This window comes from Sabulicella flocculans (genome assembly GCF_045449635.1).
GTDB lineage: Bacteria > Pseudomonadota > Alphaproteobacteria > Acetobacterales > Acetobacteraceae > Roseococcus.
In genome coordinates this window covers 106,130-161,603 of sequence record NZ_JBJJBR010000001.1, presented here as the reverse complement: position 1 = coordinate 161,603, position 55,474 = coordinate 106,130, and the positions used below count along the sequence as shown (strand labels likewise).

Annotated in this window: 50 protein-coding genes and 3 tRNA genes (2 of these 53 cut by a window edge); 17 read left to right on the top strand and 36 right to left on the bottom strand. The window is 72.0% G+C overall.

Going from position 1 to position 55,474, the window contains the following annotated elements; translation table 11 throughout:
• The 21 genes from ACI6QG_RS00860 to ACI6QG_RS00760 form a co-directional block, all read right to left on the bottom strand.
• Positions 1 to 982: the 5' portion of an NADH-quinone oxidoreductase subunit M gene (locus tag ACI6QG_RS00860; protein ID WP_407022664.1), read on the bottom strand. 533 nt of this gene lie to the left of the window's left edge; 982 of the gene's 1,515 nt are visible here — the first part of the coding sequence; its start codon is at positions 980 to 982; the stop codon falls past the left edge of the window.
• 2 nt (positions 983 to 984) lie between these two features.
• Complete coding sequence (gene nuoL, locus ACI6QG_RS00855) at positions 985 to 2,895, bottom strand: NADH-quinone oxidoreductase subunit L (protein WP_407022663.1); 1,911 nt, start codon at positions 2,893 to 2,895, stop codon at positions 985 to 987.
• A gap of 4 nt (positions 2,896 to 2,899) precedes the next feature.
• Complete coding sequence (nuoK, locus tag ACI6QG_RS00850; protein WP_407022662.1) at positions 2,900 to 3,211, bottom strand: NADH-quinone oxidoreductase subunit NuoK; 312 nt, start codon at positions 3,209 to 3,211, stop codon at positions 2,900 to 2,902.
• The gene (locus ACI6QG_RS00845; RefSeq protein WP_407022661.1) at positions 3,211 to 3,888 is read right to left on the bottom strand and encodes an NADH-quinone oxidoreductase subunit J; all 678 of its coding nucleotides are present in this window, start codon (positions 3,886 to 3,888) and stop codon (positions 3,211 to 3,213) included. The genes nuoK and ACI6QG_RS00845 overlap by 1 nt, the downstream gene beginning before the upstream one ends.
• A complete protein-coding gene (nuoI, locus tag ACI6QG_RS00840; RefSeq protein WP_407022660.1) occupies positions 3,885 to 4,373 on the bottom strand; it encodes an NADH-quinone oxidoreductase subunit NuoI in 489 nt (162 codons plus the stop codon). The genes ACI6QG_RS00845 and nuoI overlap by 4 nt, the downstream gene beginning before the upstream one ends.
• Positions 4,370 to 5,380, bottom strand: coding sequence for an NADH-quinone oxidoreductase subunit NuoH (nuoH, locus tag ACI6QG_RS00835; RefSeq protein ID WP_407022659.1), 1,011 nt, complete (start codon positions 5,378 to 5,380; stop codon positions 4,370 to 4,372). The genes nuoI and nuoH overlap by 4 nt, the downstream gene beginning before the upstream one ends.
• A gap of 4 nt (positions 5,381 to 5,384) precedes the next feature.
• Positions 5,385 to 7,391, bottom strand: a complete 2,007-nt coding sequence (gene nuoG, locus ACI6QG_RS00830) for an NADH-quinone oxidoreductase subunit NuoG (RefSeq protein ID WP_407022658.1) — start codon at positions 7,389 to 7,391, stop codon at positions 5,385 to 5,387.
• Positions 7,392 to 7,397: 6 nt separating this feature from the next.
• Positions 7,398 to 8,687: an NADH-quinone oxidoreductase subunit NuoF gene (gene nuoF / locus ACI6QG_RS00825; protein ID WP_407022657.1), complete on the bottom strand. Its 1,290-nt coding sequence runs from the start codon at positions 8,685 to 8,687 to the stop codon at positions 7,398 to 7,400.
• Between the two features lie 3 nt (positions 8,688 to 8,690).
• Positions 8,691 to 9,248, bottom strand: coding sequence for a complex I 24 kDa subunit family protein (locus ACI6QG_RS00820; protein WP_407023038.1), 558 nt, complete (start codon positions 9,246 to 9,248; stop codon positions 8,691 to 8,693).
• Positions 9,249 to 9,394: 146 nt separating this feature from the next.
• Positions 9,395 to 10,636, bottom strand: coding sequence for an NADH-quinone oxidoreductase subunit D (locus tag ACI6QG_RS00815; RefSeq protein ID WP_407022656.1), 1,242 nt, complete (start codon positions 10,634 to 10,636; stop codon positions 9,395 to 9,397).
• Positions 10,633 to 11,256, bottom strand: coding sequence for an NADH-quinone oxidoreductase subunit C (locus ACI6QG_RS00810; protein ID WP_407022655.1), 624 nt, complete (start codon positions 11,254 to 11,256; stop codon positions 10,633 to 10,635). The genes ACI6QG_RS00815 and ACI6QG_RS00810 overlap by 4 nt, the downstream gene beginning before the upstream one ends.
• Entirely contained in the window at positions 11,249 to 11,830 is a 582-nt protein-coding gene (locus tag ACI6QG_RS00805) for a NuoB/complex I 20 kDa subunit family protein (RefSeq protein WP_407022654.1), read from the bottom strand. Before ACI6QG_RS00805 ends, ACI6QG_RS00810 begins: the two co-directional genes overlap by 8 nt.
• Positions 11,800 to 12,168, bottom strand: a complete 369-nt coding sequence (locus ACI6QG_RS00800) for an NADH-quinone oxidoreductase subunit A (RefSeq protein WP_407022653.1) — start codon at positions 12,166 to 12,168, stop codon at positions 11,800 to 11,802. The genes ACI6QG_RS00805 and ACI6QG_RS00800 overlap by 31 nt, the downstream gene beginning before the upstream one ends.
• Positions 12,169 to 12,339: 171 nt before the next feature.
• Positions 12,340 to 12,416: transfer RNA gene (locus ACI6QG_RS00795), tRNA-Asp, on the bottom strand.
• A 62-nt stretch (positions 12,417 to 12,478) separates the two neighbouring features.
• A tRNA-Val gene (locus ACI6QG_RS00790) sits at positions 12,479 to 12,554 on the bottom strand.
• A gap of 151 nt (positions 12,555 to 12,705) precedes the next feature.
• The gene (locus tag ACI6QG_RS00785) at positions 12,706 to 12,981 is read right to left on the bottom strand and encodes an HU family DNA-binding protein (protein ID WP_407022652.1); all 276 of its coding nucleotides are present in this window, start codon (positions 12,979 to 12,981) and stop codon (positions 12,706 to 12,708) included.
• A 195-nt stretch (positions 12,982 to 13,176) separates the two neighbouring features.
• Positions 13,177 to 15,573, bottom strand: coding sequence for an endopeptidase La (gene lon, locus ACI6QG_RS00780; RefSeq protein ID WP_407022651.1), 2,397 nt, complete (start codon positions 15,571 to 15,573; stop codon positions 13,177 to 13,179).
• Between the two features lie 118 nt (positions 15,574 to 15,691).
• The gene (gene clpX, locus ACI6QG_RS00775) at positions 15,692 to 16,948 is read right to left on the bottom strand and encodes an ATP-dependent Clp protease ATP-binding subunit ClpX (protein WP_407022650.1); all 1,257 of its coding nucleotides are present in this window, start codon (positions 16,946 to 16,948) and stop codon (positions 15,692 to 15,694) included.
• A gap of 121 nt (positions 16,949 to 17,069) precedes the next feature.
• On the bottom strand, positions 17,070 to 17,717 hold the full coding sequence (gene clpP / locus ACI6QG_RS00770) for an ATP-dependent Clp endopeptidase proteolytic subunit ClpP (protein ID WP_407022649.1): 648 nt from the start codon (positions 17,715 to 17,717) through the stop codon (positions 17,070 to 17,072).
• Positions 17,718 to 17,895: 178 nt separating this feature from the next.
• The gene (tig, locus tag ACI6QG_RS00765; RefSeq protein WP_407022648.1) at positions 17,896 to 19,218 is read right to left on the bottom strand and encodes a trigger factor; all 1,323 of its coding nucleotides are present in this window, start codon (positions 19,216 to 19,218) and stop codon (positions 17,896 to 17,898) included.
• Positions 19,219 to 19,264: 46 nt separating this feature from the next.
• A tRNA-Leu gene (locus ACI6QG_RS00760) sits at positions 19,265 to 19,349 on the bottom strand.
• A gap of 71 nt (positions 19,350 to 19,420) precedes the next feature.
• Between ACI6QG_RS00760 and ACI6QG_RS00755 the strand changes: the two genes are divergently transcribed.
• A complete protein-coding gene (locus tag ACI6QG_RS00755) occupies positions 19,421 to 19,966 on the top strand; it encodes a DUF1643 domain-containing protein (protein ID WP_407022647.1) in 546 nt (181 codons plus the stop codon).
• A 49-nt stretch (positions 19,967 to 20,015) separates the two neighbouring features.
• Here the strand turns inward: ACI6QG_RS00755 and ACI6QG_RS00750 are convergent, their stop codons facing one another.
• On the bottom strand, positions 20,016 to 20,288 hold the full coding sequence (locus tag ACI6QG_RS00750) for a YMGG-like glycine zipper-containing protein (protein WP_407022646.1): 273 nt from the start codon (positions 20,286 to 20,288) through the stop codon (positions 20,016 to 20,018).
• A gap of 17 nt (positions 20,289 to 20,305) precedes the next feature.
• Positions 20,306 to 20,710, bottom strand: coding sequence for a Rap1a/Tai family immunity protein (locus ACI6QG_RS00745; protein WP_407022645.1), 405 nt, complete (start codon positions 20,708 to 20,710; stop codon positions 20,306 to 20,308).
• A gap of 198 nt (positions 20,711 to 20,908) precedes the next feature.
• Between ACI6QG_RS00745 and ACI6QG_RS00740 the strand changes: the two genes are divergently transcribed.
• The gene (locus ACI6QG_RS00740) at positions 20,909 to 21,733 is read left to right on the top strand and encodes a hypothetical protein (protein WP_407022644.1); all 825 of its coding nucleotides are present in this window, start codon (positions 20,909 to 20,911) and stop codon (positions 21,731 to 21,733) included.
• Between the two features lie 106 nt (positions 21,734 to 21,839).
• Here the strand turns inward: ACI6QG_RS00740 and ACI6QG_RS00735 are convergent, their stop codons facing one another.
• Entirely contained in the window at positions 21,840 to 24,242 is a 2,403-nt protein-coding gene (locus tag ACI6QG_RS00735) for a 1-deoxy-D-xylulose-5-phosphate synthase N-terminal domain-containing protein (RefSeq protein ID WP_491630710.1), read from the bottom strand.
• A gap of 76 nt (positions 24,243 to 24,318) precedes the next feature.
• On the opposite strand from ACI6QG_RS00735, the gene ACI6QG_RS00730 reads away from it, so the two are divergent.
• Positions 24,319 to 24,690 (top strand): hypothetical protein, encoded by a 372-nt coding sequence (locus tag ACI6QG_RS00730; RefSeq protein ID WP_407022643.1) that lies wholly within the window; start codon positions 24,319 to 24,321, stop codon positions 24,688 to 24,690.
• An 81-nt stretch (positions 24,691 to 24,771) separates the two neighbouring features.
• Positions 24,772 to 25,677, top strand: a complete 906-nt coding sequence (locus ACI6QG_RS00725) for a DUF305 domain-containing protein (protein WP_407022642.1) — start codon at positions 24,772 to 24,774, stop codon at positions 25,675 to 25,677.
• A 263-nt stretch (positions 25,678 to 25,940) separates the two neighbouring features.
• On the opposite strand, the gene ACI6QG_RS00720 is transcribed toward ACI6QG_RS00725, so the two are convergent.
• Both ACI6QG_RS00720 and ACI6QG_RS00715 read right to left on the bottom strand, forming a co-directional pair.
• The gene (locus ACI6QG_RS00720) at positions 25,941 to 27,329 is read right to left on the bottom strand and encodes a malonyl-CoA decarboxylase (RefSeq protein ID WP_407022641.1); all 1,389 of its coding nucleotides are present in this window, start codon (positions 27,327 to 27,329) and stop codon (positions 25,941 to 25,943) included.
• A 23-nt stretch (positions 27,330 to 27,352) separates the two neighbouring features.
• Positions 27,353 to 28,747, bottom strand: a complete 1,395-nt coding sequence (locus ACI6QG_RS00715) for an NAD(P)H-hydrate dehydratase (protein WP_407022640.1) — start codon at positions 28,745 to 28,747, stop codon at positions 27,353 to 27,355.
• Positions 28,748 to 28,783: 36 nt separating this feature from the next.
• Between ACI6QG_RS00715 and ACI6QG_RS00710 the strand changes: the two genes are divergently transcribed.
• Both ACI6QG_RS00710 and ACI6QG_RS00705 read left to right on the top strand, forming a co-directional pair.
• Positions 28,784 to 30,094 (top strand): sulfite oxidase, encoded by a 1,311-nt coding sequence (locus ACI6QG_RS00710; RefSeq protein ID WP_407022639.1) that lies wholly within the window; start codon positions 28,784 to 28,786, stop codon positions 30,092 to 30,094.
• Positions 30,094 to 30,408, top strand: a complete 315-nt coding sequence (locus tag ACI6QG_RS00705) for a hypothetical protein (protein ID WP_407022638.1) — start codon at positions 30,094 to 30,096, stop codon at positions 30,406 to 30,408. Before ACI6QG_RS00710 ends, ACI6QG_RS00705 begins: the two co-directional genes overlap by 1 nt.
• Here the strand turns inward: ACI6QG_RS00705 and ACI6QG_RS00700 are convergent.
• From ACI6QG_RS00700 to ACI6QG_RS00685, 4 genes are all read right to left on the bottom strand, one after another.
• A complete protein-coding gene (locus tag ACI6QG_RS00700; RefSeq protein WP_407022637.1) occupies positions 30,405 to 32,714 on the bottom strand; it encodes a xanthine dehydrogenase family protein molybdopterin-binding subunit in 2,310 nt (769 codons plus the stop codon). The two genes, ACI6QG_RS00705 and ACI6QG_RS00700, sit on opposite strands and share 4 nt — an antisense overlap.
• 62 nt (positions 32,715 to 32,776) lie before the next feature.
• On the bottom strand, positions 32,777 to 35,914 hold the full coding sequence (locus ACI6QG_RS00695) for an efflux RND transporter permease subunit (protein WP_407022636.1): 3,138 nt from the start codon (positions 35,912 to 35,914) through the stop codon (positions 32,777 to 32,779).
• Positions 35,914 to 37,086, bottom strand: coding sequence for an efflux RND transporter periplasmic adaptor subunit (locus ACI6QG_RS00690; RefSeq protein ID WP_407022635.1), 1,173 nt, complete (start codon positions 37,084 to 37,086; stop codon positions 35,914 to 35,916). Before ACI6QG_RS00690 ends, ACI6QG_RS00695 begins: the two co-directional genes overlap by 1 nt.
• A gap of 85 nt (positions 37,087 to 37,171) precedes the next feature.
• Positions 37,172 to 37,981, bottom strand: a complete 810-nt coding sequence (locus ACI6QG_RS00685) for a universal stress protein (RefSeq protein ID WP_407022634.1) — start codon at positions 37,979 to 37,981, stop codon at positions 37,172 to 37,174.
• Positions 37,982 to 38,186: 205 nt separating this feature from the next.
• Here ACI6QG_RS00685 and ACI6QG_RS00680 point away from each other — a divergent pair, with 205 nt between their 5' ends.
• Positions 38,187 to 39,356 (top strand): MFS transporter, encoded by a 1,170-nt coding sequence (locus ACI6QG_RS00680; RefSeq protein WP_407022633.1) that lies wholly within the window; start codon positions 38,187 to 38,189, stop codon positions 39,354 to 39,356.
• On the opposite strand, the gene ACI6QG_RS00675 is transcribed toward ACI6QG_RS00680, so the two are convergent.
• From ACI6QG_RS00675 to phaR, 3 genes are read right to left on the bottom strand one after another with little or no spacing between them, the layout of a single operon-like run.
• Positions 39,334 to 40,239 (bottom strand): alpha/beta fold hydrolase, encoded by a 906-nt coding sequence (locus ACI6QG_RS00675; protein WP_407022632.1) that lies wholly within the window; start codon positions 40,237 to 40,239, stop codon positions 39,334 to 39,336. The genes ACI6QG_RS00680 and ACI6QG_RS00675 overlap by 23 nt on opposite strands.
• 23 nt (positions 40,240 to 40,262) lie before the next feature.
• The gene (locus ACI6QG_RS00670) at positions 40,263 to 40,979 is read right to left on the bottom strand and encodes a DUF3140 domain-containing protein (protein ID WP_407022631.1); all 717 of its coding nucleotides are present in this window, start codon (positions 40,977 to 40,979) and stop codon (positions 40,263 to 40,265) included.
• Between the two features lie 31 nt (positions 40,980 to 41,010).
• The gene (gene phaR, locus ACI6QG_RS00665; protein ID WP_407022630.1) at positions 41,011 to 41,574 is read right to left on the bottom strand and encodes a polyhydroxyalkanoate synthesis repressor PhaR; all 564 of its coding nucleotides are present in this window, start codon (positions 41,572 to 41,574) and stop codon (positions 41,011 to 41,013) included.
• 254 nt (positions 41,575 to 41,828) lie between these two features.
• On the opposite strand from phaR, the gene ACI6QG_RS00660 reads away from it, so the two are divergent.
• Complete coding sequence (locus tag ACI6QG_RS00660; RefSeq protein WP_407022629.1) at positions 41,829 to 43,043, top strand: alpha/beta fold hydrolase; 1,215 nt, start codon at positions 41,829 to 41,831, stop codon at positions 43,041 to 43,043.
• On the opposite strand, the gene ACI6QG_RS00655 is transcribed toward ACI6QG_RS00660, so the two are convergent.
• From ACI6QG_RS00655 to ACI6QG_RS00645, 3 genes are all read right to left on the bottom strand, one after another.
• On the bottom strand, positions 43,019 to 43,729 hold the full coding sequence (locus ACI6QG_RS00655; protein WP_407022628.1) for an enoyl-CoA hydratase/isomerase family protein: 711 nt from the start codon (positions 43,727 to 43,729) through the stop codon (positions 43,019 to 43,021). The two genes, ACI6QG_RS00660 and ACI6QG_RS00655, sit on opposite strands and share 25 nt — an antisense overlap.
• Before the next feature lie 75 nt (positions 43,730 to 43,804).
• Positions 43,805 to 44,506 carry a histidine utilization transcriptional repressor HutC gene (hutC, locus tag ACI6QG_RS00650; RefSeq protein ID WP_407022627.1) on the bottom strand — a complete coding sequence of 234 codons (702 nt, stop codon included), beginning with the start codon at positions 44,504 to 44,506 and terminating at the stop codon, positions 43,805 to 43,807.
• Positions 44,499 to 45,788 carry a formimidoylglutamate deiminase gene (locus ACI6QG_RS00645; protein WP_407022626.1) on the bottom strand — a complete coding sequence of 430 codons (1,290 nt, stop codon included), beginning with the start codon at positions 45,786 to 45,788 and terminating at the stop codon, positions 44,499 to 44,501. Before ACI6QG_RS00645 ends, hutC begins: the two co-directional genes overlap by 8 nt.
• Before the next feature lie 79 nt (positions 45,789 to 45,867).
• Between ACI6QG_RS00645 and hutI the strand changes: the two genes are divergently transcribed.
• From hutI to ACI6QG_RS00600, 9 genes are all read left to right on the top strand, one after another.
• Positions 45,868 to 47,064 carry an imidazolonepropionase gene (gene hutI, locus ACI6QG_RS00640; protein ID WP_407022625.1) on the top strand — a complete coding sequence of 399 codons (1,197 nt, stop codon included), beginning with the start codon at positions 45,868 to 45,870 and terminating at the stop codon, positions 47,062 to 47,064.
• Positions 47,061 to 48,554, top strand: a complete 1,494-nt coding sequence (gene hutH, locus ACI6QG_RS00635) for a histidine ammonia-lyase (protein WP_407022624.1) — start codon at positions 47,061 to 47,063, stop codon at positions 48,552 to 48,554. Before hutI ends, hutH begins: the two co-directional genes overlap by 4 nt.
• A complete protein-coding gene (gene hutU, locus ACI6QG_RS00630) occupies positions 48,551 to 50,206 on the top strand; it encodes a urocanate hydratase (protein WP_491630709.1) in 1,656 nt (551 codons plus the stop codon). Before hutH ends, hutU begins: the two co-directional genes overlap by 4 nt.
• A complete protein-coding gene (locus tag ACI6QG_RS00625; protein ID WP_407022623.1) occupies positions 50,203 to 50,703 on the top strand; it encodes a HutD/Ves family protein in 501 nt (166 codons plus the stop codon). The genes hutU and ACI6QG_RS00625 overlap by 4 nt, the downstream gene beginning before the upstream one ends.
• A gap of 57 nt (positions 50,704 to 50,760) precedes the next feature.
• A complete protein-coding gene (locus ACI6QG_RS00620) occupies positions 50,761 to 51,546 on the top strand; it encodes a phytanoyl-CoA dioxygenase family protein (RefSeq protein WP_407022622.1) in 786 nt (261 codons plus the stop codon).
• 14 nt (positions 51,547 to 51,560) lie between these two features.
• On the top strand, positions 51,561 to 52,640 hold the full coding sequence (locus ACI6QG_RS00615) for a TRAP transporter substrate-binding protein (RefSeq protein ID WP_407022621.1): 1,080 nt from the start codon (positions 51,561 to 51,563) through the stop codon (positions 52,638 to 52,640).
• Positions 52,640 to 53,188, top strand: coding sequence for a TRAP transporter small permease subunit (locus ACI6QG_RS00610; protein WP_407023035.1), 549 nt, complete (start codon positions 52,640 to 52,642; stop codon positions 53,186 to 53,188). The genes ACI6QG_RS00615 and ACI6QG_RS00610 overlap by 1 nt, the downstream gene beginning before the upstream one ends.
• On the top strand, positions 53,188 to 54,756 hold the full coding sequence (locus ACI6QG_RS00605; protein ID WP_407022620.1) for a TRAP transporter large permease: 1,569 nt from the start codon (positions 53,188 to 53,190) through the stop codon (positions 54,754 to 54,756). The genes ACI6QG_RS00610 and ACI6QG_RS00605 overlap by 1 nt, the downstream gene beginning before the upstream one ends.
• A gap of 80 nt (positions 54,757 to 54,836) precedes the next feature.
• Positions 54,837 to 55,474, top strand: the 5' portion of a protein-coding gene (locus ACI6QG_RS00600) for a hypothetical protein (protein WP_407022619.1). 307 nt of this gene lie beyond the right edge of the window; 638 of the gene's 945 nt are visible here — the first part of the coding sequence; the start codon lies at positions 54,837 to 54,839; its stop codon lies beyond the right edge, outside the window.

Here is a 55,474-nt window from a genome sequence, read left to right as displayed (position 1 = left end):
GCTGGTTGAAGGTGAAGATGCCCAGCGTGACGATGCCCATGTGCGCGACGGAGGAGTAGGCGATCAGCTTCTTCATGTCCTGCTGCGCCAGCGCCACCAGCGAGGTGTAGACCACCGCCACGATGCTCAGCACGAAGATGAAGGGGGCGAAGTAGGCGCTCGCCTCCGGCAGCAGCGGCAGGGAGAAGCGCAGGAAGCCGTAGGCCCCCATCTTCAGCAGCACGCCGGCCAGGATGACGGACCCCGCCGTCGGCGCCTCCACATGGGCATCGGGCAGCCAGGTGTGCACCGGCCACATCGGCACCTTCACCGCGAAGGAGGCGAAGAAGGCGAGGAACAGCCACACCTGCATGGCGAAGGGGATGTCGAATTCCGCCAGTTCCGGGATGGAGGTGGTGCCGGCGCTGAACCACAGCGCCACGATGGCCAGCAGCATCAGCACCGAGCCCAGCAGCGTGTAGAGGAAGAACTTGTAGGCGGCGTAGACCCGCCGCGCGCCGCCCCACACCCCGATGATCAGGAACATCGGGATCAGCACCGCCTCAAAGAACACGTAGAACAGCAGCAGGTCCATGGCGCAGAACATGCCGACCATCATGGTCAGCAGCACCAGGAAGGCGACCATGTACTCCCGCACCCGCCGGCCCACGCTCTCCCACGAGGCGAGGATGCACAGCGGCACCAGCGCGGTGGACAGCAGCACCAGCAGCACGGAGATGCCGTCCACCCCCATGGCGTAGGAGATGCCGAACTCCGGCAGCCATTCCAGGCGCTCGACGAACTGGAAGTCGGCGCTCGCCTTGTCGAAGCGGAACCACAGGATGAGCGAGAGCGCGAAGGTGATCAGGCTGGTCCACAGCGCCGTCCAGCGCGCGTTGGCGGCCACCGCCGCCTCCTCGCCGCGGAAGCTCATGATGATGAGCGCGCCGGCGAGCGGTAGGAAGGTGATGAGCGAAAGCAGGGGGAAGCCCGCGGCGTTCATGGTCAGCGGCCCAGCAGGAAGAGGGAGATGAAGAGGACGAGGCCGATGATCATCGCGAAGGCGTAGTTCGCCACCCGCCCCGTCTGGATGCGCGCGACGCCGCGCGCGGTGCCCGCCACGGCCGCGGCGGCGCCGTTGGGCATGCCGTCGATGATGCGCACGTCGCCGACCTGCCAGAACACCCGCGCCAGGCGCTTCGCCGGCTGCACGAAGATGCGGTCGTACAGCTCGTCGAAGTACCACTTGTTCAGCAGGAAGCGGTACAGCCCGGGCACCGCGGCGGCGATGCGCCCCGGCACCTGCGGCAGGAAGCCGTAGAGCAGCACCGCCAGCAGGATGCCCGACACCGCGGTGACCTTCGCCACCGTCGGCACCCAGTGGGGGGCGTGGTGCAGCGCCTCCATCATGTGCTTGGCCGGCAGGTTGAAGATGGCGCCGTTCCAGAACTGCTCCTGCAGGTCGCCGATGAAGTAGGGCGCGAAGGTGAAGCCAGTGGCGATGGCGCCGACCGAGAGCAGCAGCAGTGGCACCAGCATCACCGCCGGGCTCTCATGCACGTGCGCCATGGTGTGGTGGTCGGCGCGCGGCTTGCCGTGGAAGGTCAGGATCAGCAGCCGCCAGGAATAGAAGGCGGTGAGGAAGGCGGCCAGGATGCCGCAGGCGAAGGCGTAGGTGCCCACCCCGGTCTGCGCGGCGATCGCGCCTTCCAGGATGGCGTCCTTGGAGTAGTAGCCGGCGAAGATCGGGATGCCCGCCAGCGCCAGCGAGCCGATCCACATCACCGCGTAGGTGACGGGGATCTTCTTCCAGATGCCACCCATGCGGCGGATGTCCTGCTCGTCGCTCATCGCGTGGATGACGGAGCCCGCGCCCAGGAACAGCAGCGCCTTGAAGAAGGCGTGGGTAAACAGGTGGAACATCGCCGCCTGGTACAGCCCCACCCCTGCGGCGAAGAACATGTAGCCCAGCTGCGAGCAGGTGGAGTAGGCGATGATGCGCTTGATGTCGTTCTGCACGCAGCCGATGGTCGCGGCGAACAGCGCGGTGGAGGCGCCCACCACCGTGACGACGGACAGCGCCACCGGCGCGTACTCCATCACCGGCGACATGCGGCACATCAGGAACACGCCCGCCGTCACCATCGTCGCCGCATGGATCAGCGCGGAGACGGGTGTCGGCCCCTCCATCGCGTCCGGCAGCCAGGTGTGCAGGCCGAGCTGCGCCGACTTGCCCATGGCGCCCAGGAACAGCAGCACGCCGATCAGCTCCATCGCCGGCAGGCCGGCGAAGGTGTCGCCCGCGCGCGCCGAGGCGGCGGCGAAGATGGCGTCGAACTCCAGCGTGCCGAACACGTAGAAGGTGAGCGCCATGCCGAGCATGAAGGCGACGTCGCCGACGCGGTTGACGATGAAGGCCTTCATCGCCGCGGCGTTCGCGCTCTCCTTCTCGTACCAGTAGCCGATCAGCAGGTAGCTCGCGAGGCCCACGCCCTCCCAGCCGAAGAACAGCTGCACCAGGTTGTCCGCCGTCACCAGCATCAGCATCATGAAGGTGAACAGGCTGAGGTAGGCGAAGAAGCGCGAGGGCGTCGCGTCGTGCGACATGTAGCCGATCGAATAGAGGTGGATCAGCGTTGAGATGACGGTGATCATCCCCACCATCACCGCGCTCAGCGTGTCGTAGCGCAGCGCCCAGGCGAACTCCAGCTCGCCCACGTCCATCCAGGTCAGCAGCACCTCGGTGGCGGGCTGGCCACCCATCGCCACCTGCGCGAAGGCCGAGACGCCGCAGGCGGCGGCGAGCGCCATGCAGACCACGGTGGACCACATGGCCGCGCGGTCGCCGATCCAGCGGCCCAGGAAGCCGCTGATGGTGGCACCCAGCAGCGGGAAGAAGACGGCACCGACGAACATGCGCCTAGCCCTTCAGGGTCGAGACGTCCTCGACCTCGATGGTTCCGCGGTTGCGGAAGTAGATGACGAGGATGGCCAGGCCGATCGCGGCCTCGGCCGCGGCGACGGTCAGGATGAACATGGCGAAGACCTGGCCGGCCAGGTCGTCCAGCCGCGCGCTGAACGCCACGAGGTTCAGGTTCACCGAAAGCAGGATCAGCTCGATCGACATCAGGATGACGATGACGTTCTTGCGGTTCATGAAGATGCCGAAGACGCCCAGCACGAAGAGGATGGCCGCCACCGTCAGGTAGTGGCCCAGCCCGATGGTCAGCATCAGTGGTGCCCCCCCTCGTGCGCCACCTGCTTGGGCTCGGGCGCCGGCGGCAGCGGCCGCAAGATCTCCCCGCGCGCGATGCCCGCGCCCAGGGCCGGCTGCGCCATCGCCAGCTTGGAGGAACGCGCGATCTGCGCCGCGATGTCCTGGCGCTTCGAGTTTGCCGGCTTGTCGCGCAGCGTCAGCACGATGGCGCCGATCATCGCCACCAGCAGGATCATGCCGGCCGCCTGGAACAGGAAGATGTAGTCCGTGTAGATCAGCCGCCCCAGCGCCTCGGTGTTGGAGACGCCGGGCGGTGCCGGCGACAGGCGCAGGTCCGCCGCCTCGGGCGCGAAGTTCCAGGCGCCCAGCACCAGCAGCAGCTCCAGGAACAGGATGCCGCCGATGACGGCGCCGAAGGGGGCGTAGCGCTGGAAGCCCTCGCGCAGCCGCGCGAAGTCCACGTCCAGCATCATCACCACGAACAGGAACAGCACCGCGACGGCGCCGACATAGACGATGACCAGGATCATCGCCAGGAACTCGGCGCCCGCCAGCAGGAACAGCCCCGCCGCGTTGAAGAAGGCGAGGATGAGGTAGAGCACCGAATGCACGGGGTTGCGCGACGTCACCACCATGACGGCGGAGGCGACGAGGATGCCCGCGAAGGCGTAGAAGGCGAATGCGGCGATCATCGGTAGGGCGCGTCCAGCCGCAGGCGCTCGGCCAGCACCGGCTCCCAGCGGTCGCCATTCGCCAGCAGGCGGTCCTTGTCGTACATCAGCTCCTCGCGGTTCTCCACGGCGAACTCCAGGTTCGGGCCTTCCACGATGGCGTCCACCGGGCAGGCTTCCTCGCAGAGGCCGCAGTAGATGCACTTCGTCATGTCGATGTCGTAGCGCGTGGTGCGGCGGCTGCCATCCGCGCGCGGCTCGGCCTCGATGGTGATGGCCTGGGCGGGGCACACCGCCTCGCACAGCTTGCAGGCGATGCAGCGCTCCTCGCCATTCGGGTAGCGGCGCAGCCCGTGCTCGCCCTTGAAGCGCGGCGAGAGCGGCGACTTCTCATGCGGGTAGTTGATGGTCGCCTTGGGGCGGAACATCTGGCGCAGCGTCAGCATCATCCCGCCGACGATCTCCGTCAGCAGGAAGGAGCGCGCGAAGCGGTCGAGCGTCGTCATGCCGGAAGCAGCCCCGTGAGCTTGAGGAAGGCGGCGGTCAGCACCAGCCAGACCAGCGAGAAGGGCAGGAACACCTTCCAGCCCAGCCGCATCAACTGGTCATAGCGGTAGCGCGGGAAGGTCGCGCGCGACCAGAGGAAGAAGAACAGCACCAGCGCCACCTTCAGCGCGAACCAGATCGGCCCGGGCACCCAGGTGAAGGGCTCGATGTGCAGCGGCGGCAGCCAGCCGCCCATGAACAGGATGACGCAGAGCGCGCTCATCAGGATCATGTTGGCGTATTCGCCGAGGAAGAACAGCGCGAAGCTCATCGAGGAGTATTCGACGAAGAAGCCCGCCACCAGCTCGCTCTCGCCTTCCGGAAGGTCGAAGGGGGCGCGGTTGGTCTCGGCCAGGGCGCTGATGAAGAAGATCACGAACATCGGGAAGAGCGGGATGGCGAACCACAGGTTCTCCTGCGCCCGCACCACCTCCGTCAAGTTCAGCGAGCCGACGCAGAGCAGCACCGTGACGATGACGAAGCCGATGGACACCTCATAGGACACCATCTGCGCCGCCGAGCGCAGCGCGCCCAGGAAGGCATACTTCGAGTTGGACGCCCAGCCGGCGATGATGATGCCGTAGACGCCGAGGCTGCTGATGGCGAAGAGGTAGAGCACGCCCACATTGATGTCGGCGATCGCCCAGCCATCATTCACCGGGATCACCGCCCAGGCCAGCATCGCCAGCACGAAGGTCAGCATTGGCGCGGCGATGAACAGCAGGCGCGAGGCGCCGGAAGGAATGATGGTTTCCTTCATCAGCATCTTCAGCGCGTCGGCGAAGGGCTGCAGCAGGCCGAAGGGCCCGACCACGTTCGGCCCCTTGCGCATCTGCATCGCCGCCAGGACCTTGCGCTCGGCCCAGGTGAGGTAGGCGACGGCAATCAGCACCGGCACCAGCAGGGCCAGCGCCTGCGCCACCGTCAGCGCCAGGATGCCCAGCGGCGAGTTGAGGAACTCCGTCATCGCCTCACTCCGCCGCCTGCGGCAGGATCACCTGCACGCATTCCGCCATCACCTCGCTGGCGCGGGTGATCGGGTCCACCTGCCAGTAATTGCCGAAGAACGGCGCGAAGGGCGCGGCATCCAGCGCGCCGCCACCGGCCGGACCGGCATCATCGGTGCAGCCGGCCACCGGCCCCTGGTCGATGCGCGCGAAGGCCGGGTGCTGCGCCACCATCTCGGCGCGCAGCGCGTCGAGCGTGTCGAAGGGCAGCGTCACGCCCAGGAATTGCGAGGCGGCGCGGATGATCTTCCAATCCTCCCGCGCCTCGCCCGGCGGCATGGTGGCCAGGCGGCCCTTCTGCACGCGCCCCTCCGTGTTGGCGTAGAGGCCGTCCTTCTCGGTATAGGCCGCGCCAGGCAGGATCACGTCGGCGCGCGCGGCGCCGCGGTCGCCATGGTGGCCCTGGTAGATCACGAAAGTGCCGGGCGCCGCGTCCACCGCATCCGCCGCCAGCAGCCACAGCGCCTGCACCGCGCCCTGCGCCATCGCCGCCGCATCCGGCGCACCGGCACCGGGCACGAAGCCGACATCCAATGCCCCGACCTGGCCGCCGAAATGGTGCAGCAGGTTGAAGCCGTGCCAATCCTCGCGCAGCGCATTCGCCGTCCGCGCCAGCTCCCAGGCCGCCGCCAGCACCGCCGCGCCATCCGGCCGCGCCAGCGCGCCGCGGCCCAGCAGCACCATCGGCTTCTGCGCGCCCTCCAGGAAGCGCGCGGCGGCGGCGATGTCCTGCGGCCCCTCGCCCAGCTTCTCGGCGGCGTAGGTCAGCTCCGCATTCGGGCCGACCATGCCGACGCGGAAGCCGCCGGCCAGCCAGCGCCGGCGGATGCGCGCGTTCAGCACCGGCGATTCCACGCGCGGGTTGCTGCCGATGATCACCAGCGCATCGGCCTCGTCCACGCCGGCGATGCCGCTGTTGAAGAGGTAGAAGTCGGGCCGCGACGCATCCAGCTTCGCGCCGTCCTGCCGCGCGTCATGCGCCGTGGAGCCCAGCGCGTTCAGCATCGCCTTCAGCGCGAAGAGGCTCTCGGCATCGCAGGTGTCGCCGGCGATGGCGCCCAGCGTCCTGCCCTGCACGCCCTGCACCACGGCCTGGAAGGCCTCGGCCCAGCTTGCCGGCACCAGCTTGCCGTCGCGCCGCACCCAGGGCCGGTCCAGCCGGCGGCGCTTCAGCCCGTCCACCGCGAAGCGCGAGCGGTCGCCCAGCCATTCCTCGTTCACCGCGTCGTTCTGGCGCGGCAGCACGCGCAGCACCTCGCCCGCGCGGGTGTCCACGCGGATGGGCGCGCCCAGCGCGTCCAGTACGTCCACGCTGTCGGTCTTCGCCACTTCCCAGGGCCGCGTCACGAAGGCGTAGGGGCGGCTGGTCAGCGCGCCGACGGGGCAGATGTCAATGAGGTTGCCGGAAAGCTCGGTGGTCAGCGCCTTCTCGATGTAGGTGCCGATCTCCATGCTCTCGCCGCGGCCGGTGGCGCCCATCTCGGGCACGCCGGCCACCTCGGCGCTGAAGCGCACGCAGCGGGTGCAGTGGATGCACCGGTTCATGATGGTCTTGATCAGCGGGCCGACATACTTGTCCTTCACCGCCCGCTTGCCCTCCTCGTACCGCGAGAAGGACTTGCCATAGGCCACCGCCTGGTCCTGCAGGTCGCACTCGCCGCCCTGGTCGCAGATCGGGCAGTCCAGCGGGTGGTTGATCAGCAGGAACTCCATGACGCCGCGCCGCGCCTTCCGCACCACCTCGGTGTCGGTGAAGATCTCCATCCCCTCCATCACCGGATAGGCGCAGGAGGCGATGGGCTTCGGGGCCTTCGCCACCTCCACCAGGCACATGCGGCAATTGCCGGCGACGCTCAGGCGCTCATGGTAGCAGAAGCGCGGGATCTCCTTGCCCGCGGCCTCGCAGGCCTGCAGCGCGGAGGCGCCGTTGGGCACCTCCACCTCGATGCCGTCCACCTTGACCTTGGCCATCGCGCCTTACTCCGCGGCCAGGGGCAGGCCCCGGCGCTCCTTGATGCGTCGTTCCATCTCGGGCCGGAAGTGGCGGATCAGGCCCTGGATCGGCCAGGCGGCGGCGTCGCCCAGGGCGCAGATCGTGTGCCCCTCCACCTGACGCGTCACCTGCTCGAGGACGTCGATCTCCTCCAGCTCCGCCTCGCCGCGCACCATGCGGTCCATCACCCGCTTCATCCAGCCGGTGCCCTCGCGGCAGGGGGTGCACTGGCCGCAGCTCTCGTGCTTGTAGAAATGCGCCAGCCGCGCGATGGCGCGCACCACGTCGGTGCTCTTGTCCATCACGATCACGCCCGCCGTGCCCAGGCCCGAGCGGTGCTCGCGCAGCGCGTCGAAATCCATCAGCACGTCGTCGCAGATGTGCTTGGGCAGCAGCGGCACCGAGGACCCGCCGGGAATCACCGCCAGCAGGTTGTCCCAGCCGCCGCGCACGCCGCCGGCGTAGCGCTCGATCAGCTCGCGCAGCGGGATGCTCATCTCGGCTTCCACGTTGCAGGGCTTGTTCACGTGGCCGGAGATGCAGAACACCTTGGTGCCCGCGTTCTTCGGCCGCCCGAAGCCGGCGAACCAGCCGGCGCCGCGGCGCAGGATGGTCGGCACCACGGCGATGGTCTCGACGTTGTTCACCGTGGTCGGGCAGCCATACAGCCCCACCGCCGCCGGGAAGGGCGGCTTCAGGCGGGGCATGCCCTTCTTGCCCTCCAGCGATTCGATCAGCGCGGTCTCCTCGCCGCAGATGTAGGCGCCGGCGCCGCGATGCACGTAGAGGTCGAAGTCGTAGCCCGAACCGGCGGCGTTCCTGCCCAGCAGCCCGGCCTCATAGGCCTCGGCGATGGCGGCTTCCAGCACCATCGCCTCGTTGTAGTACTCGCCGCGGATGTAGATGTAGCCCGCCACCGCGTTCATCGCGAAGCCGGCGATCAGGCAGCCCTCGATCAGCTTCTGCGGGTCGTGGCGGATGATGTCGCGGTCCTTGCAGGTGCCGGGCTCGGACTCGTCGGCGTTCACCACCAGGTAGGCCGGGCGGCCGTCGCTGGCCTTGGGCATGAAGGACCACTTCATGCCGGTCGGGAAGCCGGCGCCGCCGCGGCCGCGCAGGCCGGAGTTCTTCACCTCCTCGATGATCCAGTCGCGGCCCTTGGCGATGAAGCCGGCCGTGCCGTCCCAGTCGCCGCGCATCTGCGCGTCGCGCAGGTTGAAGGGCTGGGTGCCGTAGAGGTTGGTGAAGATGCGGTCCTTGTCGGAAAGCGCCATGGCTCAGCCCTCCTCCGCGCCGGTCAGCGTGTTCGGCCCGCCCTCGGGCGCGCTGGTCTGCCGGCCGATGCTGCTGCCATGCGGCGGCCGCTCGCCGCGCTTCAGCGCCTCGATCAGCTCCACCGTGCGGGCGTAGTCCAGGTCCTCGTAGTAGTCGTCATCCACCTGCAGGATCGGCGCGTTCACGCAGGCGCCCAGGCACTCCACCTCGGTCAGGGTGAAGTTGCCATCCGCGCTGGTGTCGCCATAGCCCTTCAGCCCGCCCGCATCCTTGCAGGCGCGCAGCACCTCGTCCGAGCCGCGCAGCATGCAGGGCGTCGTGCCGCACACCTGCAGGTGGTAGCGGCCGATCGGCTTGGTGTTGAACATCAGGTAGAAGGTCGCGACCTCGTAGACGCGGATCGCCGGCATGCCCAGGCGCTCGGCGATCACGTCCATCGCCACCTTCGGCACCCAGGCGCTGCCGGTGGCGCGGCCCATCTGCTTCTGCACCACGTAGAGCAGCGGGATCACCGCGCTGGCCTGCTTGCCGGCCGGGTAGCGCGCGATGAACTTGGCCACCTCGCGCTCGCTCTCCTCGTCGAAAGCGAAGTGCGTGGGCTGCTCGGCATGCGCCTTGCCTTGGGCATGGGTGGCCGCGAAGCCGCCGCCCGGCCCCTGCTGCGCCAGGCTCTCCGAGGAGCGCTGGTTCTGGCCCTTCTCGCCGCTCACCGGTCGATCTCCCCGAACACGATGTCCAGGCTGCCGATCACCGCCACGGCATCCGCCAGCATGTGCCCCTTGCTCAGCGCCTCCATCGCCTGGAGGTGCGCGAAGCCGGGCGCACGGATCTTGCAGCGATAGGGCTTGTTGGTGCCGTCGCTGACGAGGAAGACGCCGAACTCGCCCTTGGGCGCCTCGGTCACGGTGTAGGTCTGGCCGGCGGGCACGTGGTAGCCTTCGGTGTAGAGCTTGAAGTGATGGATCAGCGCCTCCATCGAGCGCTTCATGTCGGCGCGCTTCGGCGGGCTGATCTTGCTGTCGGCGATCTTCACCGGCCCCTCGGGCATCTTGTCCAGGCATTGCAGCACGATGGACAGAGACTGCCGCATCTCCGCCATGCGGATCAGGTAGCGGTCGTAGCAATCGCCGTTGCGGCCGACCGGCACCTCGAACTCGACCTCGTGGTACATGTCGTAGGGCTGGCTCTTGCGCAGGTCCCACGCGACGCCGGAGGCGCGGATGTTGGGGCCCGAGAAGCCCCAGGCCATCGCCTGCTCCGCCGTCATCACGCCGATGTCCACGGTGCGCTGCTTGAAGATGCGGTTCTCCGTCAGCAGCCCTTCCAGCTCATCCAGGAACTTCGGGAACTGCGCGGCCCAGGCGCGGATCTTCGGCTCCAGCTCCGCGGGGATGTCCTTCGCCACCCCGCCGGCGCGGAAGTAGTTGACGTGGTAGTGCGATCCACCCGTCATCTCGTACATCTCGAGCAGGTGCTCGCGCTGCTCGAAGCCCCACAGCGCCGGGGTGATGGCGCCGCAATCCAGCGCGTAGGTCGTCACGTTCAGCAGGTGGTTCATGATGCGCGTGAGTTCCGCGAACATCGTGCGGATCCAGCGCGCGCGCGGCGGCACCATCTCCTCGATGCCCAGCAGCTTCTCCTGCGCCAGCACGAAGGGGTGCTCCATGCACATGGGCGAGACGTAGTCCAGGCGGTCGAAATAGGGGTTCGCCTGGATGTAGGTCTTGTGCTCGATCAGCTTCTCGGTGCCGCGGTGCAGCAGGCCGATATGCGGGTCGGCGCGCTCCACCACCTCGCCCTTCATCTCGAGGATGAGGCGCAGCACGCCGTGCGCCGCCGGGTGCTGCGGGCCGAAGTTGATGGTGTGGCTGTCCACCTGCACGGTGCGCAGGTGCTCCTGCGGGCCGGCGCCGGGGGTGTCGTCCAGCACGGTCGTCGTGACGCTCATTCCTTTGGCGCCTCAATCCTGTTCAGGTGGACCTTCTCGTCGCCAGGAAGCGTGGTCATCGCCTCCCAGGGGCTGAGGAAGTCGAAGTCGCGGAAATCCTGCGTCAGCTTCACCGGCTCGTAGACCACGCGCCCGGCCTCGGCGTCGTAGCGGACCTCGCTGAAGCCGGTCAGCGGGAAGTCCTTGCGCAGCGGGTGCCCCTCGAAGCCGTAGTCGGTCAGCAGGCGGCGCAGATCCGTCAGCCCGGCGAAGGTGATGCCGAACATGTCCCAGGCCTCGCGCTCGAACCAGGTGGCGGAGGGCCACAGGGCGGAGACGCTGGGCACCGGCTGCGCCTCGTCGGTGGGGACCACCACCGTCACGCGCGCGTTCCGCGTCAGCGACAGCAGGTTGTAGACCACGTCGAAGCGCTCGGGGCGCGAGGGGTGGTCCACGCCGCAGATGTCCATGCACTGCGCGAAGTCCAGCTCGGGCGCGTCGCGCAGCAGCAGCATCAGCGCCGGCAGCGCGGCGCGCGTGGTGTGCAGCACCAGCTCCCGGCCGCTGTTGGCGCGGGCGTAATCGACCGGAAGGCGGTCGGCGATGGCGGCCTTGATGGCGGCTTCCAGCGCGTCAACCACGGAGGATGGTCCCCGTCCGGCGGATCTTCTTCTGCAGCTGGAGGATGCCGTAGACCAGCGCCTCCGCCGTCGGCGGGCAACCGGGCACGTAGACATCCACCGGCACCACGCGGTCGCAGCCGCGCACCACCGCGTAGGAGTAGTGGTAGTAGCCGCCGCCATTGGCGCAGGAGCCCATGGAGATCACCCAGCGCGGCTCGCTCATCTGGTCGTAGACCTTGCGCAGCGCCGGGGCCATCTTGTTGGTCAGCGTGCCGGCCACGATCATCACGTCGCTCTGCCGCGGCGAGCCGCGCGGGATGATGCCGAAGCGGTCGAGGTCGTAGCGCGCCATGTAGGCGTGGATCATCGGCACGGCGCAGCACGCCAGGCCGAAGGTCATCGGCCACAGGCTGCCGGTGCGCGCCCAGTTCACCACCTTGTCCAGGCTAGCGACGACGAAGCCCTTGTCCTCGATCTCGCCGGTCACGGCCTTGATGACGGCGTCCTGCTGGGCGCCGGGCGCCAGCGCGTCCTTGTTCCAGGCGAGATCGCTCATCCCGCTCACTCCCAATCCAGGGCGCCCTTGCGCCATTCGTAGATGAAGCCGACCGTCAGCACGCCCAAGAAGCCCATCATGGAGAAGAAGCCCAGCCAGCCGATCTCGCCCAGGCTGACCGCCCAGGGGAACAGGAAGGCCACCTCCAGGTCGAAGATGATGAACAGGATGGCCACCAGGTAGAACCGCACGTCGAAGCGGCGGCGGGTGTCGTCGAAGGGTTCGAAGCCGCATTCGTAGGCCGAGAGCTTCTCCGCGTTCGGCTTCTGCCGCGCCACCAGCAGCGAGCCGCCGACCATCGCCGCGGCGATGCCGGCCGCGATTCCCAGGAAGACCAGGATGGGGAAATACTCGGCGAGCAGGGGCTGGTTCATCCTCGGTCCACCTTGCCTTCAGGCATGCGCGTGCACGGGATTTCCGCACCCCGCGATTGCGGCGCACCATACGCCCGAACGCCGGCCGCCGCCATAGGGAGACAGGGGGAAATTCCTTACGGCACCAACAACTTGCGGTGCCGAAACCGGACCGGCGATGTCGGGAAACACTGGCGCGAGTGACGGGGCTCGAACCCGCGACCTCCGGCGTGACAGGCCGGCGCTCTAACCGACTGAGCTACACCCGCGCAGCGTGGACCGGCGTTTACGGCCCCTGATCGCCCCTGTCAACGCGGGCGGCGGGCAAAAATGGTGGGCGCTGACGGGATCGAACCGCCGACATCCTGCGTGTAAAGCAGGCGCTCTCCCAGCTGAGCTAAGCGCCCCGATGCGTGGCATCGGCGACCAGCCCATACCACGCCCCCGCCGGCGCTGCCCAGGGCAATGGCGGCTGCCGGCGGCCACCCGCAGCCGGCCGGCGCGGGCACAAAAAAAGCCGGCCCGAAGGCCGGCTTCGCGGGTGGCGCGCGAGGCGCCTCAGTTCACCGCGTCCTTCAGGCCCTTGCCGGCCTTGAAGCGGACGGTGGTGGAGGCGGGGATCTTGATCTCCTCGCCCGTGCGGGGATTGCGGCCCTTGCCAGCCTTGCGCTTGGAGGTCGAGAAGGTGCCGAAGCCGACCAGCCGGACCTCGCCGCCCTTCTTCGACAGCGCCTTGGTGATGGCCTCGAACACCGCGTCCAGCACCTCGCCGGCCTTGGCCTTCGACATCTCGCCGGTATCGGCGACCACCGCCACCAGATCCTGCTTGTTCATCGGGAATACCTCCCCCTTCTGTGGGCCCGTGCCGGCGGGGGCCGATTCCTCCGCGCGGCGATCGCGGGACACTAATCGCCAGATTCCGGCCGCGTCAACCAAAGCATGCGCCATTTCCCAAGGAAAACCGCCGCTTTGCGCCCAACCCCCTGAATCGGAAAGGGAGGGAGCCGCAGCCCCCTCCCCCTCTCCGGCTCAGTGCGGGCGGACGCCGGTTTCCGGCGCCGCCGCGGCGGGCGGCACCTCCTCCGGCTCCACCCAGGTGATCGCCTCGGGCGGGCGCACCAGCGCCTGGGCGATCACCTCGTCCACATGGGCCACCGGCAGCACCTTGATGGCCTTCTTCACGCTGTCTGGGATCTCGGCCAAGTCCTTCTCGTTCTCCTTCGGGATGAAGACGGTGGTGATGCCCGCGCGCAGCGCGGCCAGCAGCTTCTCCTTCAGCCCGCCGATCGGCAGCACCCGGCCGCGCAGCGTGATCTCGCCCGTCATCGCCACGTCGCGCCGCACCGGGATGCCGGTCAGCACCGAGACGATGCTCGTCGCCATCGCGATGCCCGCGCTGGGGCCATCCTTCGGCGTCGCGCCCTCGGGCACGTGCACGTGGATGTCGCGCTTCTCGAACAGCGTCGGCTTCAGGCCGAACTGCACGGAACGCGAGCGCACGTAGGACAGCGCGGCGCTCACGCTTTCCTTCATCACGTCGCCCAGCTGGCCGGTGGGCTTCACGTTGCCCTTCCCCGGCACCACCACGGACTCGATGGACAGGATGTCGCCGCCCACTTCCGTCCAGGCCAGGCCGGTGACGACGCCCACCTGGTCCTCGCTCTCGGCCTCGCCGTAGCGGAACTTGCGCACCCCGGCATACTTGTCGAGGTTCTTGCGCGTCATCGCGACCTTCTTGGCCTTCTTGGAGACGATCTCCTTCACCGCCTTGCGCGCCAGCCCGCCCAGCTCGCGCTCCAGGTTCCGCACGCCGGCCTCGCGCGTGTAGTAGCGCACCATGTCGCGGATGGCGTCCTCGTGGATGGTCCACTCGCCGGCCTTCAGCCCGTTGGCCTCCGTCACCTTGGGGATCAGGTGGCGCTTGGCGATCTCCACCTTCTCCTCCTCGGTGTAGCCGGGGATGCGGATGATCTCCATGCGGTCCAGCAGCGGCTGGGGCATGCGCAGGCTGTTGGCGGTGGTGACGAACATCACGTCCGACAGGTCGTAGTCCACCTCCAGGTAGTGGTCGCCGAAGGTGCCGTTCTGCTCGGGGTCCAGCACCTCCAGCAGCGCGCTCGACGGGTCGCCGCGCCAGTCGGCGCCCAGCTTGTCGATCTCGTCCAGCAGGAACAGCGGGTTGGAGGTCTTGGCCTTCTTCATCCCCTGGATGACCTTGCCCGGCATGGAGCCGATGTAGGTCCGCCGGTGGCCGCGGATCTCCGCCTCGTCGCGCACGCCGCCCAGGCTCATGCGCACGAAGTTGCGCCCCGTCGCCTTGGCGATGGACTTGCCCAGGCTGGTCTTGCCCACGCCGGGCGGGCCGACCAGGCACAGGATGGGGCCGCGGATCTTCCGCGACCTGGACTGCACCGCCAGGTACTCGATGATGCGCTCCTTGACCTTCTCCAGCCCGTAGTGGTCGGCGTCGAGCACCGCCTCGGCCTTGACGATGTCGTTGCGGACGACGGACTTCTTCTTCCAGGGGATGGACAGGATCCAGTCGAGGTAATTGCGGACCACCGTCGCCTCGGCGCTCATCGGGCTCATGGAGCGCAGCTTCTTCAGCTCGCCCAGCGCCTTCTCCCGCGCCTCCTTGCTCAGCTTGGTGGCGTTGATGCGCGCCTCCAGCTCGGCGGCCTCGTCCTTGCCGTCCTCGCCCTCGCCCAGCTCCTTCTGGATCGCCTTCAGCTGCTCGTTCAGGTAGTACTCGCGCTGGGTCTTCTCCATCTGCCGCTTCACGCGGTTGCGGATGCGCTTCTCCACCTGCAGCACGCTCATCTCGCCCTCCATGTGGGCGAAGACGCGCTCCAGCCGCTGCGCGATGCCGGAGGCCTCGAGCAGCTCCTGCTTCTCGGGGATCTTGATGGACAGGTGGGAGGCGACGGTGTCCGCCAGCTTGCCCGCGTCCTCGATCTGGTTGACCGAGACCAGCACCTCCGGCGCGATCTTCTTGTTGAGCTTGATGTAGCTCTCGAACTGCGAGACGACGGAGCGCATCAGCGCCTCCACCTCGCGCTTCTCGGCCTGCGGCTCCTCGATCACCTCGGCGAAGGCCTCGAAGTGGCTTTCCGTCTCCTTGAAGCCGGCGATGCGGGCGCGCTTGCCGCCCTCCACCAGCACCTTCACCGTGCCGTCGGGAAGCTTCAGCAGCTGCAGCACGGTGGACACGGTGCCGACCTCGTAGAGGTCCTTGGCGCCGGGGTCGTCCTGGGCGGCGTTCTTCTGCGCCACCAACAGGATCTGCTTGTCGTCCGTCATCACCGCTTCCAGCGCGCGCACGGACTTCTCCCGGCCCACGAAGAGCGGGACGATCATGTGCGGGAAGACGACGATGTCCCGCAGCGGCAGCACGGGCAGCAACTCGCCGCGGATGGTTTCCGTCATGGGGACCTCTCAGGGGACAGTCGGCCGGCAGGCGCCCGGAAACGGCACGCCCCGCACGGCCACGGTTTCGCATTCACCATTTGGTCATGCGCGGCCCCGGATTCCAGGGCCGCACGCATCACCCCGCGCTCTGCTCGGCGGGCTTCTCGGTGTAGGTGAACAGGGGCTGGGCGCGGTTCTCCGCCACTTCGCGGTTCACCACCACCTCGTCCACGTCGGGCATGCCGGGCAGCTCGAACATGGTGGACAGCAGGATCTGCTCCATGATCGAGCGCAGGCCGCGGGCGCCGGTCTTGCGCTGGATGGCGCGCATGGCCACCGCCTTCAGCGCGTCCTCCGTGAAGGTGAGCTTGGCGCCCTCCATCTCGAACAGGCGCTGGTACTGCTTCAGCAGCGCGTTCTTCGGCTTGGTGAGGATCTCGATGAGCGTGCGCTCGTCCAGGTCCTCCAGCGTCGCCACCACCGGCAGGCGGCCGATGAACTCGGGGATCAGGCCGAACTTCAGCAGGTCCTCCGGCTCCACCTCGCGCAGGATGGCGCCGGTGCGGCGCTCGTCCGGGTCGCGGACCTCGGCGCCGAAGCCGATGCCCGAGCCCTTGCCGCGCGCGCCGATGATGCGCTCCAGCCCCGCGAAGGCGCCGCCGCAGATGAACAGGATGTTGGAGGTGTCCACCTGCAGGAATTCCTGCTGCGGATGCTTGCGCCCGCCCTGCGGCGGCACGGAGGCCACCGTGCCCTCCATGATCTTCAGCAGCGCCTGCTGCACGCCCTCGCCCGAGACGTCGCGGGTGATGGAGGGGTTGTCCGACTTGCGGGAGATCTTGTCGATTTCGTCGATGTAGACGATGCCGCGCTGCGCGCGTTCCACGTTGTAGTCCGCCGCCTGCAGCAGCTTGAGGATGATGTTCTCCACGTCCTCGCCGACGTAGCCGGCCTCGGTCAGCGTGGTGGCGTCGGCCATGGTGAAGGGCACGTCGAGGATGCGCGCCAGCGTCTGCGCCAGCAGCGTCTTGCCCGAGCCGGTGGGCCCGATGAGCATGATGTTGCTCTTGGCGATCTCGACGTCGTTGTTCTTCTGCCCCGCCGCCAGCCGCTTGTAGTGGTTGTGGACCGCGACGCTGAGGACCTTCTTCGCGTGGTCCTGGCCGATCACGTAGTCGTCGAGGACCTTGCAGATCTCCTTCGGTGTCGGCACGCCGTCGCGCGTCTTCACCATGTGCGTCTTGTGCTCCTCACGGATGATGTCCATGCAGAGCTCGACGCATTCGTCGCAGATGAACACCGTCGGGCCCGCGATCAGCTTGCGGACCTCGTGCTGGCTCTTCCCGCAGAAGGAGCAGTAAAGGGTGTTCTTGCTGTCGCCAGACTTGCTCATCGCCACTCCTCGCGCCCCCGGCGGGCGGAACGTCCCGCAGCCGGGGCGCGTTGGTGCCATTCTAGACCCCCGGGGGCCCCGGGGGAAAGGGAACGTCCGCTCACGGGACGTTCCCAGAACATCAGACCTTGGGGGCCTCGGCCGCCGCCGGAAGCGGGCGCTGCGCCACCACTTGGTCAATGAGGCCGAAGGCCAGCGCCTCCTCGGCAGACATGTAGCTGTCGCGCTCCAGCTTGGCCTCGATGGCCTCCACCGGCTGGCCGGTGTGCTTGACGTAGATCTCGTTCAGGCGCCGGCGCAGCGTCAGGATCTCGCGCGCCTGGATCTCGATGTCCGTCGCCTGGCCCTGCGCGCCACCGGAGGGCTGGTGCACCATCACCCGCGCGTTGGGCAGGGCGAAGCGCTTGCCGTGCGCGCCCGCCGTCAGCAGCAGGGAGCCCATGGAGGCGGCCATGCCGATGCACACCGTGCTGACCGGGGAGCGGATGTACTGCATGGTGTCATAGATCGCGAGGCCCGCGCTCACCACGCCGCCCGGCGAGTTGATGTAGAACGAGATCTCCTTGTTCGGGTTCTCGCTCTCCAGGAACAGGAGCTGGGCGCAGAGGAGCGACGACACCTGGTCGTACACCGCGCCGGTCAGGAAGATGATCCGCTCCTTCAGCAGGCGCGAATAGATGTCGTAGGCCCGCTCGCCGCGGCTGGATTGCTCCACCACCATCGGAACCAGCGAGTTGTTGTAGACTTCGACCGGATCGCGGTCCCGCATGACTGTTCTTCCCCTTGGGGTCGCCCGCCCCGGGATGGGCGCGGGCGGCGGGCGGCACCGGCGAATCCTGCCCGGCGAACCGTCCTCCGAGGGGCAGAATGTGGGCGTTCCGGGGTTAAAGAAAACCCCCATGCGGCACGGGGCCGCATGGGGGCGAAGCGTCAGCCCGGCGGCGGGGTCACTCCCCGGCGGCGGCCTTCTGGATCTCCTCCGGGGTGGCGTCCTGGGTGTCCACCTTGGCCAGCTCCAGCATGAAGTCCACCACCTTCTCCTCGAAGATGGGCGAGCGCAGGTTCTCCATGGCCTGCGGGTTCTTCTGGAAGAACTCGAAGACCTGCTTCTCCTGGCCTGGATAGCGCGCGACCTCCTGGCGCAGCGCGTTGCCCAGCTCCTCGCGCGTCACCTCAATGTTGTTGGTGCGGCCGATCTCCGCGATCAGCAGGCCCAGGCGGATGCGCCGCTCGGCGATGCCGCGGTACTCGGCCTTCAGGGTCGCCTCGTCCTTGCTGGCGTCGTCGCCTTCCAGCTTGCCGGCCTTCATGTCGGCCTCCACGCGCTGCCAGATCTGGGCGAACTCGTTCTCCACCATGCCTTCCGGCACCGGGAAGCTGGCCTGGTCGGCCAGGGCGTCCAGCAGCTTGCGCTTCACCGCCATGCGGGCGCCGGCGTCGTACTCGGCCTGCAGCATCTCGGTGATGCGCGCGCGCAGGGCGGCCATGTCGTCCAGGCCCATCTTCTTGGCGAACTCGTCGTCCTGCGCGGGCTTGGCGTAGACCTTCAGCGCCTTGGCGGTGACGGTGAACTCGGCCGCCTTGCCGGCCAGCTCCTTGGCGCCGTACTCCTCCGGGAAGGTCACGGAAACCACGCGCGTCTCGCCGGGGGCCATGCCTTCCAGCTGCTCGGTGAAGCCGGGGATGAAGCCGGCACCGGCGACCTCGATGGGCATGTCGTTGGCGGCGCCGCCGGGGAACTCCTCGCCGTCGATGCGACCGACGAAGTCGCAGACCAGCACCTCGCCCTTGGCGGCGGCGCGGCCCTCGGTCTCCTCCAGCGAGGCATTGCGGCGGGCGATGCCGTCCAGCGCCTCCTGCACCGCGGCCTCGGCCGGGGTGGCCTTCAGCCGGGTCAGGCTGATGGCGGCGAAGTCGGGCATCGGGATCTCGGGCAGGATCTCGACGTCCATGCGGAACTCGAGGTCCGTGCCCTCGGCGAAGTTCACCAGCTCGATCTTGGGCTGCAGGGCCGGGCGCAGGTTGTTCTGCTTCACCACCTCGCCCTGCGCCTCGTTCACCGAGGCTTCCAGCACCTCGCCCATCACGGCCTGGCCGTAGCGGGCCTGCACCACCTTGGCGGGCACCTTGCCGGGGCGGAAACCGGGGATGCGCAGGTCCTTGCCCAGCTCCGCCAGGCGCTTGTCCTTCTGCGCGGCGATGGCGGCGGCCGGCACCACCACGCTGTAGGCCCGCTTCAGACCCTCGTTCGCAACCTCGGTGACCTGCATGGCCTGCACTCTTTCCGTCTCGTCTGTGGCTGGCGGCCCCGGGGCGTGGTGCGGACGGAGGGACTTGAACCCCCACGGCTTGCGCCACTGGAACCTAAATCCAGCGTGTCTGCCAATTCCACCACGCCCGCGCCTTGGCCGCGTTCCCGGCTGGAAGGGCGGCGTCTAGACCGGAATCGCCCCTGCGCCAAGACTGCGGCGCATGTCCGACCCCCATGACCCCGGCGGCAAGGTCCGCCTGCGTTTGGCGCCCGACGTCGCCTCCGCCGCCGAGTTCTCCGCCGACCGCCGCCACCGCTGGTGGCTGGAGCGGCGCTGGGACGGCCTGCCGATGGGCGCCCCCGGGGTGGCGGCGGTGATCGGCATGAACCCCTCCACGGCGGATGAGGACGCCGACGACCCCACGGTGCAGGGGGTGATGTGGCGCGCACGCCACCTGTGGGGCTGCGGCGGCTGCGTCATGCTCAACGCCTTCGCCTACCGCGCCACCGACAAGTCCCGCCTGCTGGAGGCGGCGGACCCGGTGGGGGCGGGCAACGACGCCGCCATCCTGCACCACGCCCGCCGCGCCGACCCGCTGGTGGTGGCCTGGGGCCAGCCGCCGAAGCCGCTGGCCTGGCGCGGCGCGCAGGTGGCGGCGCTGCTGGCCGGGCTGCGGCCGCTCTGCTTCGGGGTGAATGGCGATGGCTCGCCCAAGCATCCCCTCTACCAGAAGCGGACCGCGCCCCTGCTGCCCTGGCAAGCCTAGCGGGCCTGGGCGCGGCCCGCCGGGTGACTGCCCGGCGCGGCCTGCCGTCCTACTGCCCAGCGCGGCCCGCCGCGACGCCCTGCTCGAACGACCGCTGGCGCGCGCGGGAGTGCTGGTCCCAGGCGAAGCCGCCGGCGCCGCCGGCCGCGGCGCCGATCAGCGCCCCGGTGCCGGCATTGCCGGAGATGGAGCCGATGGCCAGCCCGGCCAGCGCGCCACCGGCGGCGCCGCCGCCGATGCGCTGGGTGGTGGGGCTGATCTGCCGCGGCTCGTCGCAAGCGGCGAGCAGCAGCAGCGGGGCGGCGAGGAACAGCTTCTTCATGGTCGGTTCCCTCCGGTTCAGCGGCGGCGCGCCGGGGCGGGCGCGGCGCAGGGATAGGTGGCGGCGGCGAAGCGCAGCACGCCCTCGGCCGCGCGCTCGTTCAGGCGGTCGGGGTTGGCGGCGGCCCAGGCGGTGAAGGCGGCCTGCAGCCCCTCCAGCGTCGGCGAGGGCTCGGGCAGGCAGAAGATCGGCCGCAGCCGGGCCTGTGCGGTCATGATGGAGTGATACTGCCCGATGCCGACGAAGACGCCGCGGCAATAGCCGACGGCGCGCAGGCTGTCGGCGTCGTCGCCCGCGGCGCCGCACAGCGCGGCGAGGGTGCCGGTGGTCAGCGCCGGGACAGGACCGGCGCTCTGCGCCGCGGCCGGGCCGGCGGCGGCCAGCAGCGCGAGGCCGCCGGCGAGGAGGGTTCGGATGCGCATGGCTGTTCTCCCGTTGGACGCCCCCAGCTTAGCGCGGTGCGTGACCTTGCCGGATGGTCAGCCCGTCCATGGCTTCGGCTGGGCGTCCGCCATCGTTGCGATGTCGGCATGAAGCCATCCAGGATCGGTGCGTTGCCCACCGCGCAACGCCGTCGAGGCCCGGCAACCCGCCGGCTTCGCCCAACAGAATGGAAGGCCATGACGATGTCCGAGATCCGTTCCGTCCCTCCGCGGCCCTGGCGCCACAGGTTGCGCGGCCTCGCGCTGGCGGCAGCCGTTCCCGTGCTGGCCGCGGTCCCGACGCCCTCCCAAGCGGCGATCCTCAGCTTCTTCGGGTTCGGCTTCAGCAAGAACGCCTACTACAAGGAGGCGCAGTACTGGGTCAGCAAGGCCGGGGACGTCCTCGGCCTCGTGGGTGTCATCGCGCCGCCGGCGGCCAGCCTGGGGGCCGTCATCAGGACCGGCGCGGTGATCGCCCGCGTCATTGATCCGCCGGCCACCACCATCATCTCCGGGCGCGCGACCATCGCCCTGTCTCCAGGCGAGACTTTCGTCCAGGGTGGGTGGTACGGTGAATTCGGCGCTGACCCGTTCCTGCCGGCGCCGTCCGTGGGCAGCCTCACCCTCAGCCAGACGCTGCTGCAGGCGGACTGCAACCCCACCATGCTCAGCTGCGGAACCAACTACGACGCCATGACCCACACGGTGGTGATGGAGTTCGACTGGGGCAGCCCCGGCTTCACCCCGACCCTCAACCTTGACGCCTCCGGGCACTTCAACTTCGCCGCGGTCTACACGCTCTCGGACGCTGCGAACGTGCCCTTCGGCATGGTGGGCACCCACGCCGACGTCCTGGCCCTGGGAACCGCCGCCCCGACCTACATGCTCTGCAACAGCGGCTATTGCGGCAGCATTCCCGTGCCAGGACCGAGCAGCTGGGCGGTGCTGGTTGCCGGGCTGGCCGGTCTGGCCATGGCGACGCGGCGCCGCCAGCAACTCCCGCCAGGCGCCACGCCGGCCTGAGCGGTCCGCGCCCGGGCGGGGCGCCGCACGCCGGCAGAAGGGCCCTCGGTCCCGTCTGCCGGCGCTCCGAAGTCCACGCAGCAGGCCGCCTCCAGGAAATGCGCGTTCAGCCCAGCAGCAGCTGCGCGCAGGCATCCAGGATCGCCGCCTCGTCCAGCCCATATTCGCGGTAGAGGTCCGGCAGGTCGCCGGCCTGGCCGAAGCGGTCCACCCCCAGCGCCGCGACGCGCTGCCCGCGCACCGCGCCCAGCCAGTCCAGCGCGGCCGGGTGGCCGTCCAGCAGGGTGACGATGCCCGCGCCAGGCGCCAGCGGCGCCAGCAGCGCTTCGACATGCGAGGGCGCCGCGCCGGGGCCGGAGCGCGCGCGGCGCCGGCTGTCCAGCCAGCCCTGGTGCAGCCGGTCGGCGCTGGTGACGGCCAGCAGCCCGGCGCCCGGCTCCTCCTCCTGCAACTCGGCGAAGGCGGCCATCGCTTCCGGCGCCAGCGGCCCCTGGTAGGCGATGGCGATGCGCGCGCCCGGTGCCGGCGCCACCGCCCAGTAGCCGCCGGCGATCACCGCCGCCGGGTCCAGGCTGCGCTCCGGCTGCTCCAGCGCGCGGGTGGAGAGGCGCAGCCACACCGAGCACCCGTCGGGCGCCTGCATGTGCGCGAAGGCATGGCGCATCAGGATGGCCAGCTCATCGGCGAAGGCGGGCTCGTAGGCGTGCAGCCGGTCCTGCGCGATGCCGATCAGCGGCGTGTTGACCGATTGGTGCTGCCCGCCCTCCGGCCCCAGCGTGATGCCCGATGGCGTGGAGACGAGCAGGAAGCGCGCATCCATGTAGCAGCCGTAGATCAGCGCATCGAGGCCGCGGTTCACGAAGGGGTCGTACACCGTGCCGACCGGCAGCAGCCGCGCGCCATACAGGCTGTGCGCCAGCCCGCAGGCGGCCAGCACCAGGAACAGGTTCTGCTCGGCGATGCCCAGCTCGATGTGCTGCCCTTCGGGCGACATGCCCCAGCGCTGGGCCGAGGCCAGCTTGCTGTCGCGGAACACGTCGTTCTTCTGGTGGCGGTCGAAGATGCCGCGCCGGTTCACCCAGGGGCCGAGGTTGGTGGAGACCGTCACGTCCGGGCTGGTGGTGACGATGCGCGCGGCCATCTCCGCGAACTCCCCCTCCCCGCGCCCGATGCCGGACAGGATTTCCCCGAAGGCGGCCTGGGTGGACAGCTTGCGCGCCGCCGGCACCGGGAAGGCGGCGGGCACGTGCAGCGCGGGCGCTTCCAGCCGGCGCCCGGCGGGCGTCAGCGGCGTGGCGAAGGGGGCGGCCTCCACCAGGCGGCGCAGCTCCTCGGCCGGGAAGGGGAGGCCCTCGAAGGGGTCCCATTCATGGCCGGGGCGGATGTTCATCTCGGCGCGGAAGCCCTCCATCTGCTCCCTGGTCATCAGCCCGGCGTGGTTGTCCTTGTGGCCGGCGAAGGGCAGCCCCATGCCCTTGATGGTGTAGGCGATGAAGCAGGTGGGCTGGTCGCCCTCGGCGTCCTGGGCGCGGAAGGCCTCCAGCAGCGTCTCGACGTCGTGGCCGCCGAGGTTGGTCATCAGCGCCGCCAGTTCCTCGTCCGTCAGCGGGTCGAGGATGGCGCGCACCGCCTCGTCGCGGCCGAGTTCCGCCAGCAGGGCGTTGCGCCACGCGGCACCGCCTTGGAAGGTCAGCGCGGCGTAGAGGCTGTTGGGGCAGTCATCGATCCAGCGGCGCAGCGCCTCGCCGCCCGGGCGCCCGAAGGCCGCCTCCAGCCGCTTGCCGTACTTGAGGGTGACGACGTTCCAGCCCATGTCGCGGAACAGCCCCTCGATGCGGCCGAACAGGCGGTCCTGCACCACGCTGTCCAGGCTCTGGCGGTTGTAGTCCACCACCCACCAGACATCGCGGATGTCGTGCTTCCAGCCTTCCAGCAGGGCCTCGTAGATGTTGCCCTCGTCCAGCTCGGCGTCGCCGACGATGGCGACGTGGCGGCCGCGCGGCAGCCCCGGCGGCGCCAGCTCCTTCAGCCGCACGTAGTCCTGCACCAGCGCGCCGAAGGAGGCGAGCGCCACGCCGAGCCCGACCGATCCGGTGGAGAAATCCACCTCCGCCCCGTCCTTCACGCGCGAGGGATAGGGCTGGATGCCGCCGAACTGACGCAGCGTCTCCATCCGCGCGGCGTCCTGGCGGCCGAGCAGCAGGTTGATGGCGTGGAACACCGGCCCGGCATGCGGCTTCACCGCCACGCGGTCCGCCGGCCTCAGCACCTCCAGGAACAGCGCCGTCATGATGGAGACGCAGGAGGCGCAGGAGGCCTGGTGCCCGCCGACCTTCAGCCCGTCGCGCGAGGGGCGCACGTGGTTGGCGTGGTGGATCATCCAGGATGAGAGCCAGAGCAGCTTGCGCTCGATGGCGTGCAGCAGCGCGATGCGGCGGGCGGGGTCCGCTTCGCCGATGGCGGGAACCGGCGTGATGGCGCTGCGGACCGGCGGCAAGGTGGGCTTCATGCACGTCCTCCTCCGGCGATTCCTTGCATGCCGGCGCGGCGCGCGCCATATCGCCCGCGAGCAGGAAGGCTTGGTCATGCAAGGGCCGCAGCAGATCGCAGGTGTCGCTCCAGGCTGGACCAGCCTGCGCCGCCTGCTGTCTGGCCTGCTCGCCGCCGCGGTGCTGGCGCTCTCCATCGGCATGGCGCTGCCCGCGCTGGCTGCGCCTTCCGTGCATGAGGCACCCTGCGCCGCCGATGGCCACCACGCGCCGCCGCCTGCGGACATGCCGCAGGGCCGCCTGCCCTGCCAGGGCATCGCGTGCACCGCGGTGATGCCGGCGCTTCCGGCGCCGGTCTGGCGCCTCGTCCTGCCGGCCGTGCCGGCGGGAATCGCGCCCTCGCCCGCTGCCGCGCCTGCGGGGCGCGACGTGCCGCCCGCGCTGCGCCCGCCGCAGCGCGCGGCCTGACGCACCCGCACCCCTCCACTTTTCCTTTCCATGCGGTCCGGCCAGCGCCAGGCGGCGCGCGGGCCATCGGAACCCTCGACCATGACACATGACCCTTGCCGGCGCCTGCCCGCGCTCTGCGCGGCCGCGCTGCTGCTGGCCTTCCCCGCCCGCGCCCTGGAGATCGAATCCTTCGACGCCGCCATCGGCACCGTCCAGACGACGCTCTTCGTCCGGCAGGATGCCGCCGTGCAGCGGGCGGACCGCGACTACGTGGCCAGCATGCGGCCGCACCATGCCGGCGCCCTGACGATGAGCCGCGACTACCTGGCCAATCCCGGCCGCTCGTCGCCGCTGCTGCAGCAGCTGTCGCGCGCCATCGTCGCCAACCAGGCCTTCGAGATCGCCGTGCTGGACGAGGTGGCGCGCAACCTGTCCCTGCCGCCGGTGCGGCTGCCCCTGGGCGTGGCGCTGCAGCCGGTGGCCACCGCCAACCTGCAGGGCAGCTGGCGCTTCTTCAAGACGCCGATCCCGGCGCCGCCCGCCTGGGCGGTGAGCCCGGTGAGCGAGGAGGACGTGCGCTTCGCCAAGGCGATGATCATCCACCACGAGGCCGCGGTGGAGATGGCGCGCGCCTACCACGCCGAGGCGGCGGCGCGGAACCCGTTCCTGCACCGCATGAACACCGACATCGTCACCGACCAGCTGCAGGAGATCGCGCTGATGCGGCTGGTGATCGCGGCCTTTCCCGGCGACCCGGGCGCCGTGACGGTGGATCCCTCGATGGTGCACGGCATGGAGGGGATGAGCCATGGCGGGCACCCGCCCGCGCCTCCTGCCGCGGCGGGAAGGCACGAAGGCCACGCGGCGGCCGCGCATCACGGCCACGCCACGCCCGCCGCCGCCCGCCCGAGCCCGGTGCGCCCGCCGCAGCGAGGCCCTGCCAGGGCCGCGCATGGCCACCACCCCCCTGCCAGGGCACATGACCACGGCGCCCACCGGCATTGAGCAGCGCGCTTCCCTTCCCAGGGGAACGCGAAGCCTGGCGCGCCTGCTGAGCCTGCTCGCCCCGCCGGCGGCGAGGTGACGGCCGGCAGGGTGCGCTTCGCGGTCACGCGGCGGGGAGCGCGGGCGGCCCGTTCCGGCTGGTTGGACCGGCGGCACGGGCCGCCGCCCTGCTGGCGGCCCTCTGGCCGCCACCACCCCGCGCGGCGCCTGCCGTCGCGCGCCTCGCGGGTCGCCCGGGGGATGGCCCCCGGGCGCCGCGGGACTCACCCCCGTGCGAGCTTTCGCAATCCCGGCGCGAGGGCCCGCTTGCCCTCGCCCGCATAGGCCTCGTGGTTGTCCTCGATCGCCTCGGGGTCGTACAGGTAGTTCACCATCAGCCCGGCGCTTTCGCGGCGGCCCTTGGGGCTGGTGTCGGCGCGCCAGTTGATGCGCTCGATGCGCGCGCCGTTGCTCAGGTGGAAATGCGCCACCGGGTCGGCGGCGCGCTTCGGGTTGCGGCCGGCTTCCAGCGCCAGGTAGCGCAGGCACAGGCGGCACAGCACCGACTCCAGCGCCTTGAGCGTGGCCGCGTCCCACTCCTGGCGCGCCAGCAGCATCTGCAGCGCCGCCAGCCCGCCGGTCCCGGCCGCCGCGCCGGCGGCGGCGCGCAGGGCCTCCGCCTCCTCCTCCGTCAGGCGCGAATCATCCTGCCGCTCCAGCCAGCGCATGAAGCCGGGGATGGGGGACAGCGTGGCGAACTGCTTGAGGCCGCGGAACTCCTGCCCCAGCACCTCGACCACGCGCTTGATCAGGAAGTTGCCGAAGGCGATGCCGTCCAGCCCGCGCTGGCAGTTGTTGATGGAGTAGAAGATGGCGGTGTCAGCCTTGGCAGGGTCCATCACCTCCGCCTTCGGGTCCAGCAGGGCCTGCACGGAGCCGGCGAGGCCCTTCACCAGCGCGATCTCCACGAAGATCAGCGGCTCGGCCGGCATGCGGGGGTGGAAGAAGGCGTAGCAGCGGCGGTCGCTGTCCAGGCGGTTCTTCAGGTCCTCCCAGCTCTCGATGCGGTGCACCGCCTCGTAGCGGATCAGCTTCTCCAGCAGGGCGGCGGGGCTGTTCCAGTCGATGCGCCGCAGCTCCAGGAAGCCCACGTCGAACCAGGAGGCGAGGAGGCCCTTCAGGTCGGCCTCCAGCGCCTGCAGCAGCGGGTCGCCCTCCATCACCGCCAGCAGGTCCTCGCGCAGGTCCACCAGCAGCTTCACCCCGTCGGGGATGGCGGTGAACTGCATCAGCAGCTTCACCCGCGGCGATTCGAGCGCGCGGCGCAGGGTGACCTTGGCGGCCGCCTTCTCCGCTCCCTCGGCCGCCTTGCTCCAGGCGGCGATGGCCTGCTGCACCTGGGCGGGGTCGGCGTCGAAGCCGGCCAGGGTGCGCAGGAAGCTCAGCTTCTCGGCCTCCGGCAGGGCGCGGTAGGCGGCGGCGAGCTGGGCGGCGCGGGCGCGGGCCGAAACCTCGCCGCCGCGGGCGGCCAGGCAGGCGGCCATCTGCTCCGACACCGTCAGCGCCTCCTCGCGCCGGGCCACGTAGTCCGCCATGTCGCGCCACAGGCCGGTGACGCGCTTCAGGGCGCGGTCCACCAGGGTTTCGGGCATGGTCAGGACGGCATCGGACATCGCAGGGTCTCCCGGGGCTTCCTTCATAACATGGAAACACGCGGAAACGCCGCGTGAAAGTATGCGGGCAGGTCCTCCGCCAGCAGTCCCGGCCCGGCGCTGCGCGCCGCCGCCGCGTGCCACGCCGCCGCGGCGCAGGCGGCGCCGAGGGGTTCCATGCCCTGCGCCAGCAGCGCCGCCGCCATGCCGGCCAGCACGTCGCCGGTGCCGCCGGTGGCCAGCCATGGGGGCGCGCCCTGGTTGATCGCCACGCGGCCATCGGGCGCGGCGATCACCGTGTCGCTGCCCTTCAGCAGCACCACCGCGCCGGAAAGCGCCGCCGCGCGCCGCGCCGCCGCCAGACGGTCCTCGCCCATGGGGCCGAACAGCCGCGCGAACTCGCCCGCATGCGGCGTCAGGATGGCGGCGCCGCGCAGCCCTTCCGGCGCACCGGCGAAGGCCGAGAGCGCCCCGGCATCGGCCACCAACCGGCGGCCGGCCGCCAGCAGCGCCGCGAGTTGCGCCCGCGTGGCGGCGTCCGGCGCCAGGCCGGGCCCGGCCAGCACCACCACGCGCCCGTCCAGCTCCGTCGCCGCGCCGCGATGCACCAGCGTGCCGGGCTCCGCCACCGCCAGGGCGCGGGCCAGGGCGGCGTCCTCCGTGCACAGGGTCGCCAGCCCGGCGCCGGCGCGGCGGGCGGCGCGGGCCGCCAGGATGGCGGCGCCCGGCATCGCGCCGGCCAGCACCGCCACGTGGCCGCGCGCGTGCTTGTGGCTGTGCGGCCCCGGCCGGGGCAGCTCCCATTCCCCGTTGGCGAAGGTGGCGGGGCGGATGGCCCCCAGCACCGCCCGCGGCAGGCCGATGTCGCGCAGCAGCACCTCGCCGCACCGGTCGCGGCCCGGGTTCAGCAGGTGGCCCGGCTTGCGCCAGGCGAAGGTGACGGTCAGCGCCGCCTGGGGCGCGAAACCGCGCACCGCGCCGGTGGCGCCGTCCACCCCGCTGGGCACGTCCACCGCCACCAGCGGGGCGCGCGCTGCGGCCAGGGTGTCGGCCACCAGCCCCTCGACCGGGCGGGACAGGCCGGCGCCGAACACCGCGTCCAGCACCAGCCCGGCGCGCGCCGCCTCCCGCGGCGCGAAGGGGCGGACCGGGCCGCGCCAGCGCGAAGCGGCGCCGGCGGCGTCGCCCCCCGGCGGGGCCAGCGGCGCCACCGCCACGTCCCAGCCCGCGCGCTCCAGGTGGCGCGCCGCGACGTAGCCGTCGCCGCCATTGTGGCCCGGGCCGGCCAGCACCAGCAGCGGCACGGGGCGGAAGCGCGCGCGGATGGCCAGCGCCACCGCGCGCCCGGCGGCTTCCATCAGCGCCGGGCCGTTGCCGGCCAGGGCGTCGGCGCGCGCCATCTCGGCCGGTGTCAGAAGGGGTTCCAAAGCGGCGTCCATCCACCGCATGATGCGCGCAAACGGAGGAACACGACCATGCGCGAACGCAGCATCCAGGAGCTATACGCCGACGACCCCGAACGCGCGGACGCCCTGGCCTTCGGGCGGCGCGGCGCGCTGAAGGGCGCGGCGCTGGCCGCCATGGGGGCGACGCTGGGCGCGGCCATCCCCTTCGCCCGCCACATGCCGCAGGGCCACCTGCCCGCCCTGCTGGCGCGCCCCGCCGCCGCCCAGGGCGCCGCGCCGCCCGTGCTGCGGATGGACGGCAAGGCCGACCTCATCCTGCAGGGCGACCGCCCCCTGGTGGCCGAGACGCCCGAGCACCTGCTGGACGAGGCGGTGACCAGCACCCGCAACTTCTACATCCGCAACAACGGCCAGATTCCCGAGCCCTTCTCCGCCGACCCCGACACCTGGCGCCTGTCCATCGAGGGCGAGGTGAACACGCCGCTGAACCTGACGCTGGGGGAGCTGAAGTCCCGCTTCCCCGTGGTCACCCGCCAGTTGCAGATGGAGTGCGGCGGCAACGGCCGCGCCTTCTTCGCGCCGCAGACGCGCGGCAACCAATGGGGCAACGGCGCCATCGGCAACGCCGAGTGGACCGGCGTGCGCCTGCGCGACGTGCTGCAGGCCGCCGGCCCCAAGCCGGGCGCCGCCTTCACCGGCCAGCGCGGCAACGACCCGCACCTGTCCGGCGCCACCGACCGCGCCGCCATCGACCGCGGCATGCGGCTGGCCAAGGCGATGGACGAGGACACGCTGATCGCCTGGGCGATGAACGGGCAGCCGCTGCCGAACATCCACGGCTTCCCCTTGCGGCTGGTGGTGCCGGGCTGGCCTGGCTCTCTCAGCCCCAAGTGGTTCACGCGGCTGGTGGTGCTGGACCGGCCGCACACCGGGGCGGGCATGGGCGGCACCTCCTACCGCGTGCCGACGCGGCCCATCGTGCCCGGCAGCAGCAGCAACGGCGCCGACTTCGCCGAGATGGAGAGCATGCCCGTGCGCTCCATCCTGTCCTCGCACGCGCACGGCTCCCGCCTGCCCGCCGGCACCCGCGCGCTGGACCTGCGCGGCGCCGCCTGGGCCGGCGACCTCACGGTGCGCGCCGTCCACGTCAGCACCGACTACGGCGCCACCTGGCAGGAGATGCAGCTGGCCGCGCCCGCCAACCGCCACGCTTGGCAGCGCTGGCAGGGCCGCGTCGCCCTGCCGGCGGATGGCTACTACGAGGTGTGGTACCGCGCCACGGACAGCGAGGGGCGGATGCAGCCGCATGCCGCCGCCAACTGGAACCCGCAGGGCTACGGCGCCAACCCGGTGTCGCGCGCCGCGATCCTGGTGGGCTGATGCGCGCCTTGCTGCTGGCCCTGGCCCTCGCCGCCCCCGCCTGGGCGGCGGAGCCGGAGGAACCATCCGTCCTGCCCGCCGGCCCGGGGCAGGAGGAAACCTTCTACGCCTGCACCGCCTGCCACAGCACGGCGATCATCCGCCGCTCGGCCTTCGACCGCGCGCGCTGGGACGGGTTGATGGACTGGATGACCGAGGTGCAGGGCATGCCGAAGCTGGAAGGCGAGGAGCGCCGCGTGATCGTGGACTACCTGGCGCAGCATTTCGGCCCGCGCGCCAACCCGGCGCGCGGGCGCAACCCCTTCCTTCCCTAGGCCGCGTTCACGGCCTTCCACACCATCTCGGGCGTCGCGGGCATGTCGATGCGCGCGCCGCCCAGGGCATCCACCAGCGCGTTCACCACCGCGGGCGGGCTGCCCACCGCGCCGGCCTCGCCCGCGCCCTTCACGCCCAGGGGGTTGGTCTCGCAGGGGACCTCGATCAGGTCCACCTCGATCTCCGGCAGGTCCTCGGCGCGCGGCAGGGCGTAGTCCATGAAGCTGGCGCTCAGCAGCTGGCCGCTCTCGGGGTCGTAGGCGGTGCGCTCCATCATCGCCTGGCCGATGCCCTGCGCCACCCCGCCATGCACCTGCCCGCGCACGATCAGCGGGTTCAGCGCGTGGCCCACGTCGTCCACCACGATGTAGCGCGGGATGGCGACGTGCCCGGTCTCCGGGTCCACCTCCACCTCGGCGACGTGGCAGCCATTGGGGAAGGTGTGGGCGTCGATCTTCGCCGTCTCCAGCGCGTCCAGCAGCAGCGTGTCCTCCCCCGCCGCCACGCGGGCGCGCTGGCGGGCCGCCACCTCCAGGATGCCCATGCCGCGGTCGGTGCCGACCACGCCGAAGCGGCCGCCGGCGAACTCGATGTCCACCTTGGCGGCCTCCAGCAGCTCGGCCGCGGCCTCCTTGCCCTTCTCGATGACGCTGGCGGTGGTGACCAGGATGGCCTGCCCCTCGGAGTAGAGCGAGCGCGCGCCACCGGTGCCGCCGCCCTCGGGCAGGGTGTCGCTGTCGCCCTGCCTGATGCGGATCTTGTCCAGCGGCACGCCCAGCTCGTGGCTGGTCAGCATGGCGTAGGCGGTCTCGTGGCCCTGCCCCGTGCTCTGGGTGCCGACATAGACGTCCACCATGCCGTCCTCGGCGAAGACGACCTTGGCGTTCTCCGTCGGGCCGCCGCCGGTGGCCTCCAGGTAGTAGGCCAGGCCGATGCCCCGCTTGCGCCCGCGCCGGGCGGATTCTGCCTGCCGCGCCGGGAAGCCGGCCCAGTCCGCCTTGGCCAGGGCGGCGTCCATCACGCGCGGGAAGTCGCCGCTGTCGTAGCGCTGGCCGATGGCGGTGACGTAGGGCATGCGCGCCTGCGCCACCATGTTGCGGCGGCGCAACTCGATGCGGTCCATCCCCAGCTCGCGCGCCGCTTGGTCAATCAGGCGCTCCACCAGATAGTTGGATTCCGGCCGCCCGGCGCCGCGGTAGGCGTCCACCGGCACCGTGTGCGTCATGATGCCCAGCACCCGGGCATGGATGGCCTGGAAGTCATAGACGCTGGCCAGCACCTTGGTGCCCGCCCCGGTGGGGATGAAGGGCGCGAAGGTGGACAGGTAGGCGCCCATGTTGGCGTGGTTGCGGGTGCGCAGCGCCAGGAACCTGCCGTCCTTGTCCAGCGCCAGCTCGCCCAGGGTGATGTTGTCGCGGCCGTGGGTGTCGCTCAGGAAGGCCTCGGTGCGCTCGGCGGCCCACTTCACCGGGCGGCCCACCTGCCGGGCGGCGATGGCGCACAGGGCGTATTCGGCATACAGGTAGAGCTTCATGCCGAAGCCGCCGCCGACGTCGGGCGTCACCACCCGCACCTTCTCGGGCGGGACCTTCAGCACGGCGTTGGCCAGCAGCCCCTTCACCAGCCAGGAGCCCTGGGTGCCGGCATGCACGGTGAACTGGCCGGTGGCGCCGTCGTACTCCGCCGCGCAGGCGCGACCTTCCATGGAGGCGACGACGACGCGGTTGTTCACCACCGTCAGCCGGGTGACGTGCGCGGCCTGCTTCACCAGCTCCTCGGCCTTGGCGGCGTCGCCGGCCTCCCAGTCGAAGCAGGTGTTGCGCGGGGCGCTGTCCCACACCTGCGGCTGGCCATCCTCGTGCGCCACCGCGAGGTCGGTGACGGCGGGCAGGATGTCGTACTCCACCTCCACCGCCTCGGCGGCGTCGCGGGCGGCCTGGGCGGTCTCGGCGACGATGAAGGCCACCGGGTCGCCCACGTGGCGCACCGTGCCGGTGGCCAGCGGCAGGCGCGGCGTGTCGGCGCGCGGGGTGCCGTCGCTGTTCTTGAGCGGGATGACGCAGGGAACCTCGCCGATGCCGGCGGCGCGCAGCTCCTCGCCGGTGATGACGGCCAGCACGCCGGGCATCGCGCGGGCGGCCGTGGCGTCGAGGGAGACGATGCGCGCGTGGGCGTGCGGGGAGCGCAGCACGTGGCCGCGCGCCGCGCCCTCCACCTGCACGTCGTCGGTGTAGCGCCCATGGCCCAGCAGCAGCCGCGGGTCCTCCACGCGGCGCAGGGACTGGCTCAGGCCGAACTTCGCCATCGGGACTTCCTCCAAACCTCTCGCCCCATCATCTGACGGCGCGGAAGGATTTGGGAAGGGGGTCAGTGCGCCGGCGTGGCCCTGGCCCCGAACATGCCCTTCACGCGTTCCCGCAGCCCCTGGAAGGTGACGTAGAGCATGGGGATGATGAAGATGCCCACGAAGGAGGCCGCCAGCATCCCGCCGAACACCGGCAGCCCGACCGCCTGGCGCGACAGCGCCGCCGCCCCGGTGGCGATGATGAGCGGCACCAGCCCCAGGATGAAGGCGAGCGAGGTCATCATCACCGCGCGGAACCGCATGCGCGCCCCCGCCACCGCGGCCTCGCGCAGCGGCATGCCGGCCTCGCGCTGCTCCTTGGCGAACTCCACGATCAGGATGCCGTTCTTGGCGGCCAGCGCGATGAGCACCACCAGGCCAATCTGGGCGTAGACGTCCAGCGGCTTGCCGGCGAGCACCAGCGCCAGGAAGGAGCCGAGCCCGCCCACCGCGACCGAGAGCAGCACCGGCACCGGGATGGTCCAGCTCTCATACAGGGCCACCAGGAACAGGTAGGCGAACAGCAGCGACAGCGCAATCAGGATGCCGGTCTGCCCCGCCGCCTGCTTCTCCTGGTAGGCGGTGCCGGTCCACTCGAAGCCGAAGCCCTGCGGCAGCGCCCGGGCCGAGACCTCCTCCATCGCCTGCAGCGCGTCGCCGGTGGAGATGCCGGGACGCCCCTGCCCCAGCAGCGTGACCGAGCGGAAGTTGTTGTAGCGCTGGATGGTCTGCGGCCCCACCACCACGCGCACGTTGGCGAAGGCAGCCAGCGGCACCATCTGCCCGCGCGAGTTGCGCACCTGCAGCCGCCACAAATCGGGCAGGTCGTCGCGGTCGGATTCCACGCCCTGGATGTTCACCTGCCAGGTGCGGCCAAACAGGTTGAAGTCGTTCACGTAGATGCCGCCCAGCGTGGCCTGCAGCGTGGTGAACACGTCGCTGATGCGCACGCCGAAGGCCTGGGCCTTGTCGCGGTCCACGTCCAGGTAGAGGGAGGGCGTGGTGGGCGAGAAGGTGGAGAAGACGCCCACCAGCCGCGGGTCCTGGTTGGCGGCGACCATCATCCCCAGCATGGCGCCGCCCAGCTGCACCGGGTCGCGCCCCTCGTAGTCCTGCAGCTGGTACTCGAAGCCGCCGCCGGTGCCCAGGCCGAGGATGGGCGGCACGTTGAAGGCGAAGACGTTGCCGGCGCGGAAGCCCTGGGCGAAGCCGAACACCTGGCCGATGGCGGCGAAGACGCTGGCCTGCGGCGTGGTCCGGTCCTCGAAGGGCTTCAGGCGGCCGACGATGAAGGCCGAGTTGGACTGCGCGCCGCCGTCGATGAAGGAGAAGCCGATGACCTCCAGCACGTTCTCCATCGCCGGGTTGGCGCCGATGGCGGCCGCCACCTGGGCCGAGGCGGCGGCGGTGCGCGCCACGCTGCTGCCCTGCGGCATCTGGATCTGCGCGAAGAAGGCGCCCTGGTCCTCGTTGGGCAGGAAGCCCTGCGGCGTGCGCTTGCCCAGCACCATGATGCCGAAGCCCAGCGCCGCGGTGATCACCAGCGAGAGCACGGCGAAGCGCACCAGCCGCGCCACCACCCAGGCGTAGCCGTCGCGCACCGCGTCGATGGAGCGCAGCACGTACTTGATGGGCCCGCGCCGCGGCCCGTGATGCGGCTTCAGCACGATGGCGCAGAGCGCGGGCGAGAGGGTTAGCGCGTTGATGGCCGAGATCACCATCGCCACGCTGATGGTGACCGCGAACTGCTGGAACAGCACGCCGGAGACGCCGGGGATCAGCCCGATCGGCACGAAGACCGAGAGCAGCACCAGGGTGATGGCGATGATCGGCCCGGTGATCTGCCCCATCGCCTTCAGGGTGGCCTGGGCCGGAGTCAGCTCCGGCTCGGCCTCCATCACCGCCTCGACGTTCTCCACCACCACGATGGCGTCGTCCACCACGATGCCGATGGCCAGCACCATCGCCAGCAGGGAGATGGTGTTGGCCGAGAAGCCCACCGCCAGCAGCACCGCGAAGGTGCCGATCAGCGAGACGGGGACGGCGATGGTGGGGATGATGGTGGCGCGCAGCGAGCCCAGGAACAGGTAGACGACGATGACCACCAGCACGAAGGCCTCGAGCAGCGTCTTGATGACCTCGTGCATGGTATCCAGCACGAAGTCGGTGGTGTTGTAGATGATGGTGTGCCGCACCCCCTGGGGGTAGCGCGCGGCCATGCCGTCCAGCACGCCGCGCACGGTGGAGGCCACCTGCACGGCGTTGGCGCCGGGCGACAGGTAGACGCCCATGGTGACGACGCTGCGCCCGTTCAGCCGCGCCTCCACGTCCAGGTTGGCCGCGCCCAGCTCCACCCGCGCCACGTCGCGCACCCGCAGCGAGGAGCCGTCGGGGTTGGCGCGGATGACGATGTCGCCGAACTGCTCGGGCGTGACCAGGCGGCCCTGGGTCTGGATGTTGAACTGGAAGGACTGGTCGTCGCTGATGGGGCGGGCGCCGATGCGCCCCACCGCCGCCTGGACGTTCTGCGCCTGGATGGCGGCGATGATCTCGCCGGGCGTGACGCCCAGGTTGTTCAGCCGGTCCACCTCGTACCAGATGCGCATGGAGTAGTCCTGCGAGCCGAACATCTGCACGTCGCCCACGCCCGGCGTGCGCCGCAGCGCGTCGAGCATGTTGATGGTGACGTAGTTGGAGACGAAGAGCGGCGTGTGCTCCGGGTTCTCGCTGGTCACGCCCAGGAACATCAGCACGGCGGAGGACTGCTTGCGCACCGTCACGCCCGCGCGCTGCACCTCCTGCGGCAGCCGCGCGAGGACGCCCTGCACCCGGTTGTTGACGTTGACCGTGTTGATGTCGGGGTTGGTGCCCAGCGCGAAGGTGACGGCCAGCGAGTAGGAGCCGTCATTGCCGCTGTTGCTCTTCATGTAGAGCATGCGGTCGGAGCCGTTCACCGCGCCCTCGATCAGCTGGGCCACGGTGCTTTCCACCACGGCGGCCGAGGCGCCGGGGTAGCGCGCCGTGACCTGCACCACGGGGGGCACGATCTCGGGGAACTGGGCCACCGGGATGCGCGTGAGCGAGAGCAGCCCCGCCAGCGTCAGCACGATGGAGATGACGATCGCCAGCCGCGGCCGGCGCACGAAGACGGCGGAGATCATCAGCGCGCCCCGGCGGCCGGGGCACCTTGCGGCGGGCGGCCCGGCGGCGCGCCGGCCGGCTGCGGCGTCACCGGCGCGCCGGGACGCACGCGCTGGATGCCGTCCACGATGACGCGGTCGCCCTCCGCCACGCCCTGCTCGATCACCGCGGATTCGGGGGTGGAGCGGCCCAGGCGGATGTTTCGGCGCTGGGCGGTGTCGCCCTCGCCCACCACGAACACGAAGAAGCCCTGCTGGTCCTGCGCCACGGCGGCGCGCGGGATGACGATCGCCTGCACCGGCTCGGCGCCTTCCAGCAGCACCGTGAGCAGCTGGCCGTCGATCAGCCGCCGCGCCCCGGGCTCGCCGGACCGCGCGCCCTCCCGCAGCGGGTTGGGGATGGAGGCGCGCACCAGGATGCTGTCGGTGTCGCGGCCGATGGTGGTGTCGATGAAGTCGATGCGCCCGGCCAGCGGGTAGACGCTGCCGTCCACCAGCCGCACGCGGATGCGGATGGCGTCCGCCCCGCCGCGGCCCTCGAAGCGCTGGCGCAGCTCCAGCGCCGTGCGCTGCGGGATGGTGAAGGCCACGCGCATCGGGTCCTGCGAGACGATGGTGGCCAGCGGGTCGGGGCTGGCGGGGCTGACCACGTTGCCCGGCGTGTAGAAGGCGCGGCCGATGGCCCCGGCGATGGGCGCGGTGATCTCGGTGTAGGCCAGGTTGATCTCGGCGGTGCGGACCTGGGCCTGGGCGCCCAGCAGCGCGGCGGCGGAGGTGCGCTCCTGCGCCTGGGCGTTGTCCAGCGCGGCCTGGGTGCCGGCGCCGGTGGAGCGCAGGTCGCGCGCGCGGGCCAGCACGACGCGGGCATTGGCCAGCTGCGCCTCGGCCGAGGCGACGTTGGCCTTCGCCTGGTCCAGCGCCGCCTCGAAGGGCGCGCGCTCGATGCGGAACAGCGGGGCGTTCTCCGCCACCTCGGTGCCCTCGGTGAACAGGCGCTGCTCCAGGAAGCCGGTGACGCGGGCGCGGATATCCACGCGGTTGATGGCCTCGATGCGGCCGATGAACTCGGAGGATTCCGTCACCGGCTGGCGGCGCGCCTCGACGAAGCCCACCGCCGGCGGCGGGCCGCCCTGCGGCATCTGGGCCAAGGCCGGGCCGGCGCCGAGCGCCAGCAGCAGCACGAGCTTCTTCATGGTGGGAGACTGCCTTCCTTCAGGGAGCGCGCCGTGTCCGCCCGGCGGATGCGCGGGCGGGCCGCGCACCGGGATCGCCCCCATGTCACCCGTGAATGAACACCGGGCAGGGGGCGGCGCGCAAGAGCGCCGATGCCGCGCTGCCGAACACCAGGCGGGACAGCCCGCCCTCCTCCTCCGCCCCTATCACCAGCATCGCGGCGCCCAGCGCGCGGGCGGCGGCGGGCAGGATGGCCTCCGGATCGCCCTCCGCCACCACGGCCTGGGCGTCGCAGCCGTGCAGGACCAGGTAGGCCGCGATGGGCGCCGGGTCCTCGCCGAAGCCCTGCACCGTCACCCCCCGCCCCTGCCCCAGCCCCAGCAGGGCGAAGAGGTGCAGGGCGCGCTGGCTGGCCAGGCCGGGCTGCACCGCCGCCAGCACCGGCCCGTCCACCGGCGCCGGGCCGGGCGGCACCACCAGCAGCGGGCGGGCGCCGTCGCGCACCAGGTCCTCGATCACCGGGGCCAGGCCGTCGTCGCAGGCTTCCCGCCCCAGGGTGGAATCGCGGCCGATCACCAGCAGGTCGTGCGCGGCGCCGGCCGCCAGCAGGGCCTCCTCCGGCGCCGCCTCGCTGCGCTCCACGGTGAAGGAGAAGCCCTGCGCCGCCTCCCGCGCCTGCTGCAGCACGCGGGCGGCCTCCTCCTCCACCGCGCGCGCCAGGGCGGCGTTGCGGCGGGTGGCGAAGGCGCTGCCGCCCACCGGCACCGGCTCGGCGTCGTCCAGCGTGTGCGGGCGGTCCAGCACCACCAGGGCGGTCAGCCGGGCGCCGTGGCGCCGGGCCAGGGCGAGGGCGAGGTCCCGCGCCGCCTGGGCGCCGGGCGTGTCGTCGAGGGCGAGCAGGATGGAGCGCAGCATGGGTCCAAGATGGCACGCCATGCGGCCGGTGCAACGCAGCCGTCCTTTGACTTTCCACGCCGGGGCCGCCATCCTGGGATGCATGACGAGGAACCCCACCTGGGCATCCCGCCACGGGATGCTGCCCGGCCTCGTCCGGCCGGACCCCGCGCGCGGCTGAACATCGCCGCCCGATTCCTCCTGCCTTGACTGTCCTGGGGTTCCCATGTCCGCCACGCTCGTGCGCGCGCCGCTGATGGATGCGCGCTTCACCCTCTTCGTCGCCGCCGCGACCTGCGCCTTCGCCGGCGTCTGGATGACCACGCCGCTGGCCGCCATCCTGCTGGCCGGCCGGGGGGCGGATGCCGTCCTCATCGGCCTCTACGCCTCCACCGTCTGGGGGGCGGCGCTGCTCGCGGCGCCGCTGACGCCCTGGCTGGCCGGGCGGCTGGGCGGCGCCTTCGCCTTGCACCGCGTGGCCGGCGGCCTCGCCATCGCCGGCCTGCTGGGCCTGGGCAGCGACCCGGCGCTGCCGCTGTGGTTCCTGTGCGGCGCCATGCTGGGGGTGGGGTCCTGCCTCACCTGGACCACGGCGGACGCCATCGCCGCCGCCATGGCCCCGCCGGGCCGCGAGGGCGAGGCGCTGGGCCTCTACCAGACCTTCGTCTCCGCCGCGATCGGCGGCGGGCCGGCGGTGCTGCTGGTCACCGGCGTGGCGCCGCACGCCTTCTGGGGCGCGGCGGCCATCCTGGCGCTGGGCCTGCTGCTGGGCGCCGCCCTGCGCGACCCCGCGGGGGCCGTGCCCTCGCGCATGCGGCTGACGCTGGTGCGGCTGCGTCCGGTGGCCTGGGTGATGGCCGCCCCGGCCGGCGCGGCGATGCTGTGCGGCGCGCTGGAGGCCGCGGCGGGCAGCGTGTTCCCCGTGCAGGGGCTGGCGCTGGGCATGGCCGCGGGGGCGGCGGCGGCCATCGTGGTCGCCTCGGGCTTCGGCAACGTGCTGGCGCAGTACCCGCTGGGCCGGCTGGCCGACCGCTGGGGCACCGACACCGCCCTGCTGGCCTGCGGCGCGCTGGTGGCGGTGGCCGCGCTGCTGTGGCCGGCCCTGGCGCCGGGCTGGGCCACCTGGCCGGTGCTGGCGGTGTGGGGCGGCGCGTCGGGGGCCATCTACACCCTGGGCATGGTGCGCGCCGTGCAGCGCTTCGCCGGGCCGGCGCGGGCGCTGGGCATGGCCGGGCTGAACACCGCCTACCTGCTGGGCGGTGCCATCGGCGCGCCGGTCGCCGGGCTGGCGCTGGAAACCCTGCCCGGCTGGGGCCTGCCCGTGCTGCTGGCGCTGCTGGGGCTGGGCGGCTGCGTGGCGCTGGCGCGCTCCGTCAGGGTTCAAGGAAGCGCCTGAGCGCCGCGGCGGTCGCCGCCGGCGCCTCCTCCATCGGCACGTGGCCGGTGCCGGGCAGGATGACGGTCTCGCTGCGGCGCAGGGCGGCCGCGAAGTCGGCGGCGCGGGCCGGCGGCACCAGGCGGTCGGCGGCGCCCCACAACAGCAGGGTGGGCGCCTGCACCGCCTGCAGCTCCGGCACCGGGTCGCGCGGGCGCAGGTCCTTCGCGCGGTCCAGCATGGCTTGGCGCACGCCCGGCGCGCGCAGCATGTCGCGGTAAAGGGCGAAGCGCCGGTCGTCCATCAGCGCCGGGTCGGCGTAGGTGGCCGCCAGGATGCGGCGCAGCGGCCAGTCCGGCATCACCCAGGGCACCAGCCGCGCCCACCAGGGCATGCGCGCCGGCGCCGCCCCGCCGTCGCGGAAGCCGTCGGGGGCGAACAGCGCCAGCCGCTCCACCCGCGCCGGGTGCGCGGCGGCCAGGGCGAAGGCGATGCGCCCGCCCATGGAGGCGCCGACGAGGTGGAAGCGGCCGATGCCCAGCCCGTCCATCAGCGCCAGCAGCACCGCGCCCATGCGCGCGTCGGAGTAGTCCTTGGCCGGGTCGGGCCCGGAAAGGCCGAAGCCGGGCAGGTCCAGCCGCACCACCCGGAAGCGGTCCTCCAGCAGGGGGGCCAGGTCGTCCCAGGTGCGCAGGTGGGCGGCGAAGCCGTGCACCAGCAGGATAGCCGGCGCGTCGCGCGGGCCGGTGTCGCGCAGGTGCAGCCGGATCCCGGCGGCCGTGACGAAGGTGGAGGGCGGCTGCGCGTAGCGCGCCTCCAGCCAGCCGCGCGGCCGGTCGGGCGTCCAGAGCCAGATGGCCCCCAGCAGCACCAGGGCGAGCAGGATGAGGAGGGCGAGGCGCATCGCCCCGGACCTGGGGTGGCGGCTCAATCCTTCAGCGGGTCATGGCCCCAATTCTTCAGCGAGGCCCGCCAGGTGGTGTCCTTCACGCCTCCCTCAGGCCGCTGGGCCAGGTGCCGCCGCACGTAGGAGACCACCTTGCGCATGTGTGCGCGCTCCTCCTTGGTGAACTCGGCGGAGCGCCCCTTGGCCAGGATGTCCACGATCTTCCGGCCGGAAGCGTGGCCGGTGGACTCGCCGGTGCCGCCGCGCTTCTGCCCGACTTCCTGCGAACGCTTGGTCGCCAGCCAGCGCTCCAGGGCGGAGCGCGTCATGTTCACCACCTCGCGGAACTCGGCCACCCCGGCATCGGCGCGGGCGGCGGCGGTGGTGCGCGCCGCGGCGGCGGGCTGGCGGGAGTGCTGGCGGCCGGCCTTGGTGTCGGCGCGCTTCTTGGCCGTGGTGGCGGCATATTGCTTGTCGCTCATGGCGTCGCGCGCCTTCTTCGGCAGGTAGCGCTCGCCGGTGTCCTTGGAGCGGCGGCCCGACTTGGTGCCCCAATCCTCCTCGGTCCACTGGCTCAGGTGGTTGTCGGCGGACTTGCCGCCGCGGTAGCCGCCGCCCGCCTTCTTGTACTCGGCGGTGGCGAGCTGCGCCTTGCGGGCCGACCATTCCCCGGCCTCGCCGCCCTTGGTGCCGCGCTTCACGCGGGCGACGGTGCGCCTCCACAGGGAGGGGTCGGTCTTGGTGGCGGTGGCGGGCATGGCGGCGCAACGCCGGCTGCCCGGGGCGGTTTCAGCCCTTCGCCTTCAGCGCCGCCAGCTCGGCCTTCAGCTTCTCGTTCTCCGCCTTCAGGGCGTCCAGCTCGTTCTGCCGGCCGAAGGGGGAGAACAGGCTCATCGCCCGCTCCATCATCATGAGGTTCTGCCGGCCCATCTCCTCGAAGGAGAAGGGCTGCAGCGCCTTGGCCATGTTGCGGCGCACCTCCTCCTGCTGCTGGCGGAAGCCCTGCATCGTCGCCTCCAGGTACTTGGGGACGATGCTCTGCATGGAGCCGCCGTAGAAGCCGATCAGCTGGCGCAGGAAGCCCTCGGGCAGCAGGTGCTCGCCTTTGGCCTCCTCCTCCACGATGATCTGCGTCAGCACGGAGCGGGTGATGTCGTCGCCCGACTTGGCGTCGTAGACCACGAACTCCCGCCCCTCGCGGATCATCCGCGCCAGGTCCTCGAGCGTGACGTAGGAGGAGGACTCGGTGTTGTAGAGGCGCCGGTTGGCGTATTTCTTCACCACCACCGGCGGGGTGGCCGGAACGTGCTGGACGGCGGCCTCGGCCATGGTCGCTTCCCCTTCGCTGCTCATGTTGCGCCGCGACAGCATGGCCCAGTCCGCGCCGTTCCGCTATGGGTCGCGGCGATGGCCCCGCGCCCGGACCCCGATGGACACGCCAGACGACCTCGACCGCCTCGCCGCCGACTGGATCGCCCTGTGGGAATCCGAGGTCGCGGCCGCCGCGCAGGACCGCGAGGCGGCGGAGGCCTGGGCGGCGGGCATGGCGCTGGCCGCGGCGTTCTGGCGCGCCCAGCTGGCCGGCGCGGCGCTGCTGGCGAAGTGGCATGAGCCCCCGCCGCGGCCCGCGCCCCCTGCCCCTGCACCTGCTGCTGGGGACGGCGCGGGGGATGGCGGCGATGGCGATGCCCTCCGCGCCCGCATCGCCGAGCTGGAGCGGCGCCTGGCCGCGCTCGAGCGCGAACCGCGCGGAGGCGGCGCGGATCGCCGCCGCCCTGGACCGCGCGGGCGCCGGGCCTGAGCAGTTCCGGCTGGCGGTCTGGCGCCGCCTGCTGCGGGAGGACGCGGCGCTGGTGGGGGGCATCCTGCGCTACCGCCGCCACCCGCACCGCCGCGCGCTGGAGGACCCGCCGGTGCTATGGGCCGAGGGCGCGGCCCGGCTGCTGGACTACAACCCGCAAGGCGGGCCGCCCGTGCTGTTCGTGCCCTCCCTGGTCAACCGCGCCCAGGTGCTGGACCTGGACGAGGGCGCTTCCCTGCTGCGCTTCCTGGCGGCGCGGGGGCTGCGGCCGCTGCTGCTGGACTGGGGCTGGCCCGGCGAGGCCGAGCGCCGCTTCACCCTGACCGACGTGGTGGCGGGCCGGCTGGAGCGCGCCATCGCCGCCGCCCCCGGCCCGCTGGCCCTGGCCGGCTACTGCATGGGGGGGCTGCTGGCCCTGGCCGCCGCCATCCGCCGCCCGGACAAGGTGCGCGCCCTGGCCCTGCTGGCGACGCCGTGGGATTTCCACGCCGACCCCGGTGCGGCCGGGCTGGCCCGCCTGCTGCCTGGGCTGGAGCCGCTGATGGCGCCGGGCCACGCCCTGCCGGTGGACGCCATCCAGGCGCTGTTCGCCCTGCTGGACCCCTTCGCCCTGCCCCGCAAGTTCCGCGCCTTCGGCCGGCTGGACCCCGACAGCCCGCGCGCCCGCCGCTTCGTGGCGCTGGAAGACTGGCTGAACGACGGCATCCCCCTGCCCGCCCCGGTGGCGCGCGAGGCCATCGGCGGCTGGTACGGCGAGAACACGCCCCTGCGCGGCGAATGGCGCATCGCCGGCCTGCCGGTGCGCCCGGCGGAATGGGGCGGGCCGGCCTTGCTGGCCATCCCGGCGCGCGACCGCATCGTGCCGCCGGCCTCCGCCCGCGCCCTGGCGGCGGCGCTGCCGGCGGCGGAGGTGGCGGAGGTCCCTGCCGGGCACATCGGCATGGTGGCCGGCGAAGCGGCCGAGCGCGTGCTGTGGCGCCCCCTGCTGGCCTGGCTTCAGCGCGCCATGGCGGCGCGGTAGGCCAGCACCCGCGCCTTCAGCCCCGGCCGCGCGACGGAGCGCGCCAGCGCCGCGAGGTCGGCCGCGTCGTCGGCGCGGCGGGTGCGGGCGTGCAGGGCGGCCACCGTTTCCGGGTCCAGCCGCCCGGCCGCTTCGCGCACCGCCGCCAGGCCGGATTCGTCACCGGCGGTGGCCAGGCCCATCTCCAGCGCCGCTTCGCGCGGCACCGGCGCGCCGGCCAGCAGCAGGCGGCGCGCCGCGCCCTCCCCCACCAGGGCGGCCAGCCGCGCGGTGCCCAGCACCAGGCCGAAGGCCGGGCCGGGAAAGGCGAAGGCGGCGCCGTCCAGCGCCAGCCGGTGGTCGCAGGCGGCGAACAGGTCCGCCCCGGCGCCGAACACCCGGCCCTGCGCCACCGCCACCGTGGTGACGGGCAGGGCGTGGATGCGCTGCAGCAGGATCTCGATGCGCAGGATGCGCAGGGCCAGGTCGCCTTCCGTGGCCGTCTCCAGGTCCGACAGGTCGAGGCCGGTGCAGAAGTTGCGCCCCTCGCCGCGCAGCACGACCAGCCGCGCGCCGCCGGCCAGCGCGGCGTCCAGCGCGGCGTGCAGGGCGTCGGTCAGCGCCTCGCCCAGGGCGTTGCCGCGCTCCGGCCGCTCCAGGGTCAGGGTCCAGGCGGCGCCGTCCCGGCCAGTGCGGACGGCGCTCATGGCGCGGGCGGCCGGCCCAGGCGAAGCCGGGCAGTGGCGATGGGGCTTCGGGGCATGGGCGCGTCCTCCGGCCCGTCAGGGGCGGAAGCGCCCCACCAGCCGGTGCCGCTCGCCGGGATAGGCGATGCGCGCCTCCGTCACCAGCCGGGCGCCCTGCCAGGTGCGCCGCTCCAGCAGCAGGCAGGGCGCGCCGGCGGCGATGCCCAGGCGGCGGGCCAGCGGTGGGTCGGCGGCGATGGCGGCCACGGCGTGCTCGGCCTCCGTCCAGGGGACATGCGCCAGCAGCCAGGTGCCGGGCGGCATCGCCGCGAAGCGCTCGGCGGCGGCGGCCGGCGCGGCGTCGAGGGCGATGATGCGGGTCTCGAAGGCATCGGGCACGCCATCGGTCAGGTGCAGGGTGGACAGGTGCAGCAGCGGCGCACCGGGCGGCAGGCCCAGCCGCGCCGCCGCCTCCGCGCCGGCCGGCTGCTGGCGGCGCGCCACCACCTCGTGCCGGTAGTCGCGGCCCTCCCGCCGGGCGGCCGCCGCCAGGTCCTGCACCTGCAGCAGGGCGCGGTCGGCCGGCGGCGCGGCGACGACGGAGCCGGTGCGGCGGCGGCGGGTGATCAGCCCCTCCGCCGCCAGCGCGCTCAGCACCTTGTTCACCGTCATGCGCGAGCAGCCGAAGCGCGACACCAACTCGTGCTCGAAGGGGATGCGCGTGCCGGGCGGCCATTCGCCGGCGCGGATCGGCCCCTCGATGGCGGCGCGGATGCGGGCGGACAGCGTCTCAGCCACGCAGGCGGTCCAGCACGCGGCGGAAGCGCGCGGCGATGGCGTCGCGCTTCGCGTGGCGGCCATCCTCCACCACCACGCGCCCGGCCGCCATCACGCGGGTGACGGGGGCGGCGGCGAAGATCGCCTCATCCGGCGTGCCGCCCAGCCAGGCGATGTCCGCCCGCGCGCCAGGCGCGATGGCGGGCGCGGCGATGCCGCAGGCCTGCGCGCCACCCGCCAGGGCGGCGGTCCAGAGGTCCTCGCCGGTCGAGCGCCCCTCGCCGCGCGCCAGCAGGTTGCGGCCGCGGTGCAGCAGGCGCTGGCCGTACTCCAGCAGGCGCAGCTCGCCGGGCGCGGTGATCTCCACGTTGCTGTCGCTGCCAATGCCCCAGGGGCCGGTGAAGCGCAGCGCGTCGAAGATGCCGTCGCCCAAATTCGCCTCGGTGATCGGGCACAGGCCGGCGACGGCGCCGGTGGCCGACAGGGACGCCGTCTCGAAGGGCTGCATCTGGGTGGCGTGCACCAGGCACCAGCGCGCATCCACCGGCTGCGTCGCCAGCAGGTGCTGCACCGGGCGCGCGCCGCACCAGGCGAGGCATTGCTCCACCTCCGCCACCTGCTCGGCGACGTGGATGTGGACAGGGCCATGCGGGTGGGCGCGCAGGAGCTCCGCGATCTGCTCGCCGGTCGCGGCGCGCAGCGAATGCGGCGCGATGCCGGTGATGGCGTGCGGCAGGGCGGCGCGGGTGCGCTCGACGAGGCGCAGGTAGGCATCGGTGCCGTTGACGAAGCGGCGCTGCCCCGGTGCGGGCGGCTGCCCGCCGAAGCCGCCATGGCTGTAGAGCACCGGCAGCATCGTCAGCCCGATGCCCGTCTCCGCCGCCGCGGCGCCGATGCGCACCGCCATCTCGGCCGGGTCGGCATAGGGCGTGCCGTCAGGGGCGTGGTGCAGGTAGTGGAACTCGCCCAGGTGGGTGAAGCCGGTTTCCAGCATCTCCATCATCGCCTGCGCGGCGATGGCCTCCACGTCGTCGGGGGTCAGCCTGGCCAGGAAGCCGTACATCACCTCCCGCCAGGTCCAGAAGGAATCCGCCGCCGGGCCGCGGCGTTCGGCCAACCCGGCCATGGCGCGCTGGAAGGTGTGCGAATGCAGGTTGGGCATGCCCGGCACGGTGCGGCCCGGCAGGTGCGCGCCCTCGCGCCGCCCCGGCGTGACGGAAGCGATGACGCCATCCTGCACCTCCAGCGCCACGTCGCGCGCCCAGCCCTCCGGCAGCCAGGCCTCGTCCACCCAGAAGCGCATCCGCACCCCTCCCGAATCCGCTGGACGGCGCCGCGGCCATCCCGTTATGTCTATACATGAAGCCCCCGGGGGTGCGTCCATGCGTTTCGACACGGTCTGGCGGAACCTGCGCCTGCTGACGATGGCCGAGGGGTCGTCGCTGCTGCCGCGCGGCGCCGTGGCCGCGAAGGATGGCCGCATCGCCTGGGCCGGCGACGAAGCCGCGCTGCCGCCGCACGAGGCCGATGCGGTGCACGACATGGGCGGGCGCCTCTGCACGCCTGGGCTGGTGGATTGCCACACCCACCTGGTCTTCGCCGGCAACCGCGCCCGCGAGTTCGAGATGCGGCTGGAGGGCGCGACCTACGAGGAGATCGCCCGCGCCGGCGGCGGCATCCTCAGCAGCGTGCGCGCCACCCGCGCGGCGGACGAGGCCGCGCTGGTGGCCCAGTCCCTCCCGCGGCTCGACGCCCTGCTGGCCGAGGGCGTGACGACCATCGAGATCAAGAGCGGCTACGGGCTGGACCCGGCAACCGAGATGCGCTGCCTGCGCGTGGCCCGCGCGCTGGGCGAGGCGCGGCGCGTCGGCGTGCGGACCACCTTCCTGGGCGCCCATGCCCTGCCGCCGGAGGCCGCGGGCGACAAGGACGCCTACATCGCCGCGGTGTGCGACGACATGCTGCCCGCCATCGCGCGCGAGGGGCTGGCCGACGCGGTGGACGCCTTCTGCGAGGGCATCGCCTTCTCGCCCGCGCAGGTGCGGCGCGTCTTCGCCGCGGCGCGCGCGCATGGCCTGGCGGTGAAGCTGCACGCCGACCAGCTTTCCAACCTGCACGGCGCGGCGCTGGCGGCCGAGCACGGCGCGCTCTCGGCCGATCACCTGGAGCACACGGATGAGGCCGGCTGCGCCGCGCTGGCGGCGGCCGGCACGGTGGCGGTGCTGCTGCCCGGCGCCTTCTACGCGCTGCGCGAGACCCAGGCGCCGCCGGTCGCCGCGCTGCGCCGCCACGGCGCGCGCATCGCGCTGGCGACCGACTGCAACCCCGGCACCTCGCCGATGACCTCGCTGCTGCTGACGATGAACATGGGCGCCACGCTGTTCCGCCTGACGGTGGCCGAGTGCATCGCGGGCGTGACGCGCGAGGCCGCGCGGGCCCTGGGCCTGCTGGGCGAATGCGGCACGCTGGAACCCGGCAAGTGGTGCGACATGGCGATCTGGGACGCCGCGGAGCCGGCGGAACTCGTCGCGCGCATCGGCTTCAACCCGCTGCACGCCCGCATCTGGAGAGGCGCATGATCCTGCTTCCCGGCCAGGCCGGCCTCGACCTGTGGCGCGCCGTCTGGCGCGGCGAGACGCCCCGTCTGGACGATGCCTGCAAGCCGGCGGTGGAGGCCGGCGCCGCCACCGTCGCCGCCATCGTGGCCAAGGGCGAGGCGGTCTATGGCATCAACACCGGCTTCGGGAAGCTGGCGCAGGTGCGCATCCCGGATGCCGACCTGCTGACGCTCCAGCGCAACATCGTGCTCTCCCACGCCGCCGGCGTGGGCGAGGCGCTGCCGGCGCCGGTGGTGCGGCTGGTGCTGGCGCTGAAGCTCGGCTCGCTGGCCCAGGGCGCGTCGGGCGTGCGCTGGGCGGTGATCGAGGCGCTGCAGGCCGCGCTGGACCGCAACCTGCTGCCCGTCATCCCCGGCCAGGGCAGCGTGGGCGCCTCCGGCGACCTGGCGCCGCTGGCCCACATGACCGCGGCGCTGATGGGCGTGGGCGCCTTCATCGGCGAGGGCGAGGCGTCCGCCGCGCTGGCGCGCCACGGCCTGGCGCCGCTGGAACTCGGGCCCAAGGAGGGGCTGGCGCTGCTGAACGGCACCCAGGTCAGCACCGCCCTCGCCCTGGCCGCGCTGTTCGAGGCCGAGGAAGCATTCCGCGCCGCGCTGGTGACCGGCGCGCTCTCCACCGACGCCGCCAAGGGCAGCGACGGGCCGTTCGACGCGCGCATCCACGCGCTGCGCGGCCATCGCGGCCAGATCGAGGTCGCCACGGCGCTGCGCGCGCTGATGGCCGGCAGCGCCATCCGCGCCTCGCACCGGGTGGACGACCCGCGCGTGCAGGACCCCTATTGCCTGCGCTGCCAGCCGCAGGTGATGGGCGCCGCGCTGGACATCCTGCGCCACGCCGCCGCCACCCTCGCCACCGAGGCCAACGGCGTTTCCGACAACCCGCTGGTGTTCAGCGCGCAGGGCGAGGTGATCAGCGGCGGCAACTTCCACGCCCAGCCGGTCGCCTTCGCCGCCGACATCATCGCGCTGGCGCTGTGCGAGATCGGCTCCATCGCCGAGCGCCGCGTCGCCATGCTGACGGACCCCGCGCTGTCCGGCCTGCCCGCCTTCCTGACGCCGCGGCCGGGGCTGAACAGCGGCTTCATGCTGCCCCAGGTGACGGCCGCCGCCCTGGTGGCCGAGAACCGCCAGCGCGCCACCCCGGCCAGCGTGGATTCCATCCCGACCAGCGCGAACCAGGAGGACCATGTCAGCATGGCCACCCACGGCGCGCGCCGCCTGCTGCCGATGGCGGCGAACCTGCGCGCCATCCTGGGCATCGAGTACCTGTCCGCCGCGCAGGGCTGCGACTTCCACGCCCCCCTGCCCTCCTCGCCCGCGCTGGAGCGCGCCCGCGCCCTGCTGCGCGCGGAGGTCCCGACGCTGGAGGAGGACCGCCACATGGCGCCCGACATGCAGGCCGCCATCGCGCTGCTGCCGCAACTCGCCGAACTGACGGAGATCACGCTGTGAGGAATGACCGCATCATCCGCGCCGCGCGCGGCATGGACCTCTCGGCGAAGTCCTGGGCCACCGAGGCGCCGCTGCGGATGCTGATGAACAACCTCGACCCCGAGGTGGCGGAGAAGCCCGGCGACCTGGTGGTCTATGGCGGCATCGGCCGCGCCGCGCGCGACTGGGACAGCTTCGACCGCATCGTCTCCACCCTGCGCCGGCTGGAGGGCGACCAGACCCTGCTGGTGCAATCCGGCAAGCCGGTGGGCGTGTTCCGCACCCACGCCGACGCGCCGCGCGTGCTCATCGCCAACAGCAACCTCGTCCCCGCCTGGGCGAACTGGGAGCACTTCAACGAGTTGGACCGCAAGGGGCTGATGATGTACGGCCAGATGACGGCCGGATCCTGGATCTACATCGGCTCCCAGGGCATCGTGCAGGGCACCTACGAAACCTTCGTGGAGGCCGGGCGCCAGCATTTTGGCGGCTCGCTGGCCGGGCGGTGGATCCTCACCGGCGGGCTGGGCGGCATGGGCGGGGCGCAGCCGCTGGCCGGCGTCTTCGCCGGCGCCTGCGTGCTGGCGGTGGAATGCCAGCCCTCGCGCATCGAGAAGCGGCTCGAAACCCGCTACCTCGACCACCAGGCCGCCACGCTGGACGAGGCGCTGGCGATGATCCGCGCCGCCTGCGCCGAGAAGCGCGCCATCAGCGTCGGCCTGCTGGGCAACGCCGCCGAGGTCTTCCCCGAACTCGTGCGCCGCGGCGTGGTGCCCGACATCGTCACCGACCAGACCAGCGCGCACGACCCCGCCAATGGCTACCTGCCCGCCGGCTGGACGCTGGACGAATGGGAGGCGAAGCGCGAGAGCGACCCGCGCGCCGTCGCGGCGGCCGCGAAGCATTCGATGGTGCAGCACGTGCAGGCCATGCTGGACTTCCAGCGCATGGGCTCGGCGGTGCTCGACTACGGCAACAACATCCGCCAGATGGCGAAGGACGAAGGGCTGCTCAACGCCTTCGACTTCCCCGGTTTCGTGCCGGCCTATATCCGCCCGCTGTTCTGCCGCGGCATCGGCCCCTTCCGCTGGGCGGCCCTGTCCGGCAACCCTGAGGACATCGCGCGCACCGACGCCAAGGTGCGCGAGCTGATGCCGCACGACACCCACCTGCACCGCTGGCTGGACATGGCGAGGGAGCGCATCGCCTTCCAGGGCCTGCCGGCGCGCATCTGCTGGGTGGGCCTGGGCGACCGCCACCGCATCGGCCTGGCCTTCAACGAGATGGTGGCGCGCGGCGAGATCGGCCCCGTCGTCATCGGCCGCGACCACCTGGATTCCGGCAGCGTCGCCAGCCCGAACCGCGAGACGGAGGCGATGCTCGACGGCTCCGACGCCGTCTCCGACTGGCCCTTGCTCAACGCGCTGCTGAACTGCGCGTCCGGCGCCACCTGGGTCAGCCTGCACCATGGCGGCGGCGTCGGCATGGGCTACAGCCAGCACAGCGGCATGGTCATCCTCTGCGACGGCACGCCCGAGGCGTCCCGCCGCGTCGAGCGCGTGCTGTGGAACGACCCGGCGACGGGCGTGATGCGCCACGCCGATGCCGGCTACGACATCGCGAAGGACCACGCGCGCAAGATGGGCCTCGACCTGCCGGGCATCCTGCCGTGAGGCTGCTGCGGCGCGCCGATTACCCCACCCGCCCCTGGCGCAACGGCGGCGGCATCAGCCACGAGATCGCCTGGCACGAGCACGACGACTGGCGGCTGAGCCTGGCGGAGATCACCCGCGACGGCCCCTTCAGCGACTATGCCGGCTTCGACCGGACGCTGACGGTGATCGGCGACGGACTGCGCTTCAACGGCGCCCCCATCGGCCCGGCGCCGCACAGCTTCCGCGGCGAGGACGCGATCGCCGCCACGCTGCATGCCGGCCCGGTGCTGGCCTTCAACGTCATCACCCGCCGCGGCGCCTGCGCGCATGAAGTGGTGCGGCGGACGGAGGCGGCGGGAACGCGCGCCGATTTCGTCTTCGCCCTGCGCGGCACGCTACGCCTCGGCGACGCCGTGCTGCACGCGCTGGATTGCGCCGCGCTGGAAGGCAGCGCCGCCGAACTCCTGCCCGAATCAGGGGCGGAATGGGCGGAGGTGACGCTGCGCCCGGCCTGACATGTCTTTACACGCGCAACGGCGGCCCGGATGATCGCCGCGGCGAGGAGGCAAGCGATGGAACTGACCGACGACGACGTGACGCGCTTCCGCGAGGACGGCGTCATCCTGCTGCGCGGCGCCTTCCGCGACTGGGTGGAGCCACTGCGCGCCGGCACCGACACGCTGATGGCCCATCCCGGCCCCTATGAGCGCTCCTACACGCCCAAGGACGGCTCGGCCCGGTTCTTCCAGGACCTGTGCAACTGGCAGCGCATCCCGGAATACCGCGACTTCATCCTGCACGGCCCCGGCGCCGCCCTTGCCCGGCGGCTGATGGGCGGCAGCGGCGCGCGCTTCTTCCACGACCACATCCTGGTGAAGGAGCCCGGCACCTCCATCGTCACCCCCTGGCACCAGGACAGCCCCTATTACTGCGTGGGCGGCGAGCATAGCGTGAGCTTCTGGATCCCGCTCGACCCCGTGGCGCGCGACCAGACGCTGGAATGCGTCGCCGGCAGCCACCGCTGGAAGAACCACAAGCCCAAGCGCTTCGACGGCACCGACCTCTACGCCGATGACGACACCGAGGAGCTGCCGGACATCGACGCCCACCGCGCCGACTACCGCATCGAGGGCTGGGCGATGGAGCCGGGCGACGCCGTGGCCTTCGACTTCCACACCGTGCATGGCGCGCCGGCCAACACCGGCTCCGCGCATCGCCGCCGCGTCTTCTCCGCCCGCTGGGTGGGGGACGACGCCGTGTTCATCGACCGCCAGGGCCGCGGCTCGCCGCCCCTGCGCCACCTGAAGCTCGCCGACGGGGCGCCGCTGGACGGCCCCGACTTCCCCCGCTTCGCCTGAGGAGAGACACGACAATGGACCGCCGTTCCATCCTGGCGGGCACGGCCGCCGCCGCCGCCCTCGCCACGCCCGCCCTGTCGCAGGGGCGCATCGAGTGGCGCATGGTCACGATCTGGCCGCGCAACCTGCCGGGCCCGGGCGTGGCGGCGCAGCGCTGCGCCGACCGCATCGGCCAGCTTTCCGGCGGGCGGCTGACCGTGCGCCTGTTCGCCGCGGGCGAGGTGGTGCCCGCGCCGGGCGCCTTCGACGCCGTGGCCGCCGGCACGGCGGACCTCTATCACGGCGTGCCCTCCTTCTGGATCAGCAAGTCGCCCGGCATCGGCTTCTTCGGCTCCTTCCCCTTCGGGCTGACCGCCTATGAGCGCCAGGGCTGGATGATGCATGGCGGCGGCCAGGCGCTTTACGACCAGACCTATGCGCGCTTCGGCATCAAGCCCTTCATCGTGGGCGATTCCGGCCCGCAATGGATGGGCTTCTTCCGGCGCGAGATCCGCACGGCGGACGACTTCCGCGGCCTGCGCTTCCGCACCGCCGGCCTGGGCGGCGAGATGTTCCGCCGCGCCGGCGCCAGCGTCGTCACCCTGCCGGCCGGCGAGATCTTCTCCGCCCTGCAATCGGGCACGATCGACGCCGCCGAGTTCGTCGGCCCCTTCAGCGACCTGCCGCTGGGGCTGCACCAGGTGGCGAAGAACTACTACTACCCCGGCGTGCAGGAGCCTTCGAGCGCGGAGGAGATCGGCATCAACATGGCGCGCTGGAACGCGCTGCCAGACGAGCTGAAGACGATCGTGCGAATCGCCGCGATGTCGCTCCATGAGGAGACGACGACCGAGTACGACACCCGCCACCCCATCGCGCTGAACGAGCTGGTGACGCGACACGGCGTGACGGTGCGCGAGGTGCCGGCGCCGCTGGTGCAGGTCTTCGCCAACACCGCCGCCGACATGATGGCCGAGTACCGCAGCCATCCCGACCCGCAGGTGAAGGCCATCGCCGACAGCTACGCCACCTACCGCGAGCGCGCGCAGACCTACATGATGCAGAGCTACGGCGCCATCTTCAACCTGCGCGCCGCCGCCATCCGCCGGACGTGATGCGCGCCCTCCTGCGCGTGGCGGACGCGATCGACGCCGCCTCCCGCGCCATCGGCCAATCGGTGAAGTGGCTGGCGGCGGCGCTGGTGTGCTGGCAGTTCGCGGTGGTGGTGCTGCGCTACGGCTTCGGCACCTCCTACCCCTGGGCGCAGGAGGGGGTGACCTACCTGCACGCGGTGCTGTTCATGCTGGCCATCGGCTACGCCTACATGCTGGACGCCCATGTGCGGGTGGACTTCTTCTGGGCGGGCTGGAGCGAGCGCCGCCGCGCCGTGCTGGAGATCCTCGGCGTGGTGCTGCTGGTCTGGCCGTTCTGCGCCCTGCTGGTCTGGGCCTCCTGGGGCTACGTCGCCATGTCCTTCCGCCTGGGCGAGGGGCCGATGACCCATGGCGGGCTGCCGCTGCAGCCCTACCTGAAGGCGCTGATCCTGGTGATGGCGGGGCTGCTGGCGGTGCAGGCGCTGTCGGTCCTCCTCCGCGCGCTGGGCGTGCTGGCGGGGCTGGAGCGCGCCGTCTTCCCGCAGCGCCGCGCGGTGGGGGAGGCCTGATGTCCGGCCCGGGGCTGTGGCTCAACATCGCCATGATGGTCGTGCTGTGCACGGGCATCATGATCGGGCTGCCGGTGGTGTTCATCCTCACCGGCTGCGCCATGTTCTTCGGCGGGCTGGGCATCCTGCTCGGCGTGTTCGACGCCTTCCTGCTGGGCGCGCTGGCGCAGCGCGTGTTCGGCACGATGACCAGCGACACGCTGGTGGCCATCCCGCTGTTCATCTTCATGGGCATGATGCTGGAGCGCTCGCGCATCGCGCCCGACCTGCTGGAGGCGATGGGCCGGCTGTTCGGCAAGGTGAACGGGGGGCTCGCCATCTCCGTCACCGTGGTCGGCGCGCTGCTGGGCGCCTCGGCCGGGGTGGTGGGCGCCACCGTCGTCACCATGGGGCTGATCGCGCTGCCGGCGATGATGCGCCACCGCTACGACCCCGGCTTCGCCACCGGCTCCATCTGCGCCGCCGGCACGCTGGGCCAGATCATCCCGCCCGCCACGGTGATGATCGTGCTGGGCGAGGTGCTGGCCTCCGCCTACCAGCAGGCCCAGCTGGCGCAGGGCCTGTTCTCCATCGACACCATCTCGGTGGGCGACCTCTACGCCGGGGCGATGATCCCCTCCCTGGTGCTGACGGCCATGTACATCCTCTGGCAGGCCTTCCTGTGCTGGTGGAAGCCCGCGACCGGCCCCGCCGTGCCGGCGGCCGAGGCCGGCACCGTCTCCTGGTCCGAGTTGATGGAGGTGCTGGTCGCGCCCATCGTGCTGCTGGTGGCCATCCTGGGCTCCACCCTCGCGGGCATCGCCACGCCGACCGAATCCGCGGCCGTCGGGGCGGTGGGCGCCACGCTGCTAGCCGGGCTGCGCGCCGGCCGGGGCTCCAGGCTGCCCATCCACGCCGCCAACGCCGCCGCGCTGCTGCTGGTGGCGCTGGGCATGGCGTTCGACCTGCGGCTGGGCCGCCACGACGCGCCGCTGGCCGACCAGCTGGCACTGGCCCTGGCCACCGTGCTGGCGGTGGTGCTGGCGCTGGGCCTCCTCGTCTCGCTGTGGCGCACCTTCCGCGACGGCATCCTGGCCGCCACCTGCCACAACACGATGAGCGTGACGGCGATGATCTTCGCCACCCTCATCGGCGCCACGCTGTTCTCCCTCGTGTTCCGCGGCCTGGGCGGGGACGACGTGGTGCGCGCCTTCCTGGACGCCATCCCCGGCGGGAAGTACGGCGCGCTGTTCGTGGTGATGCTGATCGTCTTCATCCTCGGCTTCCCGCTGGACTTCGTGGAGATCGTCATCATCGTCGTGCCCATCGTCGGGCCGGTGCTGATGCAGATGGGCATCGACCCGATCTGGCTCGGCGTGCTGATCTCGCTCAACCTGCAGACCAGCTTCCTGACGCCGCCGCTGGGCCCCACCCTGTTCTACATCCAGTCCGTGCTGCCCCCGGGCGTCACCAGCCAGGACGTCTATCGCGGCATCATCCCCTTCGTGGGCATCCAGGTCATCGCCATCCTGTTCGTGGTGCTGGTGCCCGAGAGCGCGACCTGGCTGCCCAAGTGGCTGTTCGGATGACCTTCCTTTCATGCGACCGTTGCTGACGCGGGGCGGTGCTAGCTGACATCCTGCCCATGGCGGGATGGAGGCAGGAGGGGATGGCGCAGCTTCGGCACCTGGCGGCGGGCGAGCGGGGGCGCAACCCCATCCCGCCGCGCATCGCCGACCTGGTGCGGGACGTGCTCGACCGCCTGGCGCCGGCCGGGGCGGCCACACTGGCGCGGCTGGACGCGCTGACGCCCGCCCTGCGCGCCGCGCGCAACATGTGCGCCACCCGCCGCCACTTCACCCGCGTGGTCGCCGCGCTGGGGGCGGGCGGCGTCAGCCATGTCGTGCCCGGCGACAGCATGGCGGCGATGCACGCGGCGCTGCTCTGCGCGGCGAACCTCGCCTCCGCGGCGCCGGGGGTGGAACGCGGCATCGTGCTGCTGCGCGACCTGCGGCTGATGGGCAAGAAGGGCGGGCTGCGCCTCGCCGCCCCCTTCCTGGAGGTGACCCCGCACGCGCTGGGCCGCTTCGTGCAGCGCTCGGGCCGGGAGGACGCCGCGGCGCTGAACGCCGCCATCAGCGATGCGGGCCGCCACGCCCAGGCGCTGCTGCCCGCGCTGTGCGGCCCGGCGGCGCTGTGGCGGCTGGAGGGAAGCGGCGCGCCCATCCTGCTGCCGACGGCGGGCGGCGCCTTCCTGGGCTTCTGCCGCGTCGGCCGCCTCGCCGGGCGGCGCCAGCCGGTGCCGCT

Coding starts and splice junctions, on each gene's coding strand:
- ACI6QG_RS00735 (WP_491630710.1), bottom strand. CDS start 24,242: ATGAAGCCCACCTTGCCGCCGGTCCGCAGCGCCATCACGCCGGTTCCC.
- ACI6QG_RS00725 (WP_407022642.1), top strand. CDS start 24,772: ATGACACATGACCCTTGCCGGCGCCTGCCCGCGCTCTGCGCGGCCGCG.
- ACI6QG_RS00670 (WP_407022631.1), bottom strand. CDS start 40,979: ATGCCCGCCACCGCCACCAAGACCGACCCCTCCCTGTGGAGGCGCACC.
- ACI6QG_RS00745 (WP_407022645.1), bottom strand. CDS start 20,710: ATGCGCATCCGAACCCTCCTCGCCGGCGGCCTCGCGCTGCTGGCCGCC.
- ACI6QG_RS00805 (WP_407022654.1), bottom strand. CDS start 11,830: ATGGCGCAAGGGCGCCCTGGATTGGGAGTGAGCGGGATGAGCGATCTC.
- nuoH (WP_407022659.1), bottom strand. CDS start 5,380: ATGACGGAGTTCCTCAACTCGCCGCTGGGCATCCTGGCGCTGACGGTG.
- ACI6QG_RS00685 (WP_407022634.1), bottom strand. CDS start 37,981: ATGCTGCGCTCCATCCTGCTCGCCCTCGACGACACGCCCGGCGCCCAG.
- hutI (WP_407022625.1), top strand. CDS start 45,868: ATGCGTTTCGACACGGTCTGGCGGAACCTGCGCCTGCTGACGATGGCC.
- ACI6QG_RS00740 (WP_407022644.1), top strand. CDS start 20,909: ATGACGATGTCCGAGATCCGTTCCGTCCCTCCGCGGCCCTGGCGCCAC.
- ACI6QG_RS00695 (WP_407022636.1), bottom strand. CDS start 35,914: ATGATCTCCGCCGTCTTCGTGCGCCGGCCGCGGCTGGCGATCGTCATC.
- ACI6QG_RS00675 (WP_407022632.1), bottom strand. CDS start 40,239: ATGCGCCTCGCCCTCCTCATCCTGCTCGCCCTGGTGCTGCTGGGGGCC.
- nuoF (WP_407022657.1), bottom strand. CDS start 8,687: ATGGCGCTTTCCGACAAGGACCGCATCTTCACCAACCTCTACGGCACC.
- nuoK (WP_407022662.1), bottom strand. CDS start 3,211: ATGCTGACCATCGGGCTGGGCCACTACCTGACGGTGGCGGCCATCCTC.
- tig (WP_407022648.1), bottom strand. CDS start 19,218: ATGCAGGTCACCGAGGTTGCGAACGAGGGTCTGAAGCGGGCCTACAGC.
- ACI6QG_RS00730 (WP_407022643.1), top strand. CDS start 24,319: ATGCAAGGGCCGCAGCAGATCGCAGGTGTCGCTCCAGGCTGGACCAGC.
- ACI6QG_RS00660 (WP_407022629.1), top strand. CDS start 41,829: ATGAGCCCCCGCCGCGGCCCGCGCCCCCTGCCCCTGCACCTGCTGCTG.
- nuoL (WP_407022663.1), bottom strand. CDS start 2,895: ATGTTCGTCGGTGCCGTCTTCTTCCCGCTGCTGGGTGCCACCATCAGC.
- ACI6QG_RS00715 (WP_407022640.1), bottom strand. CDS start 28,747: ATGGACGCCGCTTTGGAACCCCTTCTGACACCGGCCGAGATGGCGCGC.
- ACI6QG_RS00700 (WP_407022637.1), bottom strand. CDS start 32,714: ATGGCGAAGTTCGGCCTGAGCCAGTCCCTGCGCCGCGTGGAGGACCCG.
- ACI6QG_RS00785 (WP_407022652.1), bottom strand. CDS start 12,981: ATGAACAAGCAGGATCTGGTGGCGGTGGTCGCCGATACCGGCGAGATG.
- ACI6QG_RS00610 (WP_407023035.1), top strand. CDS start 52,640: ATGCGCGCCCTCCTGCGCGTGGCGGACGCGATCGACGCCGCCTCCCGC.
- ACI6QG_RS00690 (WP_407022635.1), bottom strand. CDS start 37,086: ATGAAGAAGCTCGTGCTGCTGCTGGCGCTCGGCGCCGGCCCGGCCTTG.
- hutH (WP_407022624.1), top strand. CDS start 47,061: ATGATCCTGCTTCCCGGCCAGGCCGGCCTCGACCTGTGGCGCGCCGTC.
- nuoG (WP_407022658.1), bottom strand. CDS start 7,391: ATGGCCAAGGTCAAGGTGGACGGCATCGAGGTGGAGGTGCCCAACGGC.
- ACI6QG_RS00750 (WP_407022646.1), bottom strand. CDS start 20,288: ATGAAGAAGCTGTTCCTCGCCGCCCCGCTGCTGCTGCTCGCCGCTTGC.
- ACI6QG_RS00605 (WP_407022620.1), top strand. CDS start 53,188: ATGTCCGGCCCGGGGCTGTGGCTCAACATCGCCATGATGGTCGTGCTG.
- ACI6QG_RS00845 (WP_407022661.1), bottom strand. CDS start 3,888: ATGATCGCCGCATTCGCCTTCTACGCCTTCGCGGGCATCCTCGTCGCC.
- ACI6QG_RS00710 (WP_407022639.1), top strand. CDS start 28,784: ATGCGCGAACGCAGCATCCAGGAGCTATACGCCGACGACCCCGAACGC.
- ACI6QG_RS00680 (WP_407022633.1), top strand. CDS start 38,187: ATGTCCGCCACGCTCGTGCGCGCGCCGCTGATGGATGCGCGCTTCACC.
- clpP (WP_407022649.1), bottom strand. CDS start 17,717: ATGCGGGACCGCGATCCGGTCGAAGTCTACAACAACTCGCTGGTTCCG.
- ACI6QG_RS00720 (WP_407022641.1), bottom strand. CDS start 27,329: ATGTCCGATGCCGTCCTGACCATGCCCGAAACCCTGGTGGACCGCGCC.
- ACI6QG_RS00645 (WP_407022626.1), bottom strand. CDS start 45,788: ATGCGCTTCTGGGTGGACGAGGCCTGGCTGCCGGAGGGCTGGGCGCGC.
- nuoI (WP_407022660.1), bottom strand. CDS start 4,373: ATGACGACGCTCGACCGCTTCGCGCGCTCCTTCCTGCTGACGGAGATC.
- clpX (WP_407022650.1), bottom strand. CDS start 16,948: ATGAGCAAGTCTGGCGACAGCAAGAACACCCTTTACTGCTCCTTCTGC.
- ACI6QG_RS00705 (WP_407022638.1), top strand. CDS start 30,094: ATGCGCGCCTTGCTGCTGGCCCTGGCCCTCGCCGCCCCCGCCTGGGCG.
- ACI6QG_RS00615 (WP_407022621.1), top strand. CDS start 51,561: ATGGACCGCCGTTCCATCCTGGCGGGCACGGCCGCCGCCGCCGCCCTC.
- ACI6QG_RS00620 (WP_407022622.1), top strand. CDS start 50,761: ATGGAACTGACCGACGACGACGTGACGCGCTTCCGCGAGGACGGCGTC.
- ACI6QG_RS00755 (WP_407022647.1), top strand. CDS start 19,421: ATGTCCGACCCCCATGACCCCGGCGGCAAGGTCCGCCTGCGTTTGGCG.
- ACI6QG_RS00800 (WP_407022653.1), bottom strand. CDS start 12,168: ATGAACCAGCCCCTGCTCGCCGAGTATTTCCCCATCCTGGTCTTCCTG.
- ACI6QG_RS00815 (WP_407022656.1), bottom strand. CDS start 10,636: ATGAGCGTCACGACGACCGTGCTGGACGACACCCCCGGCGCCGGCCCG.
- phaR (WP_407022630.1), bottom strand. CDS start 41,574: ATGAGCAGCGAAGGGGAAGCGACCATGGCCGAGGCCGCCGTCCAGCAC.
- ACI6QG_RS00655 (WP_407022628.1), bottom strand. CDS start 43,729: ATGAGCGCCGTCCGCACTGGCCGGGACGGCGCCGCCTGGACCCTGACC.
- lon (WP_407022651.1), bottom strand. CDS start 15,573: ATGACGGAAACCATCCGCGGCGAGTTGCTGCCCGTGCTGCCGCTGCGG.